The sequence below is a fragment of the Micromonospora sp. NBRC 110037 genome, assembly GCF_001652995.1.
Classification (GTDB): domain Bacteria; phylum Actinomycetota; class Actinomycetes; order Mycobacteriales; family Micromonosporaceae; genus Micromonospora; species Micromonospora chalcea.
Map to the genome: position 1 here is coordinate 56654 of NZ_BBVA01000002.1, position 56795 is coordinate 113448.

Consider the following 56795-nt stretch of genomic DNA (forward strand, 5'->3'; position numbering starts at 1 on the left):
GATGCCGTTGTAGACACCTCCGGTTACGTACCGGCCAACGTGCTGGCTATTGCGGGTGCCCTCGCCCCCGTCGCAACCCGCTACGTCTTCATGTCCACGGTTAGCGTCTATCGGAACTGGCCGGTGAAGCCGCTCAGCGAGGGCTCCGAGGTCCTGCAGTGCCCACCTGATGCTGGACCCGACTACGGCGCCGACACTGAGGACGGACCAACGCGGTATGGCTACCAGAAGTCCGGTTGTGAAGCGGCGGTGATGGCCACATTCGGTGAGGAGAGGGCAATTCTTCTACGCCCGGGGGTGATATTCGGTCCTCGCGAATATGTCGGTCGGCTTCCCTGGTGGCTGCGCCGAGTAGCAGCCGGGGGAGAGGTTCTGGCACCCGGCTCGCCCGACCGAACGATTCAGCCGATCGATGTGCGCGACGTCGCGTCCTTTGCGCTACTTGCGACAGACAAGAACCTGGCCGGCGCATATAACGTATGTCGCCCCGTTGGAAGCGCCACCTTCGGCGATCTGCTGCACGCCTGCGCCGCCGTGATCGGAGAGACTCCGCTCTTTACCTGGGTTCCTGATGACGTGCTCGTGCAGCACGGAGTGCGGCAGTGGTCGGAGCTGCCGCTGTGGCGCACATTCGAGGGAGTGTGGCAGGTCGACTCGACCAAGGCGCAGAGAGCCGGGCTGCGCTGGCGGCCGTTTCATGAAACGGCCGCCGACACCTGGCAGTGGCTCAAGTCCACCCGAGCGGCCCTGGCCAATGAGCGGGCAGCCGAAATCGGACTGAGTCCGGAGAAGGAGGCTCGTGTGCTGGCCGCCTGGCACAGGTCAATTGAGCAGCACAGGTGACTTGTTGGTCAGCCAACCCGAGACTGCCTCTGCGAGCTGCCGTGCCTCATGGTCGTGCGTCCAAGGCGATCCACCCAGCACATGCCGAACTCTCGTCATTCGGCCCGTCAGCGAGGTGTTCCTCTTCTCGGGAGGAAGGGTCAGGACGTCACCCAAGGCATGGACGGCAGCGTCCCGGTCACTCATGCCCAGGTAAGCAGCCGCCAGGTCGATCTTTATGCCGTTTATCTGTGAGTATGGCCGCCGGGCTGGTGGCAACTGGGTGTAAGCGTCGACCGCCTCCTGCGCGCACTTGGCTGCCTCTTCGCCGTCGCCGAGGTCCAGCCATGCTGCGGCTGCGCATGCTGCGGCCCTCGCTGGCCCGAAGGCAAACTCGCCTCCGAACGACGAGCTGAGATCATCTGGGCGTTTGGTCGCAAGATCCCGGTCCCGGTAGGCAGCTCGCAGAGCCTGCTTGAGGGAGGGCGAGTTGCCAAGTAGTGCGTAGGACCGTGAAGCGATGTGACGGAGCCTCAGCCTCGGCTCGCCGGCGGGCGCGACCGACATCGCCTTGGCGAAGTACGCCAGCGCGGCGTCCGGCTCATTTCGCCAGTTGGCGAGCGTCATCTGGAGACCCAACGTCCACGCTACCAGCGATGCATGACCGGCTAGATCGGCGTACTGATTGGCGGCTCGGGCGAGCGCTGCCGATTCGTTCCAATAACCGAGGTCGAAGGCAGTCGATGCCATCAGAGCGGTTCCCTGGCCAAGGACCACATAGAGGTCGGCGAGGTCATGCGGTCGCCGAGCCCGCTCAGCCAGCGTTCGGGCCTCCGCGCAGAGCCGTCGGACGGAGGTGAAGACGTCAAATGCTGCCATATTGGCGGTCCGAGCCAGGACTGCCATGTCGTGCTGTAGGGATTGGATGCGGTCGCGTGACATTGGTGCGGTGACCAGCAGAGGGTCGTTGGTGAGAGTATCCGCCGCTCGACCAATCGAATCGACGGTCGTGTCGGCACAACGATCCGAGCCTGGATCATCCAAGGGATGCCGGTTGCCCTGCTGGGTATCGGTCAGCAGCTCGTTCAACTGCTGAGGTGTGACCTGAAGCGCCTCCGCAAGTCCGGGCCGGACCCAGGGTTGCGGCGTCGACTCGGCCCGCTCCCATCGGATGACGGTGGTGCGGTCGACGCCGAGCTTTTCTGCGAGACCTTCTTGCGTTTGGCCGACCATTCTCCGCTGCTGAGCGAGGCGCTCGCGCTTCAAGGTCATGGCGGCACCCTTCGTTATGGATCGTCATCAGCCACGCGTAACAAATACTCGGGCGGGTCAGCTTTGCGCAACCCCTCGGGCCTGACGCGTCGACGCTGCATCTTCGTCTGCGACCACCGGCCCGCAATGTCGGAGGGTCGCCTCACCCGCTCGTCAGATTCCACTGTGTCCTACCCGCGGTGTACCGTCTGCAGGATCCTGCTCAGGTGGAGTGAACGGGGGCGATCGTGAGTCGTCAGATGTCGCACCTGATGACGCCTGCCAACCTCGGTGCCCTGCTGTCCCCCCTGGCGGAAGCGGTGACAGTCGGCGGTGTCACCTGGACCACCAAAAATAGTGTGGTGAGAGAGGGCGTCGTTCGGGTCAACACTGTCATCTCAGCGCTTAGCCCTTGCCGGCTACGGATGACGGTCAATCGGATGAAGCCGAGCGAACCCGCACTTCAGTACCTGGCGGGTGATGGCCGCACGGGCTTCTCCGCGCGTCGGCTTTGCCTAAATACCCCACACTCTCCTTTTCCGGGCACCCACAAGCATCGGGTTGAGCCCGGCGGCGGCGATGAGAGGGCGTACGAGCCAGACGACATTCCCCCCGTGCCGCTCCAGCCGAGGGTCGCTCCCGGGACCTATCGTGCGATCCTGGAAGCGTTCGCAGCGGAGTGCTTCATCATGATCGGGGACGACTTCGCCTGGATAGAGCCGTGATGAGGAGGGCGATCATGGACGCCGCGACTGCTATCGGTGCCGTCCTCCGCACCGTCAACGACCACACGGTGGTGCACCCGTACGGGGACGGCCTGCTGGTCGATCTTCCGCTGACCTATGGCGATGGTGACGGTGTGCGGGTCCTGGTTGAGCCTATGGGCTCAGGGTATCGGGTTACTGACCGCGCAACTGCCGCAACCCTTCTCGCGATGGCGGGGGTGAACCTTTCCGCTGGCCGGGCTGCAGAAGCGCTTGGCGAGATCATGCGTAACGCGGGCCTTAATGGTGTCAATGCCGAGCCAGGAGAAATTGCTACCTTCGGCGAACCTGACGACCTCGGCGGGCTGATCCTCGGCGTGGCGCAGGCGTCACTGCGCGCCGATCAGCTTCGTTGGCTCGCGCCTCGGCAGGCAGGAATGAGATTCGTTGACCGCGTCACCGACAGGGTCACTGTCTGGGCGGGCCGTAGTCGTAAGCTGCAGCGCGATGCTCCTATCCCCCTGCAGTCGGGGCGCAGCCGTCCTGTTACGTTGCGGGTAGCCAATGATGGCACGGCTGCATATGTGCAAGCAGTAAGCCTCCGTGATCCCGACCAAGCTGCCGAGCATTGCTACCACATCTTCGGCCTGTCGAAGATCCCCAGGGAAAACCGGGTGGCGGCTCTGGATGGGTCGGAGCGTGATTGGTCGAAAGCGATCGTCGCTGAACTGCGAACGGTCAGCGATGTCGAGTTCTTTGACGAACCGTTCAGCCTTGAGCGTCAGCTTGAGAAGGTGATCCCGCCCCCGCAGCCAGCGCTCTCGGCATGACGCCTTGGCAGGCTCTTGCCTGAACAGGGGCGGCAAGTCGCTCCATTGTTGATCATGTTCGATGATCACTCCGGCGGGGTCGCGAGTTGGCATCTCGAAAGCGGCAGTAGTCGATCAGTTCAGCCTCGACGCCAGACTTCGACGGACTAACTCCAGTCGCAGTGCGCACTTTGCTCGATCTTGATCGTGATGCAGCACCTACGCGACTGTTCCGCCATGTTGCTGCTCTGTGACGGGCATGCCTTCACTACGAGGGTGGACGCATGGCCCGGGGCGGGTGCTGGGCTCCGGCGGGGCGTCACCCGAGCGCGTCCGTCGTCCCCGCCCGCCCCGGTGCCGCTCCGACTCTCGACGGAAGGGCTCTTCATGGCGGCGGTGCTGGACGACTTCCCGGTGTTCACCCCGGTCAGCGACGAGGACGTGGCGTTGGCCGTACGCGCGGTGGCGGTGCATGTGCCGGAGCGGTGGCCGGCGGGTCCACTGTGCCGCAGTGAGCGGGTCCCGCATCCGTGCCGGCTGGCCCGCTGGGGCCGCAGCACATTGCAGGCGGCCGGGCTCACCGAGGAGCGCGTAGACGAGTTGGTCGCCGCCGGCGACCCGGGCGCCTGGCCGTGGGCGTGACCGGGCTCGGGGCGTACCCGACGGAGAGCTGGCCCGGGTCGGCGGCGGTGCGTGAGGCGGTGGCCCGGTGGCTGCGGCTGGTGGCGGCGGACGCGGAGCTGGCGCCGTACCTCGTCGGGGTTGATCGGGCCCGGCTCGCCGGACACCTGGCGCTCACCCTCACGGTGGCGCTCGGCGGACCGGCGGGCGACATCGCCCGGCCGGCGGCCGAGGCATGGCGCGGCCTGGGCCTGACCGAGGCGCAGCACCGCCGCGTGGTCGACTACCTGGCCGGGGTGCTCTGGGCGCTCGACGTGCCGGCAGGCTCGGTGACAGCGGCCCGGCGGGCCTTCTCGGACGAGGCCGGCTCGTGACCGCCGCCCTCGCTGCGTCGTGGTCCGTCACCATGCGGTACGCCCGCGAGGCAGCCGACCACTTCTGGTGCGCGGTCGAGGAGCGCTGCCCCGGGACGCTGCCGGAGCGGGAGGCGGCGGTGTTCCTCGCCGCATTCGGACGGCTGGTCAGCGGTGGCGACGACCCGGCCGGGCGGGCGGCGTTGTTGACCGTGCTCGGCCGGGCCTGTCGCCGCTACCGGCTGCTGCCGCACCAGCTCACCGTCGAGGCCGCGCTCGTCGCGACGGTGTCCCGGCAGGCGAGGTTGACACCGGAACTGGTGGCGGCCTGGGCAGGGGCCGCCCGGCGGGCCACGGCGGCGGTGAGCCGTGCGGTCGAGCAGGCCGACGACGGCCCGCCCTGGTGGCCGGCGCAGGTCGTCGACCACGACCGGGCCGCCGACGGCATCGCCGTGGTGACCGTGCGCCCCTGGCGCCGCCTGACGTTCCGGCCCGGCCAGGCGCTGCCCGTCTGCGCCGAGCGCCGGCCCGGCCGGTGGCGCTGGTACTCGCCGGCCAACGCTCCGCGCGCCGACGGCACCATCGAACTCCACGTCCGTGCCGTCGCCGCCGTCTCCCGCACGCTCGTGCACCGGGTACGCCCCGGTGACCGGATCTGGCTCGGCCCGCCCCGGTCGACCGGCCTGACCCTCGACCCGGCGTCGAAGGCGGACCTGCTGCTCGTCGCCGGGGGGACCGGGCTGGCGCCGCTGCGCGCCCTGGTCGAGCAGGTCGCCGCCGCGCCGGCCGGTCGCCGGGTCACAGTGGTGGTCGGCGCCCGTACCCTCGCCGACCTCTACGACCCGATCAGCCTCGACAAGCTTCAGAGCAGCAACGACTGGCTGACCGTCGTGCCCGCGTTCTCGCACGATCCGGTGGCGGAGGCGGGAGAGCAGGGTGATGCGCTCACCGTCGCGCTCGACCACTGGCGACCCGGCCAGGAGGTCTACCTGTGCGGGCCACCGTTGATGGTGGCCGGGTCGCGGCTGCGCTTGCTCGCCGGTGGGGTGCCGGCCGAGCGGATCCACCTGCCGGACGGGTTCGGCGTCTGATGGGCGTCTATCACAGCCGCAACGCGCTGGCCGGCCCGCTCACCGCGGACCGGCTCAGCGCCGTCGAGCTGCCCCGCACGTCACTGGGGCGGCGCGGTTACCGGACCGACGACGTCGACGCGCTGTTGCACCGGCTCGTCTACGAACTGGGGGAGCGGATCCGGCTGCTCGACGACGCCCGGGACGAGAACGACCGCATCAAGCGGGCCCTGCGCGCCTGGCAGGCCGAGGTGCGGGAGGCTGCCGGTGTCGTCTGGTCTCCCGCGGCCATTCCAGGCGCACCGTCTCGTCCCGGCCCCGACGGTCGACGTGCGGGTGAGCGGTGACCCGGACGACACCGGTCGTGCCGCATACTGGCCCGGTGTTCACTCTCGCCCAGGCGCGACACCTGGTGGCCACGCTGCGGCCGCGCGTCGACGAGCTGATCCGGCTGCGGGCCGACCTGGCCGAGCTGCGTGTCGATCTGGCCGACCACGGCGTCAGCGCGCTCGGCGGGCTCGCCGAGGTGAAGGCCCTGGAGGCGCGGCTGCACGTGGTGGTGGACGAGTTCCACCAGCACGACATCGCGGTCAAGGGGATCGCCCCGGTGCTGCTCGACTTCCCCGGTGAGCGCGACGGCCGGGCGGTGCTGTGGTGCTGGCTGGAGGGGGACACCGACATCCGGTGGTACCACCGGGTCGAGTGCGGATTCGCCGGCCGCCGTCCGGTCTGAGCCGGCCTGTGGGTGACGCGCGCCGGGCGGTGCCGTCCGACGCCGACGAGCTGGTGCGGCTGCGCGGGCTGATGCTCGCCGGAATGAGCGGCGCGCCGACGCCGCCGGGCCGCTGGCAGGACGTGGCCCGGGACAATCTGCGCGCCTGGCTGGCCGAGCCGGACCCGTGGCTGGCCGCAGCGCACTGCTGGCCTGGTTCCGGGACCGGGGCGTGCGCCGGGTCGACCTGCGGGCCTCGGCGGCCGGTCGGCCGCTCTACCGTGCCCTGGGTTTCCGGGAGACCGCCGACCCGGCGATGCGCCTGACGTTCCCGGCGGAACAATCCTTCATCCCGCTCCGCGAGACCGGCAACGATTTGTAGGCGTAAGTCGCTATGCGCGCTGAACCGCAAATCGGTGATCTTCCATGCGCTGTGATCTTATTGATATCTATCTCTCACCACCACTTCACGCCCCCAGGAGTGCGACGTGCGGAGATCCCGTCTTGCCACCCTCGCCCTGACCCTGGCCGCCTCGGTCGGGGTCACTCTGTCTCTGGCCGCCCCCGCCCAGGCGGCCCCGTCCGACCGCTACGTCGCGCTCGGCGACTCGTACGCCTCCGGCGTCGGCGCCGACAGCTACACGTCCGAGAGCGGTAACTGTCTACGCAGCACGAACGCCTACCCGGCGCTCTACAACGCCAACATCAAGCCGGCGTCGTACCGATCGGTGGCCTGCTCCGGCGCCACCACGGCCGACGTCATCAACAGCCAGCTCTCCGCGCTCTCCTCGACCACCACGCTGGTCAGCGTCACCGTGGGCGGCAACGACGTGGGCTTCGCCAACATCATGAGCACCTGTGTGCTCCAGGGGGAGACCCAGTGCGTGGCGGCAGTGCAGTCCGCCATGAACGTGGCCCGCACCTCGATGCCGGGCCGGCTCGCCAACGTCTACAACGGCATCAAGAGCCGCTCGCCCTCGGCCCGCGTCGTGGTGGTCGGCTACCCGGTCTTCTACCAGCTCGGCACGACCTGTGTCGGGCTCAGCGCCACGTCCCGGGCGAAGATCAACGAGGGCATCAACCTGCTCGACGACATCACCCGTACGGCCGCCGTCTCGGCCGGCTTCAAATTCGCCGACGTCCGCTCCATCTTCGTCGGCCACCAGCTGTGCAGCGGCGGGACCAAGTGGCTGCACGCGCTCAACGTGCTGAGCCTGAGCAAGTCGTACCACCCGACGGCGGCCGGGCAGTCCGGCGGCTACTACCCGGTCTTCCGCTCCGCCGCCGGCTGACCCCGGCCCGACCGCCCGCGCCCCGGCCCCACGTGGAGCCGGGGCGCGGCCGTCGCCGGAGCGGTTAGCGCACGAACTGGTTGATCAACTGGCTCAGGCCCCAGGCGCCCCCGGCGATGCCGCCCACCGCGCTGAGCCGGTTGACCAGCCGGTCCACCTTGGCCATCACCCGCTTACGGTCCGGCCGCTCCTGCTGGATCAGGTCCGCTATGTCGTCGACCTCCTCCAGCGCCAGCTCCGGTTCGACCAGCTGTGACCGGTTCTCCTCGATCCATTGCCGGGTCGTCCGCAACTGCTCCAGGATCTCCCGCAGTGACGCCTCGCCCATGTGGTTGATCTGAGCGGCCATGGCGTTCGGCCCGGCCGCCACCGGTCCGCTGGACGAGCCCTGGATCACCACACCGTGGTTACCGTCGTGCGTCACCGCTCTTCTCCTTTCGCTTGCCGCCACCGTCGTTCAGCAGCGCCGTGGCTCCGGGGCCGGCGGCTGCGGGCCCGTGGTTGTCGCCGCGGATGAAGACGCCGTGGTTGTTGAAGACGTTCATCCGGGTCTCGTACTCGGAGGTGTCGATGCCCTGGTCGGCGAGGTAGCCGAGGACCGCCTCACTGACCCGCCGCTCCATCAACTTGCTGTACTTCTCCGCGTCCAGCCGTTGCAGGTATGTCACCGGACGGCCGGCGGAGGCGAGCTGCCGGACCTCGGCGCGGGCGCCGAAGTCGTACCGGGGGAGGCGTTCGGTCTCCCGATCCGCCCGGGTCATCCGGCGGTTGGCGCCGACGGCGCGAACGACGGTGCGCACCAGCCGCGCCGGGGCGATCAGCACTGTGGCACCGAACAGTCGCAGAGCCTCGCGAACCGGCTCCTGCCAGTTGTCGTCACCCGCGACGTGCTGGTCCAGGTCGAGGAACTTGTCCCGGATCGGACCGAGGACCGTGGAGACGCTCTCCATGTAGAGCATTCCGCCCTCGACGGCGACGTGTGTGAAGGTCGAGACCACGATGTTCTGGTACTCGGCCGGCATGATGACGTCCCCGGCGGCGCCGGTCGCCGCACGGGTGTCGGCGCCGACGCTGGCCCGCAGGAAGTGGCGGACGCTCGGCTGAGGCGCGCGGATGATCGCCTCGACGGCTCGGGGCGAGGCGTGGGAGAAGGGCTGCCGGAGCCCGGCATCGATGAGCGGATAGTTCCGCCACTGGGCGCCCGAGGCCACGATCTGGTCCCGCAGCACCAGGCCGGTCATGCGCTCGTCCGCCGGCAACTCCGCCGAGGCGAGCGCGGCTAGGCGTCGTTTGACGTGCCGGTTCAGCGCCACCGGGTCCACCGCGACCGGGCCGGTGGCGGTCGGCCGGTGCTCGTCGGGCCCCCGGTCCCGCTTCAGCTCCATCGCCACGGACCAGGCGCGGACCACGTGGCCGCCGCCGAGGAAGGGGTCGTAACCCGAATGCAGTACGACATTGCCGTGCTGCGCGGCCGCGACGCTCTTGATCCGGCTCAGGATCGCCGGGTTGGTCACCTCGGGCGGCTCGTGCCGTCCGCCGGGTGCCAGGTCACGAGTGAAGATCCGCACGACGGTCGCGCGGGTGAGGGCGATGACGGCGAGGGTGAGCAGACCGAGCCCGATCAGCCACCAGAGCACGGGCCAGTACGACATCGTGAGCTCCGGCGGCGCCGACGGGCCGGGCGGCTCCTCGCTCGACAGGCCGAGCAGGGCCAGCAGCGGTGCGCCGAGCAGCCACACCAGCGCGACCAGTGCGACGCCGCCGAGCACGAGACGCGCCGTCGGCCAGTCCGCCTGTTCGGCCGGCGGGCTGAGAAGGTTCGCCAGGAACGCGACGCCGATCAGCAGGACTGTGGACCAGGTCGCCACGAAGATGCCGAGCAGCAGGATCGCCGAGATGAGCGCGTTCTGGAGAAGCCAGAGGTGCCGGGCGTGGTAGCAGTGACGCAGGATCGGCTCCAGGTCGTACCCGACGGTCGGCACCACGGCCCGATGGCCGTCGTCGACCAATTCGGTGATCACGCCGTCGGCGAATCGTTCACTGCGGTACGCCGCTCCGCACAAATAGCGGGTGGTCGGCGACATTGTCGCCCGCTGTCGCTCCCGTGGCGGATTATGCGTGAAGAACGACGTCATTTCTGTCGGGTTCCTGTCACCGTCGACCGTGCTCGTCATGTGACCACCAATCGATGACGATGTGCCGGGGTCAGCCACGTTATGAGTTCACGCCCGCCGCCGGAAACCGGCCATAGGTACCGCTCGCGGGGATCGACGGTCTGGTCCACTCGTACGGCCGGACGGAGTTGCGACCGAACAGGACACAGTCGAGCCGCCGGCACGATTCGGTGTTGCGCGACGACAACCGTTTCCGATTCACTCGGACGAATTCTTTCTCCCGAGTGCGTGGGGAGTCGCCGATGTCTGTTCGAAAATGCGCGGAATGCGGCTCGGTCGTCCCGCCCGGCGCGTCGCTCTGTCCGGTGTGCGCGGCGCCCTTCGCCCCCGTGGAAAGCGGCGAGTTCGCGCTGGCGGGCCAGGACGAGCCCACGGCGGCCGATGGTGACGTCGCGGTGCCGGCCTGGCCCGGCGACGACGAGCCGGTGGTGAGCGTCGACCCGGAACCGGTCCAGAGTTTCGCCCCGGCCGACGCCGATCCGGACGCGGACGTCGACACCGAGCCCTACGGGGGCCCCGTCCTGGACAGTGGGCCAGGTCGGGACGAGCCCGGGATGCGGTCGCCGGAACCGTCGCGCCAGGCGTTCGTGCGGGCCATGCTGGTAGCCGCCGCCGTCACCGCGGTGGTCGCCATCGGCGCCGGTGGCGTCCTGTGGGCGACCCGGGACGACGGGGCCGACGCGCCGGTGGTCGCCGGGCCGACCGGCCGGACGCCTCCCGGCGAGACCGGCGACCCGGGGGCGCCTGCAACCCCCTCGTCCGACCCGGCGAGCACCGACCCGGCGAGCGCCGACCCCACCGAACTGACGCCGTCCCCTTCGGAGTCACCGGCCGTGGTCGGCCTCGTCACCATCGAGACGGACGTGCCGGACGAGCGGGCGACGGCGGTCGCCAGTACCTTTGACACCTACTTCAGTGCCGTCAACGACCGCGACTTCCCGTCCGCCGCTGCCGTGTTCGACCCCGCCGGCGACGTCCTCGACCCGGCCGACGAGCAGGCCGTGCAGCGATTCGGGCGTCAGCTCGTCACCACGCGCGACTCCGAGGTGGTGCTGCGGTCGCTGACCGACGCCGGCCCGGGAGTGGTCGCCGCCGTGGTGACCTTCCGGAGCACGCAGGACCCCGGCTACGGGCCGAAGGGCCGCCCGCAGGAGACCTGCACGCTGTGGCAGGTCCGCTACGAACTGTCGACCACCGCGTCCGGGGCGTATCGGATCCTGCGGAGCAAGTCCGCGGTGCCGTCGCGGCCCTGCCCGGCGTAGCCGGGGCGGCGCCGGGACCGGAGCGGCCCCGGCGTGACCGTCAGGCCGGCAGGACCTTCTCGATCGCCGCGCGCAGCTCGGGCGAGTCCGGCGTGACCTGCGGGGCGAACCGGGCGGCCACCGTTCCGTCCGGGGCGACGAGGAACTTCTCGAAGTTCCAGCGCACGTCGCCGGTGTGCCCCTCGGCGTCCGGCGTGGACACCAGTTCGGCGTAGAGCGGGTGCCGGTCCGGGCCGTTGACGTCGACCTTCTCCGTCAGCGGGAACGTCACGCCGTAGTTGACCTGGCAGAACTCCTCGATCTCGGCGGCGCTGCCCGGCTCCTGGCCGGCGAACTGGTTGCACGGCACCCCGAGCACCGTGAGCCCGCGCCCGGCGTACGTGTCGGCGAGTTCCTGAAGGCCCGCGTACTGCGGGGTGAGGCCGCAGCGGGAGGCCACGTTGACCACGAGCAGGGCGCGGCCACGGTAGCGGCCGAGGTCGGCCGGTCCGCCGGTGAGGGCGTCGATCTGGACGTCGAAAACGGTCATGTGACGAGGCTACGGGCCGTCACGCGGACCGTCCCGCGCCACCCGTGAAATCGACGCATCTACATCTTGACGAAGTGGTGACGGCGTGAGTAGCGTCTCAGCAATCAATTTGGAAACTTTCCTAACTATTGGAGGGACGCCGTATGAAGAGATCGCTCCGCCGGGCCCTGTGGGCCACCGGCGCCGTGGTCGCGCTCGCGGTCGCCGCGGTGCCCATGACCACCGCGTCGGCCGCCGGCAGCGTCACCGCCACCTTCGCCAAGGTGCAGGACTGGGGGACCGGCCACGAAGGGCGGGTGACCGTCACCAACGGCACCAGCTCCACCGTCAACGGCTGGCGCATCGAGTTCACGCTGCCCTCCGGCACCTCGATCAGCAGCTCCTGGGACGCCGACATCACCCGCAGCGGTGACCGCTACGTGGCGGTCAACAAGAGCTGGGCCGCGACGCTCGCCCCGGGCGCCAGCTTCAGCTGGGGCTACAACGGCACCGGCGGCTACAAGGCGCCGGTGAGCTGCACGATCAACGGCGGCACCTGCACCGGCGGCGGCACGCCGACGACCACCGCGCCGACCACGGCGCCACCGACCACCGTGCCGCCCACCACGGCGCCGCCGACGACCGCCCCGCCGACCACGCAGCCGCCCACCACGCCGCCGCCCGGCGGCAAGAAGGTCGTCGGCTACTTCGCCGAGTGGGGCGTCTACGCCCGCAACTACCACGTCAAGAACATCCACACCAGCGGCTCGGCCGCGAAGCTCACCCACATCCTGTACGCCTTCGGCAACACCACCGGCGGCCGGTGCAGCATCGGGGACAGCTACGCCGACTACGAGAAGGCGTACACCGCCGCGGACAGCGTCGACGGCGTGGCCGACACCTGGGACCAGCCGCTGCGCGGCAGCTTCAACCAGCTGCGCAAGCTGAAGAAGATGTACCCGAACCTGAAGGTCCTCTGGTCCTTCGGTGGCTGGACCTGGTCCGGCGGCTTCACCCAGGCCGCGCAGAACCCGGCCGCGTTCGCCGACTCCTGCTACTCCCTGGTCAAGGACCCGCGCTGGGCGGACGTCTTCGACGGCATCGACGTCGACTGGGAGTACCCGAACGCCTGCGGCCTCCAGTGCGACAGCAGCGGCCCGAACGCCTTCAAGAACGTGGTCTCGGCGCTGCGGAGCAAGTTCGGCTCCAGCTTCCTGGTCACCGCGGCGATCACCGCCGACGGCAGCAACGGCGGCAAGATCGACGCGACCGACTACGCGGGCGCCGCGACGAACCTCAACTGGCTGATGCCGATGACGTACGACTACTTCGGCGCCTTCAACGCCCAGGGGCCGACCGCGCCGCACTCGCCGCTCTACTCGTACTCGGGCATCCCGCAGCAGGGCTTCTGGTCCGACGCGGCGATCCAGAAGCTGAAGTCCAAGGGCGTACCGTCCAGCAAGCTGCTGCTCGGCGTCGGCTTCTACGGACGCGGCTGGACCGGCGTGACCCAGGCCGCGCCCGGCGGCAGCGCCACCGGCGCGGCCCCCGGCACCTACGAGGCCGGCATCGAGGACTACAAGGTGCTCAAGAACAGCTGCCCGGCCACCGGCACGGTCGGCGGCACCGCGTACGCCAAGTGCGGCAGCAACTGGTGGAGCTACGACACCCCGGCGACCATCGGCGGGAAGATGAGCTACGCCAACAGCCAGGGCCTCGGTGGCGCGTTCTTCTGGGAGCTCTCCGGTGACACCAGCAACGGTGAGCTGATCGGCGCCATCAAGGGCGGTCTCGGCTGAGCCGAGGGCCGACGCACCACCCACCCGGCGGGGAGGGGCCGTACCGGCCCCTCCCCGCCCGCGTGCCGCCCTGGCCGCGCGCGCCGATCCGGGTCAGGATGGGGAGTCACCCGGCCGCGCGGGCCGGGTGTGGCACACTCGCCGCTCGACGAGTCCACGCGACGGGAGGACCGATGGATCGCAGCCACCGCGGCCGGTTCGCCGCGCTCGCCCTCGCCTTCGCGCTCACGCCGGCGCTGGCCGCCTGCGGCTCCGGCCCGGACGGCGTCGCCACCGCGCCCAGCGGCCGGGCGCCCGCCGAGGAGGCGGCGGCCAAGAGCCGGGAGCGCGTGCAGGCGTACCTCGACGCGCTCACCGCCCGCGACGCCGACGCCGGCCGTAGCCAGCTCTGCGCGCCCATGCACGCCGCCTTCGACGCCGCCGCCACCGGCCCGAACGGCGACTTCGCCGACCACTTCACGGTGCCCGACGCGACGATCACCGACGTCCGCTCCGGCCCGAACGGGCAGGAGGTCAGCGCCTCCGTCACGGTGGCCGCCGGATCTCGCAAGGCCACCCGGTCACTGCTGTTCACGGTGACCCGTAACGGGGCGGACTGGTGCATCTCCGGCGAGGTTCCCGGCGACCGCACGGCCGACCCGTCCGAGCCGCCGCCGGCGGCGCGGCCCTCGCCGGTCTCCTCCCAGTGACCGGAACCATGCCCCTCGGCGGCGAGTGATCGCGACGGTCGCCGTACGCTTTCCTCCATGCGCCATGAGTGGCATCAGCTGAGTCACCCCGCCGTGGGCAGCCCTGGCCTGCAGACCAGCCGCCCGACCGCCGACTCCGCCGAGGACGCGGCCCTCGGCCTCGACCGATGGCGGGAGCTGCCGCGCGCGCAGACCCCGCCGTGGGACGACCCGGCCCAGGTCGCCGAGGTCTGCCGGGTGCTGGACACGGTTCCCTCGGTGGTCGCGCCCTACGAGGTCGACCAGCTACGACAGCGGCTGGCCCTGGTCTGCGAGGGCAAGGCGTTCCTGCTCCAGGGCGGTGACTGCGCCGAGACGTTCGCCGACAACACCGAGAGCCACCTGCTCGCCAACGCCCGCACACTGCTCCAGATGGCCATCGTGCTCACGTACGGCGCGTCACTGCCGGTGGTCAAGGTGGCCCGGGTGGCCGGCCAGTACACCAAGCCCCGGTCCCTGCCGACCGACGCCCGGGGGCTGCCCGCCTACCGCGGCGACATGATCAACTCGCTGGAGGCCACGCCGGAGGCGCGGGTCGCCGACCCGCAGCGCATGATCCGGGCGTACGCCAACTCGGCCGCCGCGATGAACATGCTCCGGGCGTACCTGGCCGGCGGCCTGGCCGACCTGCACGCGGTGCACGACTGGAACAAGGACTTCGTCCGGCAGTCCCCGGCCGGGGAGCGCTACGACGCGATCGCCCGGGAGATCGACCGGGCACTGGCCCTCATCCGGGCCTGCGGGATGACCGACGACGAGGCGCTGCGCACCGTCACGCTCTACTGCTCGCACGAGGCGCTGGCGCTGGAGTACGACCGGGCGCTGACCCGGATCTCCGACCACAAGGCGTACGGCCTGTCCGGGCACTTCCTCTGGATCGGCGAGCGGACCCGGCAGATCGACGGCGCGCACATCGACTTCATCTCCCGCATCGCCAACCCGATCGGCGTCAAGCTCGGCCCCACCACCACGCCGGACGAGGCGATCGAGCTCTGCGAGAAGCTCAACCCGGACAACATCCCCGGCCGGCTCACGCTGATCAGCCGGATGGGCAACCACCGGGTACGCGACGCGCTGCCGCCGATCGTGGCGAAGGTCACCGCCGCCGGCGCGAAGGTCGTCTGGCAGTGCGACCCGATGCACGGCAACACGCACGAGTCCTCGAACGGCTACAAGACCCGGCACTTCGACCGGATCGTGGACGAGGTGCTCGGCTACTTCGAGGTGCACCGCGGCCTCGACACCCACCCGGGCGGCCTGCACGTCGAGCTGACCGGCGAGGACGTCACCGAGTGCCTCGGCGGCGCCCAGGGCATCGAGGACCTCGACCTGCCCGACCGGTACGAGACCGCCTGCGACCCCCGGCTCAACACCCAGCAGTCGCTGGAGTTGGCGTTCCTGGTGGCGGAGATGCTCCGTGGCTGACGCGAGGAGTGAGCTTGCGAGCCCTGAGCTGATCGATCTGCGGACCGACACCGTGACCCGGCCGACGCCGGGGATGCGGGAGGCGATGGCCGCCGCCGAGGTGGGCGACGACGTCTACGGCGAGGACCCGACAGTCGCCGCCCTGGAGGCGGAGGTGGCCGCGCTGTTCGGCCACGAGGCGGCGCTGTTCGCCCCGAGCGGATCGATGGCCAACCAGATCGCGCTCCAGTTGCACGTGCCGCCCGGCGACGAGTTGCTCTGCGACGCCGACGCGCACGTGGTCACGTACGAGGTGGGGGCCGCCGCCGCGTACGGTGGGATCTCCTCGCGGACGTGGCCGGCGGTGGGCGCGGACCTGGACCCCGACGTGGTCGCCGGGATGATCCGGCCGGACGGCTACTTCGCGGTGCCGACCCGCGCGATCGCGGTGGAGCAGACCCACAACCGGGGCGGCGGCGGGGTGATCCCGCTGCCGACGCTGCGCCGCATGCGTGCGGTCGCCGACGAGCACGGGGTGGCGCTGCACTGCGACGGTGCCCGGATCTGGCACGCGCACGTCGCGGACAGGGTGCCGCTGGCCGGGTACGGGGAGCTGTTCGACACGCTCTCGGTGTGCCTCTCCAAGGGCCTCGGCGCGCCGGTCGGCTCGCTGGTGGTGGGCAGCGCGGAGAAGATCGCCCGCGCGCGGGTCCTGCGCAAGCGGATGGGCGGTGGCATGAGGCAGGTCGGCATTCTTGCCGCCGCCGGCCGGTACGCGCTGGCGCACCACGTCGAGCGGCTCGCCGAGGACCACGTGAAGGCGGCCCGGCTGGCCGAGGCGGTCGCCCCGCACGGGGTGCTCGCGTCGGTGGTGCGCACGAACATCGTGCCGCTGGACCTGACCAAGCACCCTCTCGACGCGCACGCGCTGGCGGCGGCCGCGCGGGAAGCCGGTCTGCTGATCTCGGTGCTCGGCCCGCGTACCGCCCGGTTGGTGACCCACCTGGACGTCACCGACGAGCAGATCGACAGCGCCGCCACCATCCTCGACACCGCCCTGCGCGCCTGACCCTCCGGCAACGCCGTGGCGAGGGCGGGAGGAAACGGCTGTGTCAGGGGCGCAGGCGTTTGAGGCTGGCGATGTCGGCGGCGTGGCCGACGTGCTTCTCCGTGGGGGTCTCCACCAGCACCGGTACGCCGGCGGTCGCCGGATGGCGCATCAGCTCGGCGAACGCCGGTTCGCCGATGGTGCCCTTGCCGATGTTCTCGTGCCGGTCCCGGGTGGAGCCGCACAGGTCCTTCGAGTCGTTCGCGTGCACCAGCCGCAGCCGGTCGGCGCCCACCGTGGCGACCAGCGTGTCGAGCGTGGCGGTCATGCCGCCCTCGGCGGCCAGGTCGTGCCCGGCCGCCCAGGCGTGACAGGTGTCGAAGCAGACGCCCAGCATCGGGTGCCGGTCGACCGCGTCGAGGTAGGGGCCGAGGTGCTCGACCCGGGACGCCAGTGACCGGCCGCCCCCGGCGCTCGGCTCGACCAGCAGCATCGGCCCGCCGGCGGCCGCGGCCTCGTCGAGCAGCGGGAGCAGCGCCTCCCGGACCTGCCGCAGGGCCGCCTCGGCGTGCCCGGCGTCCACCGAGCTGCCGGCGTGGAACACCACGCCCTCGGCGCCGATCGCCCGGCCCCGCCGCAGCGCGTGGGCGAGCGTCTCCGCCGACCTGGTGACCGTCGCGGGGGTGGGGGAGCCGAGGTTGACCAGCAGCGACGCGTGGATGTACACGGGCAGGCCACGCTCGGCGCAGCCGTCGCGGAACAGCGCGTCCTGCGCCGGGTCACCGGCCGGCAGCGCCCAGCCACGCGAGTTCGAGACGTAGACCTGCACCACCTCGGACTCGGCCGCATCCGCGTACGGCAGGGCCGCCCGCGCCAGGCCACCGGAGGTGGGGGTGTGCGACCCCACCGGCCGGCACCCGTTCGCCGCGCTCACAGGCACGTCACAGTGATCGTGGTGCCCGGCGGCACCGGCGTGTTCTCGGCCGGGTTCTGGATCCGGACGATGCCGTTCGGGTTGAGCTGGATGTTGACCGGGAAGCCCTGGCTCTCCAGCGTCTGCTTGGCCTGCTGGCAGGGCATGTCGACCACCCGGGGCACGGCCACCTGCGGCGGGCCCTTGCTGATCTCCAGCTTGACCTGGGCGCCCTTTTCCACACCGGTGCCGTCGGCCGGGCTCTGGCCGAGGATCTCGTCCTTCGGCTTGTCGGACTCCTTGACGTTCTCCACCGGCTTGAGCCCGAGCCGCGCGAGGATGGCGCGCGCCTCGGTGAGGCTCTTGCCGACCAGGTCGGGCACGCTCACCGGGGCGCGGCCCTTGCTGAGGATCAGCGTCACCTTGGCCCCGGGCTTGACCTCAGTGCCCACCTTCGGGTCGGTGGCCAGCACGACACCCGCCGGCAGCGCGTCGTCGTAGCGGGAGCTGCCCTTGGCCGCGACCAGGTTGAGACCCTCCAGCTCCACCTGGGCGAGCGCGAAGTCCTTGCCCACCACGTCCGGCACCGGCAGGCGCTCCGGACCGAGCGACAGGGTCAGCGTGATCGTGCCGCCCTTGACGATCCGGGCGGCCGAGCCCGGCGCCTGCCCGAGCACGGTGTCCTTCGGGACGTTCTCGTCGTACCGGGGGTCGGCGTAGCGCAGCGTGAAACCACCGCGCTGGGCCTGCGCCTCCGCCTCGGCCTTGGTGAGGCTCACCATCTGCGGCGCGACCGTGTAGCGGCCCACGCCGAACCACCAGCCGCCGACGGCGGCGACCAGGCCGAGCACCACGACCGCCGCGGCGACGGCCAGCCGGCCGCGCGGCGAACCCATGATCCGGGTACGCAGGGCGGCGAACCGGGCGCCCACCCCCTCCGGTTCGGCGGCGCGGCGGCGGTGCGGGCGCTGCGTGGCGGCGCCCTCGGGCAGCCGGGCCCACGACGGGCGCTCGATCGGCTGCAGCGCGGCCACCACCTGCGTCGGCTGGCTCAGCACCGCCGTGTCGTCGCTGAGCTGACGCAGGACAGTGGTGTGCGTGTGCGGGTTGCCCAGTTCCTCGCGCGCCGCCTGCACCTCGGTCAGCAGCGCCGCGGCGTCGGCCGGACGGGCGGCCGGGTCGCGCCGGGTGGCCCGGGCGACGAGCGCGTCGACAGCCGGCGGCAGCGCCGGAACCAGCGTGGACGGGGCCGGCACATCCCGGTCGACGTGCTGCCAGGCGACCTCCACCGGGCGGTCGCCGTCGTAGGGCACCCGGCCGGTGAGCATCTCGAACAGCACGATGCCGGCCGAGTAGACGTCGGTGCGCGGGTCGGCGTGGCCCTGGGTGACCAGCTCCGGCGCCACGTACGCCACCGTCGCCATGAGCTGGTTGCCGTTCTCGTCCTCCGCGCTCGCCTCGACGGCCCGGGCCAGCCCGAAGTCGGCCACCTTGACCACGCTGTCGACCAGGTCGCGGCTGCCGCCGGCGGGCACCTCGGCGACCAGGACGTTCTCCGGCTTGACGTCGCGGTGCACCAGGCCGGCCCGGTGCGCGGCGGCGAGCGCGGCGAGCACCTGCTCGGTGATCGCGAGCGCCTCGTCCGGGTTCAGCCGGCGGCGCTCGGCGAGCACGTCACGCAGCGTGCGGCCGCGCACGTACTCCATCACCAGGTACGGCAGGCCGGCGTGGATGCCCTGGTCGTAGACCGCCACCACGTTCGGGTGGGTGAGCCGGGCGATCGTCTTCGCCTCGTCGGTGAACCGCTCGACGAACCCGGCCATCCGGGCCCGGGCCTGCGGCGCCTGGGTCGGGTGAATGATCTTGACCGCCACGGTGCGCTCCAGGCGCTCGTCGGTGGCGGTGTACACGGTCGCCATGCCGCCACGGGCGACGCGACCGCGAATGCGGTAGCGCCCCTCGATCAGCGAGCCCAGCAACGTGTCGGCGACCTGTGTGTCCATCGGCAGGCAGTCTATGTGTCGGAAGGGTGAACGTAGAACAGGATGCTACCGCCGGGTTGGGACACCGGTGGCCCGGCGCGCTCCGGCGCAGGTCGGGGGGTGCCGTGCACCGGATCCGGCGGGCACGTGGCAGGGTGGTCGGGTGACCGATTCCGTACCCGCCGAGACCGGCGCCGACCTGGCCGGACCGGCCGACCCGGCCGGCTGGCTGACGCTGCCCGACGTGGCCGAGCGCCTGGACCTGTCGATCAGCAAGGTGCACCAGATGATCCGCGACCGCGAGCTGCTCGCGGTGCGCCGCGACGGCGTCCGCCGCGTCCCGGCCGACCTGGTGGCCAACCGCACCGTGCTCAAGCACCTGCCCGGCGTGCTCAACCTGCTCGCCGACGCCGGGTACGACGACGAGGAGGCGCTGCGCTGGCTCTACCGGGAGGACCCGTCGCTTCCCGGCACCCCCGCAGTGGCCCTCGGCGGCGACCTGGCCCGCGAGGTCAAACGCCGAGCCCAGGCCGTGGCCTTCTAACCCACCCCCACCCACCCCGTCGATCATGAAGTTGACGGCGAAGTCGATCTCCAAAAGTGCCGCCAACTTCATGATCGACCGCTTCGGAGGCGGGGGGGGGCAGCGCGGGGGGAGTGGTTGTCAGGCGGGGCGGCGGGTGGCGGCTATGGCCAGGTCCACCAGCGCCTGGCGGGCCTCGGTGTCCAGGTCGACGGCGGTGAGCGCGGCCAGCGCGCTCTCGGTGAGCGCGGTGATGTGCCGTTCGGCACGCTCCAGCGCGCCGCTGGAGGTGATCAGCTCGCGCAGCCGGTCCACCCCGGCCGCGTCCAGGTCCGGTACGCCCAGCCCGGCCAGCAGCGCCTCCCGGCCGGCCTCGTCGAGCGTCTCCAGGGCGGCCGCCACCAGGTACGTCCGCTTGCCCTCGCGCAGGTCGTCACCGGCCGGCTTGCCGGTCAGCTCCGGGTCGCCGAACACGCCCAGCACGTCGTCGCGGAGCTGGAACGCCTCACCCAGCGGCAGCCCGTACGCGGAGTAGGCGGCGTGCACCTCGGGCGGGGCGCCGGCCAGCGCGGCGCCCAGCAGCAGCGGCCGTTCGACCGTGTACTTCGCCGACTTGTACCGGGCCACCTTGGCCGCCCGGTCGAGCGAGGTGTCAGCGGTCGCCTGGGTCAGCACGTCCAGGTACTGCCCGACGGTCACCTCGGTGCGCATCTCGTCGAAGACCGGCCGGGCCCGGGCCACCGTCGCCGGCGGCAGGCCGGAGGAGTGCAGCAGCTCGTCGGACCAGACCAGGCACAGGTCACCCAGCAGGATCGCGGCCGAGTCGCCGAACGCGTCCGCGTCGCCGCCCCAGCCGGCCGCCCGGTGCCGGGCGGCGAACCTGCGGTGCACCGCCGGCTCGCCCCGCCGGGTGTCCGACCGGTCCATCAGGTCGTCGTGAATCAGCGCGCTGGCCTGCACGAACTCCAGCGCGGCCAGGGCGGCGACGACCTGGTCGGAGTCGACTCCGCCAGCGCCCCGGTAGCCCCAGTAGCCGAACGCCGGGCGCAGCCGCTTGCCGCCGCCCAGCACGAACGCCTCGATCGCCTCGGCGACGGGCAGCAGGCCGTCGTCGACGGCGGTCAGCCAGCCGCGCTGGCCGGCCAGGAACTCGGTGAGCGCCTTGTCGATCCGCTGACGCAGGCCGGCACGGTCGACGGGGGAAACGGGAGCAGCGTGGGTCACGCCACGACGCTAGCGGTTCGGGCCCGCTCCCGTCGTGCCGCCGTCCCGGCGTGCCTCGCAGCTCACCGGCGGCGACGGCCGCCACGGGTGCCGTGACGGCAGGTACGGACGGGTCGCCGCGAGCAGCCGTGCGTACCCCCGGGTCGCCGGTCCGGGCGGACGGCGGGCCAGCCCGCGGCGGAACTCGGTGAGCTGGCCGACGGCCCGGGGCGAACCGGAGCGGACCGCGTCGAGCAGCGCCTCGCCGGCCACCGCGCACGCCTCGGGCTCCGCGCCGAGCCCCAGGTGCGCCCGGGCCAGCCAGCCGCCGTACACGGCGGAGCGGCGCGGGCGGCCCGGCGCTGTCACCACGGGCGTCAGCAGCGGCACGGCCGCGGCGGCCCGGCCCAGCGCGACGAGCGTGCGCCCGGTCATCGCGGCCAGCTCGGCGGCGTCCAGCCAGTAGAGCCACTGCGGCTCCCGGCCGGGCTCGGGCGGCCCGGCCCGGTCGGCGCCGGCCAGCGCCTCACCGGCGGCGCGACGCCGCCCGCCGAGCGCGGCGGCGAGCGCGACCCGGTGCAGCAGCAGCGCCCGCAGCCCCGGGGAGGCGGTGGCGCGGCTGGCCGCGTACCCGATCCGGGCCAGGACCAGCGCGCCGGCCGCGTCACCGGCGTCGGACAGCAGGTGGCTGGCCGACCCGAGCACGTGCCCGGCCAGCGGCGGCTCCCCGGCGGCCACCGCGGCCCGCAGCGCCAGCCGGTAGGCGACCAGGCCGCCGGTGAGGTCGCCGGCGTCGGCGGCCAGCCACCCGGCGAGCTGCGCCGACTCGGCCAGCGACGGCAGCATCCGCCGCCGGCCGGCGGGCCCGGCGCGCCGGTAACCGCGGACCGAGCGGCGCAGCCGGCGGGCGCCGAGGCCGGCGAGGTCGCCGCCACCGAGCAGGTCGTCCCAGCGGCGCAGCGTGGCCAGTGACGCCCCGTCCGCCGGGTGCCCCCGGACGGGGCCGGCGCGGTCGGCGGCGCCGGCCGGTCCGTACCCGTCGCCGGTGGCCGGTCCGGGGACCGGCGGTGTGGCCGGGCCGGTGAACGGACCGGCCAGCGTGCCGCCGCCCGGGTCGGCGGCCCAGCGGTGCGCCAGGGTGAGCAGCGCCAGCCGGGCCCGGGACCCGGCCGGGTCGACGGCCACCGGCGTCACGCCGAGCCGGCGGCTGCTGGCGGCGGCCCCGGCGAGCAGCTCGCCGGGCACGCCCAGGACCGTCGCCAGCCACGCGGACCAGAAGTCGCCGGGGAGCCGGAGCTGGCGCTCCCAGCGGGACACCTCGTGCCGGGTCAGGGTGGGCACGCCGGAGGCGGCGCAGAGCTCGGCGGCGAGGCGCTGCTGGCTCCAGCCGCGGGCGGCCCGCAGCTCGGCCAGGAGCGGCCCGAGCAGCCGCGGACCGGGCGGCCAGGACGGGATCATGGTGACCTCCGGGGGCGACGACGTGAAATGGCGACGCGGACGTCCGGCTGGCGCCGGCGCGTCACCGTCGTGCGACCCCCGCGCGGGCCCCCGGGACGGCCGTCGGCCGCCCCACCGCGCTGTGGTCTTTCTACCCCCGGGGTACGACGTCGCGCCGCGAAGTGTTCGCGGGCTGGGAAGACCCTCGGTAAGCCGTGCGCTCCCGGCTACAGTCGGTCCGTGGCGCTCGGTCTTCCCTCGGTCCTCCCCAATCCCCAGCCGGCCATCGGGGAGCTGATCCGTGACGGCCGCCCCACCTTCTCCTTCGAGTTCTTCCCGCCGAAGACGCAGGCCGGGGAGAAGCTGCTCTGGCAGGCCATCCGCGAGCTGGAGTCGCTGCGCCCCTCGTTCGTCTCGATCACCTACGGCGCGGGCGGCTCGACCCGCGACACCACGGTGGCGGTGACCGAGCGGATCGCCACCGAGACCACGCTGCTGCCGATGGCGCACCTGACCGCGGTGAACCACTCGGTCGCCGAGCTGCGGCACGTGATCGGCCGGCTGGCCTCGGTCGGGGTGCGCAACGTGCTGGCCGTGCGGGGTGACCCGCCGGGCGACCCGGGCGGCGAGTGGATCGCCCACCCCGAGGGCGTCCGGTACGCCGAGGACCTGGTCCGGCTGGTCCGCGACAGCGGTGACTTCAGCGTCGGCGTGGCCGCTTTCCCGTACAAGCACCCGCGTTCGCCGGACGTGGACAGCGACACCGCGTACTTCGTGCGCAAGTGCCGGGCCGGCGCGGAGTTCGCGATCACCCAGATGTTCTTCGACGCCGACGACTACCTGCGGCTGCGTGACCGGGTGGCCGCCACCGGCTGCGACACGCCGATCCTGGCCGGGGTGATGCCGGTGACCCAGATCGGCACCATCGAACGCTCCGTGCAGCTGTCCGGCGCGCCGTTCCCGCCGGCGCTCGCCGAGCGGTTCGAGCGGGTGGCCGACGACCCCGAGGCGGTCCGCCGCCTCGGCGTGGAGCAGGCGAGCGAGATGTGCGAGAAGCTGCTCGACGAGGGCGTGCCGGGGATCCACTTCATCACGCTCAACCGGTCCACCGCGACCCGCGAGGTGTGGCAGCGGCTGCGCGCGGCCGCACGGGTGTGACCACCCGCCACACGACACCCGCGCCGTGCTTCTACGGTTGATCCGTGGTGGGCACACAGCTGAACTGGGACCAGTACGCGACCGCGTGGGCGCGGCTGCACGGCGGATTCGATCCGCGTACCGCCGCGCCGGTGGTGCGTGCCTGGCTGCGCTTCGCCTACCACGTGGGCTACGTGCTGGGCCGGCTGCGCGTCGGCCCCACCCCGGTGACCGTGTTCGGGGTGCTGCTCTGCTTCTGCGTACCCCTGTTCGCGGAGCGGCCCGGCGACGGACCGTTCCTCGGCGCGCTGTTCGTGCTGCTGGCGGCGGTGGCCGACAGCGTCGACGGCGCGGTGGCGGTCGCGACCGGCCGCACCACCCGGCTGGGCTACGTCTACGACTCGGTCGCCGACCGGCTCGGCGAGGTGGCCTGGCTGATCGCGTTCTGGCTGCTCGGCGCGCCCGGCGCGCTGGTCGCGGCGGCCGGGGGCCTGTCCTGGCTGCACGAGTACGTGCGGGCGCGCGCGGTGTCGGCGGGGATGCGGGAGATCGGCGCGGTGACGGTGGGGGAGCGGCCCACCCGGGTCAGCGTGGCGCTGGTCGGGCTGCTCGTCGCCGGGCTCACCGGGCTGATCGACGCCGACCTGACGGCCGGCACCATCACCATGGCCACCACGGTGTGGGTGCTGCTCGCCGGGTTCGGCCTGGGGCAGTTGCTCTCCGCCGTCCGCCGCGCCCTGGTCGACGCGGGCTGACCGCCGCGCCCGCGCCCGCGCAGCCCCGCCGCGCCCACGCGAGGCGCGCGGCGGGCGGCGGGCGGCGCGCGTTAATAAGGGGCCCTTCCTCTACCGGAGGCGTTAATAGGGGGCCCTTCCTTACACCCCTCACCAGGCGGGGCCGACCGCCTCGGCGACGATCTCGGCGGACATCGTGACCATGGGCAGGCCGCCGCCCGGGTGGCTGGAGCCGCCGACCAGCCAGAGCCCGGCCGCCGGGCCCCGGTTGGCCGGGCGCAGCAGCCCGCCCGCGGTGCCGTAGATCGCCCCGCCCGGCGCGCCGGTGGCCGCGTCCAGGTCGGCCGGGGTACGGATCTCCCGGAACACCAGCCGGTCCCGCACGTCGGCGCCGCGCTCGGCCAGCACGTCGAGGATCCGGTCCGCGTACGCCTCGGCCAGGCCCGGCCGCCGCCAGTCCACGGCGCTCGCGGCGGTGCCGTGCCGGGGCGCGTTCACGAGCACGAACCACGCCTCGTGGCCGTCCGGGCGGACCGCCGGATCGTCGGCGGCGGTGACGAACACGGTCGGGTCGGGCGCCGGGCGGGCCCGCACCCCGCGACCCGGGTCGCCGAACACGGCGTCGAACTCGGCGTCGTAGTCGCGGGGGAAGAACACGGTGTGGTGGGCCAGCCCGGAGTCGCCGCGCACGCCCAGCAGCAGCACGAATCCGGCCAGGCTGCGGTCGGTGAGCGCGGCCAGCCGGCGCGGGTCGGGCAGCAGGTCCCGGTAGACGGTGAGCGCGTCCACGTTGGCGACCACCACGTCGGCCGGCACCGGCGCGGCCGACCCGGCCACGCGTACCCCGTGCACCCGCCCGCCCGCGGCGTCGATCCGGGTGACCGCGGCGTCGGTGCGTACCACCACGCCCAGGTCCAGGCAGCGCGACAGCAGCGCGTCGGCGAGCGTGCCCAGCCCGCCGCGCAGGTACCAGCCGCCGTACGCCAGCTCGGCGTAGGGGACGGCGACGAGCGCGGCCGGGGCGCGGCGCGGGTCGGCGCCGGTGTACGTGGCGTACCGGTCCAGCAGCATCCGCATCCGCGGGTCGGACAGGTGGCGGCGGCCCAGCCCGCGCAGGCTGCGGCCGGGGCCGATGGCGGCCAGGTCGCCCAGCCGCCAGGCCAGCGCCGCCAGGTCGCGGGGCGAGTCGACGGTACGGCGCAGGATGTCCCGGTGCGAGGCCGCCCACACCCGGCCGGCGCGCCGCCACAGCCCGCGCCAGTCGGCGGCGGACCGGTCGCCGAACGCGGCGCCGATCCGGGCGGCGAACTCGTCCGGGTCGGCGCAGGAGTCGAGCGCCTGTCCGCCGCCGGGGAAGACGTGCCGCACGATCGGGTCCAGCGGGACCAGGTCCAGGTATTCGTCGAGCTTCGCGCCGGTCGCCTCGAACAGGTCGTGGAAGACCTGCGGCAGCGTGAACAGGCTCGGCCCGGTGTCGAAGTGCCACACCCCCTCCGGGGTGTGGTGGGCGTACCGGCCGAGCTTGCCCCCGACCGTGCCGGCCCGTTCGAGGACGGTGACCTCGTGCCCGGTGACCGCGAGCCGGGCGGCGGCGGCGAGCCCGCCCACCCCGGCGCCGATGACCACGATGCGCGCCATGGCGTGCCCCTCCTAGGTGACCGGGCGACCCCGCCAGGTGAGCCGGTGTCGCTTCCGCAGATGGTACGACCGGACGGTCAGCCAACCGAGGACCACGACCGACACGGGGTGTGCGAGCGCGTCGGGCCACGCCCGTCCGCCGGTGGCGCGGGCGCTGACCACCCGCCCGGCGACCCCGGCCAGGTAGGCCAGGAACGCCACGGCGGCCACCGCTGGCGCGCCGGCGAGCAGCGCCCCGAGCGCCAGCAGCGGCGGCGCGACGTAGAGCGCGAGCAGCAGCGTCAGCACGGCCGCCGCGGCGGCCGGGTGCCCGAACGTCGCCCACAGCGACTTGGTGTAGCCGTCGCGCAGCTGCGGCCAGGTGTCGTACATCCGGCAGGACGCCAGCCGGGACCCGTCGGCGAGCGCGATCCGCCCGCCGGCCCGTTTCACCGCCCGGGCCAGCTCGATGTCCTCCAGCACCTTGTCGGCCACCGCCGCGTGCCCGCCGGCCCGCAGGTAGCCGGCCCGGTCCACGACCAGGAACTGCCCGCCCGCCGCCGCGAGGGACGGCCGCCGCGAGCGTTCCATCGCGCGCAGCGGCAGGAACGTCAGCCACAACCACTGCAGCAGCGGCTGCGCCAGCCGGTCGGCCACCGTCCGCACCACGATCCGGGGGTACGGCGACAGCAGCGCCGCGTCCGCCGCGCGCAACTCGGTCACCGCCGCCGCCACCGCGTACGGGGTGAGCACCACGTCCGCGTCGACGAAGGCCAGCACCGCCGGCTCCGGGGCGGTCCGGGTGGCGAGCTGCCAGCAGGCGTGCGGCTTGCCCAGCCAGCCCGGCGGCGGGGCGATGCCGGTGAGCAGCGTGAGCCGGGGATCGTCACCGGCCACCGCGCGGACCACGTCGGCGGTGCCGTCGGTCGAGCCGTCGTCGAGCACCACGATCCGCAGGTCCGGCACGCCGCGCTGGGCCAGCAGCGCGCGCAGGCACGGGGTGACCCGGTCGGCCTCGTCGCGCAGCGGCAGCAGCACCGCCACCGGCTCGGTGACCTCGGCCGGGCCGGCGGCCGGGCGGCGCAGCCAGGCGTACGCGTTGACGATCGTGTGCCCGGTGAGCGCGGCGACCGCCACGGCCAGCGCGAGGGTGGCGATCATGCCGGGGCGTCGACGCGCGGCGCCGGCTCCGGCGCGGCGGCCCGGTCCCGGCGGGCCCGCCACAGCGTCACCGCCAGCGGCACCGCCGCCACCGCCATCCCGGCCGCGCCCCACAGCGCCGACGCCGGCAGCCGCAGGAACACCGCGTGCGCCAGCACGCTGGAGGCGTACGTCCAGAGGTAGAGCGCGAACATCGGCGCGTCCCGGCCGTCGGTCCGGTCCACCGACGGCCCGGCGAGCGGGCGCAGCGCGACCGCGAGCAGCACCGCGAAGCCCAGCCAGCCCAGGTAGTTGCTGACCGGGATGCCGGGCAGCCCGGGCAGCGCCGGGGTGGCGTCGCGCCAGGTCCAGTAGCCCTCGGCCACCATCTGCGGGTCGAGGAACAGGTCCCACGCGGCCAGCCCGACCGCCGACAGCGCGATCCGGGCGATCCGGGACCGGACCAGCCGGACCGCGGTGAGCCACGCCGGCCAGGCCATCCAGGTCCAGGCGAGTGGGATGATCAGCGGCACCCCGGCCAGCTTCGGGCCCAGCTCCCCGGAGTAGTCGTAGGTGCCGAACGGGAACCCGGTGGCCACGCCGATCGCCTCCACCGCGAACCCGCCGCCGGTGACGACCGCGACCAGCGCGGCGGCGGTACGGACGCCGCGGGTGAGCAGCGCGTGGCCGACCGAGAGCAGCCAGCCGAGCACCACTGTGGCCACCGTGAGCCCGGCCCGGGTCGCGCCGCCGGTGAGCGGGTAGCAGATCTGGGCGAGGATCAGCGCGGCCAGCAGCGCCCAGGGCAGCCGGGCTCTCATGCTGTGCCGCCTTTCGTTCGCGACTGCGGGGCTCGCAAACCCGGCTCACTCCTCGCGCTCACGGGGCGTCCGGCGGGGGCAGCGGCAGGTCCCGGCCGAGCACGCCGAACGGCCGTTCGTCGCCGGGGAAGTGGAAGTGCCGCAGGACGTCGACGAAGCCGAACCGGCGGTACAGCCGCCAGGCCCGGGACTTCTCCTCGTCGGCCTCCGGCGTGGACAGCAGCGTGGTGTCGCCCTCGGCCACGGCGAGCAGCGCGCGCAACTGGCGGGCGCCCAGGCCGTGCCCCTGCGCGGGCGGGCGGACGTGCAGCTCGACCACCTCGAACGGGTGCGCCAGCCAGCGCTGCCGGTCCCGCGCGTTCAGCGCCCGGTGCACCTGGTCGTGCCACCACTGCCCGGTGGCGCCCCGGTAGCCGTACCCGAAGCCGGCCAGGTGGCCCTCGGTGGTGAGGCTGGCGACGGCGCGGAAGCCGGGGCGGCGTACGTGGGTGGCGATGTAGCCGCGGCGGGCCTCCAGCAGGTCGGGCCGGTAGCCCATCGCCTCGCCGTAGACGGCCACCACGTCGTCCAGCCGCCGGACCAGGTCGTCCGGTGTCCACCGCACCAGCCTCATGCGTACCCTCTCGCTGTTTCCGGGCCGCCCTCGGCGGCCCAGCCGAGCACCGTGCGGTCGCCGACCACGTCGCCCACCGCGAACCGCGCGAACAGTTCCTCCGCGTACCAGCCCTCGGTGGGGGTGCGGGTGATCGCGGCGCGGTGCTCGGGGGAACGGTACGCGAACGCGACCAGGTCCGCCGGGTCGCGCCACACGCTCACCGTGCCCTGCCAGCCCAGCGGCGCCTCGCCGACGCCGAAGCGGGCGAGCAGGCCGGGCGCGGCGTGCAGCTCGGTGGCGACCGGCGGGATCGCCCGCCAGAACGTGGCCGCCCGGCGGGCCCGCAGCCGGGCCCGGGTCAGCGCCAGCACCGGCCCGGTGACCCGCCCGCCCGACGGCGCGCCGAACGGCTCCCGGCCGGACCACCGGCCGCGGCTGGTCAGCGGGCGCAGGTCGACCCGTACCGCGGCGCGGGCGATCCGGGCCCAGGAGCGGGCGACCGGGGAGGCGTCGAAGCCGGCCGCGTCGGCGGGGGAGTCCCAGACCACGAGCGCGGCCCACCGGGTCAGGTCGGCGTCGCCGGGGCCGAATCCGGTGCCGGTCCCGGTGCCGAGCAGCTTGGCGAAGCGGACGCCGGGCAGGCGGCGCAGCCGCGCCGGGTGGGTGGCCATCCGGGCCGGCACACCGGGTACGGCCCGCCGGGGCACACGCCACACGTGCAGCGTGACGAGTTCGGGGTTCACGCCACCTCGGCCGGCGCGCCGGCGGTGATCCGCAGCAGTTCCGCGTACGTGGTGGGGAACACCGCCCGGGGTACGCCGCCGGCGGCCCACACCTCGTCGTACCCGGTCAGGGCGGTGTCGACGACGGTGCGCAGCGGCGTGGGGTGGCCGACCGGGGCGACGCCGCCGATCACCTGCCCGGTGTGCTGCTTGACGAACTCCGGGGTGGCCCGGCGCAGCCGGGTCACGCCCAGCGTGGCGGCCAGCCCGGCGGTGTCCACCCGGTGCGCGCCGGAGGTGAGCACCAGCAGCGGCGCGCCGTCCGCGTCGAAGATCAGCGAGTTGGCGATGGCGCCGACGGCGACGCCGAGCGCCTCGGCCGCGGCGGCGGCGGTGTGCACCGCGTCGGGCAGCAGTCGGACGAGGCTGGCCTCGCCCGATCCGTCCCGCGCGCCCGCCTCGTCGAGCGCGCGCTGCACCGCCTGCACGTTCGGGTGTGGCTGCATGCCCCCATTCTTCCCTCACCCCCGGTCCGGCCCCGCCGGGGGCCGTGGCCCTCCCGTGTGTCCCCGGCGCGTCACACGTTGCGTTTTCGTCGGTAGGGAGGTGTACTGTCAGGGTAGTTAGAACGAGTGTTCGATTCGGTTAGAGCGGATAGCGGCTCAGCTCCCCGGCTGGCCCGGCTCCGGTCCGACCGGTCGGGCACCCGTCGAACGCTCCGGAAGCGGTGTTTCGCGGCACCGGCTTCCGGGAGGTGCGGCACCGCGGGCCGCACCGGGTTCGGACAGTCGCGAGTCCGGGCCCGTCAGGCAGGTCGTCGCCCGCCGCCCACGACCCCCGGGCGGCGGGCGACGGACCCGCCGGCACGCCGGCCGGGGGTGGGTGTGGGGAAGCGTCCACACCCGGCCGGCCAGCCACCTGAAGGTGCGTCTTCCTCCGCACCGACCGCTCCGGGCGACCGGGCGACGGTTTTCCGTCGCGCGACCGCCCGCCCCGGCCACACGCGGAGGAGAGACCCATGCCGACCAGTCCGGCCCAGGCGCCCACGGTGCCCGCGCACGTGCTGCCGCACCGCACCCCCGCCCAGTTGCTCGCGGTGGCCCGCGACGGGCTGGCCGAGGCCGCCCGCACCCGTCCCGACGGTCTCCGGTACGCCGCCGCCCACCTCGCGGCGCTGCGCGCCGCCGCCGCAGTGCTCGCCGCCCGGGCCCGTCCCGCGCCCACCCGGCGGAACCGGATCACCAGCGTCTGGGTGCTGCTCGCCACCGTCGCCCCCGAGCTGGACGAGTGGGCCGCCTACTTCGCCGCCGGCGCGAGCAAGCGGGCCGCCGCCGAAGCAGGCATCCCCCGGGTGGTCACCGCCCGGGAGGCCGACGACCTGCTGCGTGCCGCCGAGGAGTTCGTGACAGTGGTGGAGACCGCGCTCGGCCTGGCCCACCAGCCGGCGCTCGACGGCCTGCCCCGGCCCCTGCGGCGCGGCGTCTCCGACTCCCCGCCGTCGCGGCCCGGAGCGGCAGCCGCCTGATTCGTGGCGCCCGGCCACCACCGGCGGGACCCCGGGTGGCCGGGCGCCGCACCAACGGCACCACGTGCCGCAGCACCGACACGATCCACAGCACACGATCCACAGCACCATCCACGGGCGGGCCCGTGGCGGAAACACGACGGGGGGTTGGTCCGATGGCGGGCCGCATGGTGGTCGGTTCCGCCGCCCTGGCCGAGCTGGTCCGTCCGGCGAGCGCGCCCGACCCGGCCGGCGGCCACCGGGTGCTGCCCGTCCGGGCCGAGCTGACCGGGCTGCTGCCCAACCGTGGTCTGCGCCGGGGCAGCACCGTCGCGGTCGGCGCGGGCCAGCCCCGGCGCAGCGGCGCCACCTCGCTGATCCTCGCGCTGCTCGCCGAGGCGTCCCGGGCCGGCTCGTGGTGCGCCGTGGTCGGCGTACCCACCTTCGGGGCCGGCGCCGCCGCCGAGGCGGGCATCGCCCTGGACCGGCTGGCCCTGGTGCCCGACCCCGGGCCGGAGTGGCCCACAGTGGTCGCCGCGCTCATCGACGGGGTCGACGTGGTGGTCACCGCCGTGCCGGCGACCGTCTCCGCCTCGATCGCCACCCGGCTGGCCGCCCGCGCCCGGCAGCGCGGAAGCGTGCTCGTCCCGTACGGCCGGTGGGACGGCGCGGACGTCACGCTCCAGGTGGTCCGGGGCGTCTGGCAGGGGCTCGGCGCCGGTCGCGGGCGGCTGCGCCGCCGTGAGGTGACCGTCTCGGCCCGGGGGCGGGGCGCCGCCGCCCGCCCCAAGGAGATCAAGGTGTGGCTGCCCGGCGACGAGCTGACCCGGGTGATCCCCCGCTCGGCCGGGTTCGGCGCACCGTCCGCCGCGCCGTCGCGCCGGCTGCGCGTGGTGGCTCCGCCCGCCCGTACGCCCGCCGTGGCCGGGCCGGCGTGAGCGGCGTACCGCAGCGGACGCTGCTGCTCTGGTGCCCGGACTGGCCGGTCCTCGCCGCCGAGATCGTCGACGGGGTGCCCGCCACCGACCCGGTCGTGGTGCTGCACGCCAACCGGGTGGTCGCCTGCTCCGAGCGGGCCCGTGCCGAGGGGATCCGGCGCGGGCTGCGCCGCCGGGAGGCGCAGGGGCGCTGCCCGCACCTGACGGTGGTCGACCACGACCCCGGGCGGGACGCGCGGGCGTTCGAACCGGTGGTGGCCGCCGTGGAGGAGGTGGTCGCCGGCGTCGAGGTGATCCGGCCCGGCGCCTGCGCCACGGCGGCCCGGGGGCCGAGCCGCTACCTCGGCGGCGAGGAGGCGGCGGCCGAGCGGATCGTCGAGCACGTCGCGCAGAGCTGCGCGGTGGAGAGCCAGGTCGGCATCGCCGACGGGGTGTTCGCGGCCGGGCTGGCCGCCCGGGAGGGGCGGATCGTGGCGCCCGGCGGCACCCGCGAGTTCCTGGCCACCCGGCCGGTCGAGGCGCTCGGCCGGCCCGCCCTGGCCGACCTGCTGCGCCGGCTCGGCGTCCGCACCCTCGGCGACTTCGCGGCGCTGCCCGCCGGGGACGTGCTGGCCCGGTTCGGTTTCGACGGCGCGCTGGTGCACCGGCTCGCCGGCGGCCGGGACGACCGCCCGCTCGCGGTCCGGCAGCCGCCCGCCGACCTGATCGTCACCGCCGACTACGACGAGCCGGTCGACCGGGTCGACGCCGCCGCGTTCGCCGCCCGCACGCTCGCCGAACTGCTGCACGAGCGGCTGGCCGGGTACGGGCTGGCCTGCACCCGCCTCGGCATCGAGGCGGTCACCGCGCACGGCCAGGAACTGCACCGGGTCTGGCGGCACGACGGCCTGCTCACCGCCGCGGCCATCGCCGACCGGGTCCGCTGGCAGCTCGACGGCTGGCTCACCGGCAGCAACGGCCGGGGCGGGACGCGCCCGGCCCGCCCGACCGCCGGGATCGTCCGGTTGCGGCTGGTGCCCGACGGGGTGCTCGCCCAGGCGGGCCTGCAGCCCGGGCTGTGGGGGGAGACCGGCGCGGAACGGGAGCGGGCGCACCGCGCGCTGAGCCGGGTGCAGGGCATCCTCGGCCCCGAGGCGGTGGTCACCGCCGTGCTCGGCGGCGGGCGTTCCCCGGCCGACCAGGTGCGCCTGGTCCCGTGGGGCGACGAGCGGGTGCCCGCCCGTCCCGGCCCGCCACCCCTGCCGCCCGCCTCTCCCGCCGCCGCGCCACCGGTCCCGGCCGGTTCGGTGCGCGGTGTCGCGTCGTCGCGCCCGGTCCCGGCCGGTCCGGCTGCCGCTCCGGCGAGCGGCGTGACGCCGTCGCGCCCGGCCGCCGGGGCCGCTCCGGGTGCCGCGTCCGCCCCTGTCGTCGTACCCCCTGGGGGCCGTGCGGGGCGACGGGCCGGGCGGGGCCGGGCGATGGCCGAGCCGCCGTGGCCGGGGCGGATCCCGCCGCCGTCGCCGGCCGTGGTGCTGCCCGCCCCACTGGCCGCCGACGTGCGCGACGCGGCCGGGGATCCGGTGGTGGTGAGCGCGCGGCTGGCGGTCAGCGCGGCGCCGGCCCGGCTCACCGTCGGCGACGGGCGCCCGGCCGAGATCACCGGCTGGGCCGGCCCGTGGCCGGTGGACGAACGCTGGTGGGCGCCGGCCGAGGCGCGCCGCCGGGCCCGGTTCCAGGTGTGCCTGGCCGACGGTGCCGCGCTGCTGCTCGCGGTCGAGGGCGGGCAGTGGCTGGTGGAGGCGATCTATGACTGAGCGCCGGGAAAGATCTTGGTACGAAAGCGCCCCTCCGGGGGCCGCTTCGTACCAAGATCTCGGGCTTTCGGGTGCAGGGCGAGGCGGGCACCGGTGAGCTTCCACAACCCGAAGATGCCGTGGTCGAAGCTGGAGCAGGTGCTCTCCGGCCGGGCCAAGGGCGAGCGGCACCTGCACGTGGTCGACCCGCTCGCGGTCGACGCCGACGGCGGCGACTCACCGGCGTGGAGCCGCAAGCGCCAGGAATACCAGCCGCCGCAGCTGGACCGGCCGGACGGCGTGGTGCCGTACGCGGAGCTGCACGCGCACTCCAACTTCAGCTTCCTCGACGGGGCCAGCCACCCGGAGGAACTGGCCGAGGAGGCGGCCCGGCTCGGGCTCACCGCGCTCGCCGTCACCGACCACGACGGCTTCTACGGCGTGGTGCGCTTCGCCGAGGCGGCCCGCGCGCTGCGGCTGCCGACGATCTTCGGCGCGGAGCTGTCCCTCGGGCTGCCGGGCCCGCAGAACGGCGAACCCGACCCGCTCGGCCGGCACCTGCTGGTGCTGGCGCACGGCCACGAGGGGTACGCGCGCCTGGCCGCCACCATCTCCCGGGCCCAGCTGCGCGGCGGGGAGAAGGGCCGCCCGGTCTACGGCGAGCTGGAGGAGCTCGCGGCGGAGCTGAAGGACCACGTGCTGGTGCTCACCGGCTGCCGCAAGGGGCACGTGCCCGCCGCGCTGCTCACCGAGGGCGTCGACGCGGCGGCCCGGGAGCTGGACCGGCTCACCGCGCTGTTCGGCGCGGAGACGGTGGCGGTGGAGCTGACCGACCACGGCCACCCGGTCGACGCCGACCGCAACGACGCGCTCGCCGACCTGGCCGCCGCGGCCGGGCTGCCCACAGTCGCCACGAACAACGTGCACTACGCCACCCCGGGCCGGCGTCGGCTGGCCACCACGGTCGCGGCGGTCCGGGCCCGGCGCAGCCTCGACGAGATCGACGGCTGGCTGCCCGCCGCGGCCACCGCCCACCTGCGCAGCGGCGCGGAGATGGCAGCGCGGTTCGCCGCGTACCCGGGGGCGGTGGCGCGGGCCGCCGAGTACGGCGCGGAACTCGCCTTCGACCTGCAGCTCGTGGCGCCGAAGCTGCCGGCGTACCCGGTGCCGCCCGGGCACACCGAGATGAGCTGGCTGCGCCGGCTGACCATGGACGGCGCCCGCGAGCGCTACGGCCCGCCCGAGGCGCACCCGGAGGCGTACGCGCAGCTGGAACACGAGCTGCGGATGATCGAAGACCTCGGGTTCCCCGGCTACTTCCTGGTGGTCTACGACATCGTCGCGTTCTGCCGCGCGCAGGACATCTACTGCCAGGGCCGGGGCTCGGCGGCCAACTCGGCGGTCTGCTACGCGCTGCGCATCACCAACGTGGACGCGGTCCGGCACCGGCTGCTGTTCGAACGGTTCCTCGCCCCGGAACGCGACGGCCCGCCCGACATCGACGTGGACATCGAGTCCGACCGCCGGGAGGAGGTGATCCAGCACGTCTACGCCCGCTACGGCCGGGAGCACACCGCCCAGGTCGCCAACGTCATCTCGTACCGGCCCCGGTCGGCGGTGCGGGACGTGGCGAAGGCGTTCGGCTTCTCACCCGGCCAGCAGGACGCCTGGAGCAAGCAGATCGACAGGTGGGGCTCGGTCGCCGCGGTCGACGTGGCGGACATCCCGGAGCAGGTGGTCGCGTACGCCAACGAGCTGCAGACGTTCCCCCGGCACCTGGGCATCCACTCCGGCGGCATGGTGATCTGTGACCGGCCGGTGATCGAGGTGTGCCCGGTGGAGTGGGGCCGGATGCCCGGCCGCAGCGTGCTCCAGTGGGACAAGGACGACTGCGCGGCCGTCGGCCTGGTCAAGTTCGACCTGCTCGGCCTCGGCATGCTCTCGGCGCTGCACTACGGCTACGACCTGATCGGCTCCCGCCTCGACCTCGGCGACATGACGCTGGACGACCCCGAGGTCTACGACATGCTCTGCCGGGCCGACTCGGTGGGCGTGTTCCAGGTGGAGAGCCGCGCCCAGATGGCCACGCTGCCCCGGCTCAAGCCGCGCGAGTTCTACGACCTGGTGGTGGAGGTGGCGCTGATCCGGCCCGGCCCGATCCAGGGCGGCTCGGTGCACCCGTACATCAGGCGCAAGAACGGCCAGGAGCCGGTCACGTACGCGCACCCGCTGATGCGCAACGCGCTGGAGAAGACGCTCGGCGTGCCGCTGTTCCAGGAGCAGCTCATGCAGCTCGCCATCGACCTGGCCGGGTTCGACGCGGCCGGCGCCGACCAGCTGCGCCGGGCCATGGGGGCGAAACGGTCGGTGGAGCGGATGGCGCAGATCGCCGACCGGCTCTACGCCGGGATGGCCGAGCGGGGCATCACCGGCGAGCTGGCCGACGACGTCTACCGCAAGCTCACCGCGTTCGCCAGCTACGGCTTCCCGGAGAGCCACGCGATGAGCTTCGCCTACCTGGTGTACGCCAGCTCGTGGCTCAAGCGCTACCACCCGGGCCCGTTCCTGGCCGCGCTGCTCAACGCCCAGCCGATGGGCTTCTACTCGCCGCAGACGCTCGCCGACGACGCCCGCCGGCACGGCGTGGAGGTACGCCGGCCGGACATCAACGCCAGCGGCGCCAAGGCGGTGCTGGAGTCCACCCCGCAGACGCGGTGGGGCAGCGTGCCGGGCGAGCCGCCGCACGCCTGGGGGCTGGGCGGCCCGGCGGTACGGCTCGGGCTGGGCAGCGTCCGTACCCTCGGCGAGGACGTGGCCGAGCGGATCGAGGCGGAACGGACGGCGCACGGGCCGTACCGGGACATGCCGGACCTGGCCCGCCGCGTCGGTCTCACCGCCGCGCAGCTGGAGGCGCTGGCCACCGCCGACGCCTTCGCCTGTTTCGGGCTGACCCGGCGGCAGGCCCTCTGGGCCGCCGGCGCGGCGGCCCAGGACCGGCCCGGCCGGCTGCCCGGCACGGTGACCGGCGCGGACCCGCCCACGCTGCCCGGCATGGCCGCGGTGGACCGCCTGGTCGCCGACGTCTGGGCCACCGGCCTGTCCCCGGAGAGCCACCCGGCCCGGTTCATCCGGGACCGCCTCGACGAACTGGGCGCGGTGCCGATCGCCCGGCTCGGCCAGGTGCCGCCCGGGCAGCGGATCCGGGTCGGCGGGATCGTCACCCACCGGCAGCGCCCGGCGACCGCCGGCGGCGTCACGTTCCTCAACCTGGAGGACGAGACCGGAATGCTGAATGTCACTTGCTCCCCGGGGCTGTGGCAGCGCTACCGTCGAATCGCCCGCACCAGTGGAGCACTGGTGGTGCGGGGCCGGCTGCAGCGGCACGAGGGCGTCACGAACCTCACCGCGGACCGGCTGGACGCGATCGAGCCCCCCGTCACACCGGCATCCAGGGATTTCCGTTGATGGAGTGATCCACATTACGGTTTCCGTGAGCCGGAGGCGGGAGACTCCCGACGCGGGTGGGCAGAGTGGCCCACCCGGGGTATGGGGGATGAACAGATGACCTTTCACCGCACGTACGCCGGTGGCGTAGCCAACGCCCGACGGACCCGCCTCGGCGCCGACTGGGCGCCCACCCACGAGGCCGAGCCGCGGGAATACCAGGTGACCGACGGCCCGGTGGCCAACGACCAGCGCTCCCGCGCCGAGGACGACCCCGCCGGCGGCGGCGAGTCCTGAACCTGGGCCGGGGGGTGACTAGGCTCGGCGCGTGGAGCAGATCCGAACCCTCACCCCCCGCACCGCCGTCATCTGGTCGGTGCTCCGGGCCGAGCTGGACCGGCGGGCCGGCGAACGACTCTCCGTGCTCGACGTCGGCGGCGGGACCGGCGGCTTCGCCGTCCCGCTCGCCGAGGCCGGTCACCGGGTCACAGTGGTCGACGCCAGCCCCGACGCGCTCGCCGCGCTGACCCGCCGCGCCGCCGAGGCCGGGGTCGCCGACCGGGTACGCGCGACGCAGGGCGACGCCGACGCGCTCGCCGGGCTGGTCGAACCGGCCACCGTGGACCTGGTGCTCTGCCACTCCGTCCTCGAAGTCGTCGACGAGCCGGAACCGGTGATCTCCGCGCTGGTCACCGCGTTGCGCCCGGGCGGCGCGGCGAGCGTGCTCGTCGCCGGCCGGGCCGCCGCCGTGTTCGGCCGGGCGATGAACGGGCAACTTGACGCCGCCGCGGCGCTGGCCGCCGACCCGCACGGCACCACCGGCCGCCGGGACACGCTGCGCCGCCGCTACGACGCCGCCGACGCGAGCGCGCTGCTCACCGCCGCCGGCCTCGCCGTGGAGGAGATCCACGGGGTACGGGTGCTCGCCGACCTGCTTCCGGCCGCCGTGGCCGACGGTCAGCCGGCCGCCCTGGTGGAGCTGGAACGGGCGCTCGCGGCCCGGCCCCCGTACCGTGATCTCGCCGCTCAGCTGCACCTGTTCGCCCGCCGCCCGGCATGACCGGCCCGGCTCCCGGCCCGCTGGACCGGGTTGCGCCGCGCTACGACGGCGGCAGCCTGGCCGACGTGCTGCCCAGCGCGCTGTCGGTGCTCGGCGTACCCGGTGCGGCCGACCGGCTCGGCCTGGCACCGGGGCTGGCCGGGGTACGCCGGATCGCGGTGCTGCTCGTCGACGGCCTCGGCTGGTACCAGATCCCCACCGCCGCCCGGTACGCCCCGACGCTCGCCGGACTGGCCGCCACCACCGGCCGGCCGCTCACCACCGGCTTCCCGTCCACCACCCCGACCAGCCTGGTCAGCCTCGGCACCGGCACCGCGTCGGGCGCGCACGGCGTGCTCGGCTTCACCGTCCGGGTGCCCGGCACCGACCGGGTGCTCAACCACGTCGACTGGGCCGGCGACCCCGACCCGGTGAGCTGGCAGCCGGTGCCCACCTGGTACCAGCGGGCGCGCGCCGCCGGGGTGGCGGTGACGGTGGTCAGCCGCCCCGAGTTCGCCGGCAGTGGTCTGACGCTCGCCGCCAACCGGGGCGGCGACTACCGGGGCGCGGCCGGCGCCGACGCGCTCGCCGCGCGGATGCTGGCGGCGCTGGCCGCCGGGGACGGACCCGCGCTGGTGTCCGGGTACCACCCCGACCTGGACCGGCACGGGCACCTCAGCGGCGTCGACTCCGCGCCGTGGCGGTCCGCCGCCGCCGATGTGGACGCGCTGCTGGCCCGGCTCGTCGACGGGCTGCCGCCGGACGCCGCGCTGCTGGTCACCGCCGACCACGGCCAGCTCGACGTGCCCGCCGGGCACCGGATCGACCTGGACGCCGATCCCCGGCTGCGCGCCGGGGTACTGGTGGTCGCCGGTGAGCCCCGCGTCCGCTACCTGCACACCGAGCCGGGCGCCGAAGCCGACGTGGTGGCCGCCTGGACCGAGCTGCTGGGCCCGGCCGCGCACGTGCTGACCCGCGCCGAGGCGGTGGCGACCGGCTGGTTCGGGCCGGTGCCCGAGGCGCACCTGAGGCGGATCGGCGACGTGGTGGTGGTCTGCCGGGACACGTACGCGGTGGTCGCCACCCGTTCCGAGCCGCCGATGGCGTCGCGGCTGGTGGCGTACCACGGCGCGGACACCGCCGCCGAGATGACCGTTCCGCTGCTGGTGGTGCGGGGCTGACCCGACTCATCCGCGGCTGCGGCCGCGTCGGTGGCCGCCGGGCTGGGCGGTGGGGTTGTCGGACCGGCGGGCTAGCCTGCTGGCATGGGCCGCAGCCAGTCGTTGCCCCGAGGCGGTGACCCGCGCTTCGGGCCGGACGCCGACGACACCGGCTGCGCCATCCTGCACGTCGACATGGACGCGTTCTACGCCTCGGTCGAGGTGCGCCGCCGTCCCGAGCTGCGCGGGCGGCCGGTGGTGGTGGGCGGCGTCGGCCCGCGCGGCGTGGTCAGCTCCGCCAGCTACGAGGCCCGGCAGTACGGCGTCCGCAGCGCCATGCCCACCGCCCGCGCCCGGGCGCTCTGCCCCGGCGCTGTCTACCTGCCGCCCGACTTCACCGCCTACACCGAGGCGTCGCGGGCGGTCATGCGGATCTTCCGGGACGTCACCCCGCTGGTCGAGCCGCTCTCGCTGGACGAGGCGTTCCTCGACGTGGCGGGCGCCCGCCGGCTGTTCGGCCGGCCCGCCGACATCGCCGCGCTGATCCGCCGCCGGGTCGCCGAGGAACAGCGGCTGACCTGTTCGGTGGGCGTCGGGCCGAGCAAGTTCGTGGCGAAGCTCGGCTCCACCCGGGCCAAGCCCGACGGCCTGCTCGTGGTCCCGGCCGCTCAGGTGCTGGACTTCCTGCACCCGCTGCCGGTGTCCGCCCTGTGGGGCGTGGGGGAGCGTTCCGCCGACGCGCTGCGCCGCCTCGGCCTGCGCACCGTACGCGACCTCGCCGAGGCGCCGGCCGGCCTGCTGCGCCGGGCGGTGGGCGAGGCGTCCGCCGCCCACCTGCACGAGTTGGCCTGGGGGCGTGACCCGCGCGGGGTGACGCCCGAACAGGTGGAGAAGTCGATCGGCGCGGAGGTCACGTTCGACACCGACGTGACCGACCCGGACGAGATCCGGCGGTCCCTGCTCGCGCTCGCCGACAAGGCCGGCGCTCGGCTGCGGGCGGCCGGGCAGGTGGGCCGTACCGTGTCGCTCAAGGTCCGTTTCGCCGACTTCCGGACGATCAGCCGCTCCCGCACGCTCGCCGTGCCCACCGACACCGCCCGGGAGATGTTCGACACGGCCTGGGCGTTGTGGGGCGCGCTCGCTCCCGGCGAGCCGGTTCGGCTGGTCGGGGTCCGGATGGAAGGTCTCGCCCCCGCCGGGGAGACCCCGCAGCAGCTCACCCTCGGCGCGCCCGAGCGCGGCTGGCGTGAGGCGGAGGCGGCGGCCGATGCGGCGGCCGCCCGATTCGGGCGGTCCGTCATAGGTCCGGCCAGTCTTCTCGGCCGTCGTGATACACGACAAGTCGAAAAACCGACCCGGCCGTAGGTCGTCCCGCTTTCCGACGCGCGGGGGCCCTCGTAGACTTGCGGGTAAGCAGCCGGTTGGCTGCCACGGTCTGTCGGCCCGCCCGGGTCGACCAACGTGACCGGGGAGGAGTGCCGTGCCGCTCTCGGAGCACGAGCAGCGGCTGTTCGAGCAGATCGAGCGGTCGCTTGCCGAGGACCCCAAGTTCGCCTCGGCCGTGCGCGCCAGCGACCCGCGTTTCCACGCGCGGCGTCGCGTGCTCGTCGCTGCCGGCGTGGTCGTCGCTGGTCTGGCCCTGTTGATCTATGGTGCCGTGATCAAGATTCCCGCGGTGGCCGTGGCGGGTTTCGTCGTCATGCTGGCCTCGTTGGGCTACGCGGTGCAGTCGCACCGCCGATCCCAGTCGCCCGACCTGCACGTGGTCGGCGGCACAACGAGCCGGCGTCGTCCCCGTGGCCGCAGCAGTGGCCGCCGGGGCTCCTTCCTCGACCGGATGGAGGACCGCTGGCGGCAGCGCCCGGAGGGACACCGCTGACCGTGCTCCGCCCCGGACCGGGGCGGATGTCGCGGCGACGCCCGTCGGCGTGCGCTTCGTCGTGCCCGCTCCACGGCGGCGGGTGCGCGTAGCCGTCGATCGCGCCGCACCCGTCCACGCCCCGATGTCGGCCGGTGTGGCGGTGCCCCCGGATTCCCCGGCTGCGGCGTGAGTCTCTCCCCGGTCCGCTGGCCAGTGCTTCGCAGCCGATCATCGCCTCCGCGCCGACCTGCGGCGGCTCCTGTCGGCTGATAGTCCACGACTAGAGATCGATCTTCCAAAGCGCGGGAAACGCGAAGATCTTGGTAGGAAAGGGCCGCTATAGGGGCCTTTTCCTACCAAGATCTCAAGCGCCCCCGCTCCCCACCCCGCCAGCCCGCTGAGCAGTCGGTGATCAAGGAGTTTGTGTCCGGTCGGAGGCCTCGCGGAGACACAAACTCCTTGATCAACGGGCCGGGGGCCGGGGGGACGGGGCGGGGGACGGGGCGGGGGACGGGGCGGGGCGGTCAGCGGGCCGTGCGGCCCGCCAACAGGCGGCGTGGGCTCCAGCGCAGCATCTGCGTCCGGGCCTGCCCGCTCGTGGTGACGATCCGGGCCGACTGCTCGGCCAGGGCGGTCCGCCAACGCTGGATCACCGACGGGGGCAGCAGCGCGGCCAGCAGCCGGGTGCGGCGGTCGGCCCCGGCCGCGAGCGCGCCCCGGACCGTCCGCAGCGCCGGTTGCAACTCCGCGCCGGCGAGCGGGTCCCGCGCGTACCGGGCCCGCTCCTCGGCCCGGCCCAGCAGCCGTACCCCGGTCGCGGCGTCGCCGTTCTCGGTGAGCGCCTCCCGGGCCAGCCGCTCGGCGGTCGCGCGGGGGGTCTCCGTGCGGTCCACCCGGACGTGGAAGTCGACGAGCGTGTCGAGCAGCTCGTCCCAGGCGGCGTGCGCGTCGGCGCGGGCGGACTCGGCGTCCACGCCGACGACGACCTCCCGTGCCTCGCCCCGCTGGCCCGGCACCGCGAGCGCGGTGGCCGAGGGCGCCCGGACCCGGACGCGCCGGCGGCGGCGCAGGGTGGAGCGGCGCAGGCCCGGTACGGCGAACAGCGCCAGCAGCGCCAGCGCCGCGGCCAGCCACCACGGCCACACCCGGTTCTGCTCGGCCGGGTCACCTCCGCCCAGGGACAGGCCCTGGTCGGTGTCCTTGTCGAGCCGGTCCGCCTCGTTCGGGCCGGCCGACGGGTCGGCGGCGCCGGGAGCGACGGTGCTGCCGGGCGACGGGGTGACCTCCTCGGGGGCGTCGGTGTCCGGCGCCCAGGCGGAGCGGACCGAGCCCTGCACGCTCGCCGCCGGGGTGGCGTCGAACGGCACCCAGCCGATCCCGTTGCCGAAGTTGACCTCGGTCCAGGCGTGCAGGTTGCGGTTGGTCAGCACGTACGTGCCGCCGTCGGACTTGCTGCCGTTGGTGAAGCCGACAGCCACCCGGGCCGGAATGCCGGCGGCCCGGACCAGCCAGGCCATCGCCGCCGCGTACTGCTGGCAGTAGCCGACCTTGGTGGCGAGGAAGTCGGTGATGTCCTGCCCGCTGCTGCCGTCGCGGGTGGACAGCGAGTAGGTGAAGCCGTTCTCCACGGAGAAGTACTCGTAGATCGCGCGGACCTTGTCGTAGTCGTTCGACTTGCCCCTCACCAGCTCGTCGACGAGCTCCTCGACCTCCGGGACCGACGGCCGCTCGGTCTGCTGGCGCTTCACCGGGCTGTCCGCGGGCAGGGACGGGGCGGCGCGCAGCGCCGCCGGGCTGAACGTCGAGCGCACGTACTCGAACGAGTAGCTCTTGCCGCGGGCGTTCTCCCGGTTGGAGAAGACTATCTGCTGGCTCGAGTCGTACAGCCAGTTGCCGTTGAGGTCGTCCGCCTTCACCGGATCGGCGTAGACCGGCAGCAGCGGCATGTTCAGGTTCTTCGACACCTCGACGGTGGCCTTGTAGCGCTGCCGCTCGACGCCACGCGGGGTGCGCTCGCTCGGGTCGGGCAGGCCGCGGGTGACCGGCCGCCCGGTGGGCACGCGCGCCTGGAAGCCGCTCGGCCGCAGGTCGTCGACCACGCCGAGGCGCAGGTAGAACGGGCTCGGCTCGTTGGTGCTGACCTTTACCAGCTCGGTTTCCTGGCTCTGGTTGAGCTGGCCGCTGAGCGCTGCGAACAGGTCGATCCGGCCCGGGCTGCCACCCTGGCCGGGCCGGCCGTTGCCCTCACCGGGCCCGGCGCCGACGTTGTTCATCAGCCCGCCGGTCATCCCGGGCACGGCCAGGGGCAGGGCCACCGCCACCGCCACGCCGACCACTGCCAGCCGGCGGCCCGCCGCGGCCAGCGGCGACGCCTCCCAGACGTCGACGTCGCGTCCCTCACCGGTGAACCGGCGGCCGAACCGGCGTACCCGGTCGACGTTGTCGGTGACCAGCAGCCACAGGTAGCCGGCGGCGCCCACCACGAACGGGGTGGCGGGGACGCTGTCCAGGTAGACCGCCACCGGCACCGAGTAGATGGCGAGCATCGGCAGGCCGGCCAGCGCCGGCCGGCGCAGCCCGACCGAGAGGACGTCCACCACCACGGCGACCGCGCCGATGCCGAGCACCGCGAGGAACAGCAGCGAGTCGACGTCGGGCACCTTCACGCCGTACGAGCGCATGTCCTCCAGCGACGCCTGCGTCAGCTCGCCGAAGTGGGCGAACGTGCCCGGGGCCGGGATGAACGCGAGCAGCTCGGCGCCGCTCGGGAAGATCCACGTCAGGCCCAGGGTCAGGCCGGCGAGCATCGCCAGCACCTGGCCCCACAGCGGCGCCCGGGCCAGCCGGCTCAACGCGGCCGAGCCGGCCACCACGGCGACCACGATGGTGGCCTGGATCAGCCACGTCCAGCGTTCGAAGATCGCCGACAGCGGGGCCGCCGCCAGCAGGGTCGCCGCCGCGGCGACGAACCCGATGTTGCGATGGGGGGTCACGGGAGCTTCCTTCCGGTCATCGCATGCCTCCGGCGACCGTCTCGGCCAGGGCCGCCCGCAGCGCGAACCCCTGCGATCCGCGCCCGGCCTGCGGCCACAGCACCGGCAGACGGCTGCCGTGCTCCACCCCGATGACCCGCCAGCCGCTCTGCAGCAGCGCGAGCGCGGCGGCGCCGTGCGCCCGTTCCGCCTCGGTGCGGGCCTTCGGCGGCAGGTTCAGCCAGGTGTTGCTGTCGAGCAGGAACGCCACACAGGTCGCCCCGTTGCCGCGCAGCCCGGCCAGCAGCTCCGCCTCGGCGGCGCCGAGCGTGCCGAGCAACGCGATGATCAGGCCGCCGTCGGCCCGCTGCCGGACCTGCTGCACCAGCGTGGTGATCTCGCCGCGCCGGTCCAGGTGCACGTCGGCGAGCTGGTCCAGGAGCAGGCCCTCACCGCCGGCCTCGGTCGCCGCGACGTCGGCGCCGTTGCCGGTGACCAGGCGCAGCTTGTAGCCGGCCTGGCGCAGGTGCACGGCGATGCTGGCGGCCGCCGAGACCGCCCACTCGAAGCTCGCCGTCGGCCCCTCGCCCCGGTGCCCGGCGGCGCGCGTGTCCAGCACGACGGTGGCGCGGCTCTCCCACGGCTGCTCCTCGCGGCGCACCATCAGCTCGCCGGTGCGGGCGGTGGACTTCCAGTGCACGCGGCGCAGGTCGTCGCCCATCCGGTACTCCCGGGTGGCGGCGTCGTCCTCGCCGTGTACCGCTACCGAGCGGGCCCGGCTGTCGCCGCTGCCGGCGTACTCGCCTGGTAGCCGCACCGACGGCAACGGAGTGACCTGCGGGATCACCGTGAGGTGGTCGGTGCTGGGGAACGAGCGGGTCAGCTCGCACAGCCCGAACGGGTCGGTCAGCCGGATCACCAGCGGGCCCACCTCGTAGCGGCCGCGCACGTCCGCCCGGACGGTGTACGCCACGGAGCTGGCCTGGTGCGCGCCGAGCCGCTCCAGCACCACCCGGGGGCGGCTGCCCAGCGCGTACGGCAGGCGGTCCTCCAGCAGCAGCGTGCCGGTGGGCAGCCGGGACAGGTTCTGCAACCGCAGCACCACGCGGGAGCTGGCCCCGACCGGCACCCGGTGCGGCTCCAGCGACCTGTTGCAGGCCAGCTTGTACCGGCTGCGCCCGACGTACGCGGCGGCCAGCAGCGGCAGGACGGCGAGCAGGACCGCCACCCGGAGCAGGTCCTTCTCGCCCAGGATGCCGGCGGAGATCGCCGCGGCCACCGCGGCCGCCAGGAAGGAGCGGCCGCGGGTGGTCAGCCCACGCAGGCCGTCGCGCACGTCACGGCCTCCGCGGCTCGTACGGCCCGCGGCCGTTGTTGCCGCCGCCGGGGCGGGTGTCGTACGGCGAACGCTGCCGGTCGTGCGGGAGCGGCAGGCGGTGCACCAGCTCGGAGACGATCGCGTCGGTGGTGCGCCGGGCCAGCTGGGCGTCGGCGGTCGGGATGATCCGGTGCGCCAGCACCGGCACCGCGAGGACCTGGAGGTCGTCCGGCAGCACGTAATCGCGGCCCTCCAGGGCGGCCACCGCGCGGGCGGTGCGCAGCAGCTGGAGCGTGGCCCGCGGGGACGCGCCCAGGCGCAGGTCCGGCGCCTCCCGGGTGGCGGTGACCAGGTCGATCGCGTACTGCTTGACCGCGTCGGCGACGTGCACCTGCCGGACGTGGCCGATCAGCCGGCGGACGGTGGCCGCGTCGGAGACCGGCCGCAGCCCCGACAGCGGGTCGGTGGCGCCGTGCCCGTCGAGCATGGCCAGCTCGGCGCGCGGGTCCGGGTAGCCCATGGCGATGCGGGCGGTGAACCGGTCGCGCTGCGCCTCGGGCAGCGGGTACGTGCCCTCCATCTCGATCGGGTTCTGCGTCGCGATCACCATGAACGGCGTCTGCAGCTGGTAGGTGACGCCGTCGACGGTGACCTGGCGCTCCTCCATGCACTCCAGCAGCGCCGACTGGGTCTTCGGCGAGGCCCGGTTGATCTCGTCGCCGACCACCAGGTTGGCGAAGACCGCGCCGGGGCGGAACTCGAAGTCGTGCGTCTCCTGGTTGTAGACGCTCACGCCGGTGACGTCGCTGGGAAGCAGGTCGGGGGTGAACTGGATCCGCCGGACCGAGCAGTCGATGGACCGGGCCATCGCCTTGGCGAGCTTGGTCTTGCCGACGCCGGGCACGTCCTCGATGAGCAGGTGGCCCTCGGCCAGCAGCACCGCCAGGGCGAGCCGGACGGTGGCGGTCTTGCCCTCGATGACCTGCTCGATGTTGGCCACGATGGCCTCGCTGGCGGCGCGGAACTCGTCGTGCGGCAGCAGACCGCCCACCTCGTCCCAGGTCTGTTGTGTCACGGGCCTCCTCCTCGTCGCCTGGACGGCAGCTCTTTATAGAGCACCTGGACCCGCCGTTGGGTTCGCGACGCCGAGCCACGTCTGCCGCAGTAATCTCACTGGCCTCTCAGGCTAACCATGTTTGTCGTTACTGCCGACTCCCGCAGGTGGTCGGTCGGTTACGCCCGGAATATTCGCCGGACCGGGGGACCGGCCGCCCCGGGCGGAACGGGCGCGCCGCCGCCGAGGGCTGCGAGGTACACTGCCTGCATGGCCGGGTTCTTCCTGCTTCTTACCGAGCCGTGTTGATGCGCTGAACGCGCGACAGCACGGCCGCCCCTCCTGCGCGAGGGGCTTTTTTGTGCCCGCAGCAGACCGCCCACAATTTTTCGAATCGCCCGATCCGCGCCGAGGAGACGCCATGAGTGAGGCAGCCGCACCGGCGACCGACATTCCCCCGTTCCGGTACACCGCCGCACTGGCCGACGAGATCGAACACCGCTGGCAGGACACCTGGGAGCGGGACGGCACCTTCCACGCGCCGAACCCGACCGGCCCGCTGGCCGACCCGGGTCATCCGCGCGCGGGCGCCGAGAAGCTGTACGTGCTGGACATGTTCCCGTACCCCTCCGGCGCCGGCCTGCACGTCGGCCACCCGCTGGGCTACATCGGCACCGACTGCTACGCCCGCTACCAGCGGATGGCCGGGCGCAACGTGCTGCACGCGATGGGCTTCGACGCGTTCGGCCTGCCCGCCGAGCAGTACGCGGTGCAGACCGGCACCCACCCCCGCACCACCACCGAGGCGAACATCGAGCGGTACCGGGCGCAGCTGCGCCGGCTGGGGCTGGGCCACGACGAGCGGCGGTCGGTGGCGACCATCGACACCGACTTCTACCGCTGGACGCAGTGGATCTTCCTGCAGGTCTTCAACTCCTGGTACGACACCGATGCACGCAAGGCCCGGCCGATCGCCGAGCTGATCGCCGAGTTCGAGGGCGGCACCCGCGCCACCCCGGACGGGCGGCCGTGGGCCGAGCTGTCCGTGGGGGAGCGGCGGCGCGTCGTGGACGACCACCGCCTGGCGTACGTCTCGGAGGCGCCGGTCAACTGGTGCCCGGGCCTGGGCACCGTGCTGGCCAACGAGGAGGTCACCGCCGACGGCCGCTCCGAGCGCGGCAACTTCCCGGTCTTCAAGCGCAACCTGAAGCAGTGGATGATGCGGATCACCGCGTACGGGGACCGGCTGCTGGAGGACCTGGACACACTGGACTGGCCGGAGCCGATCAAGCTGCAGCAGCGCAACTGGATCGGCCGGTCGACCGGCGCGCACATCGACTTCCCGACCGCCGCCGCGCCGGTGCGGGTGTTCACGACCCGGCCGGACACCGTCTTCGGCGCCACCTACATGGTGCTGGCCCCCGAGCACGAGCTGGTCGACGTGCTGACGCCGGCCGCCTGGCCGGAGGGGACGAAGGACGCCTGGACCGGTGGGCATGCGAGCCCGCGTGAGGCCGTCGAGGCGTACCGGAAGGCCGCCGCGGCCAAGACGGACATGGAGCGGCAGGCGGACAGCAAGGAGAAGACCGGCGTCTTCGTCGGCGCCTACGCGACCAACCCGGTGACCGGCGGGCAGATCCCGATCTTCATCGCCGACTACGTGCTGGCCGGGTACGGCACCGGCGCGATCATGGCGGTGCCCGCGCAGGACGAGCGGGACTGGGACTTCGCCGAGGTCTTCGAGCTGCCGATCGTGCGGACCGTGCAGCCGCCGGAGGGCTTCGCCGGCAAGGCGTACACCGGGGACGGCCCGGCGATCAACAGCGCCGCGCCGGAGCGCGGCATCGACCTGGACGGCCTGGGCGTCACCGAGGCCAAGGCGCGGATCATCGAGTGGCTGGAGGCGAACGGGCACGGCGCCGGCGCGGTCACCTGGCGGCTGCGCGACTGGCTGTTCTCCCGGCAGCGTTACTGGGGCGAGCCGTTCCCGATCGTGTACGACGAGACCGGCGCGCCGATCGCGCTGCCCGAGTCGATGCTGCCGGTCGAGCTGCCCGAGGTGGAGGACTTCTCGCCGAAGACGTTCGACGCCGACGACGCCGACAGCAACCCGGAGACCCCGCTGTCGCGGCGGCGCGACTGGGTCGAGGTGGAGCTGGACCTGGGTGACGGGCCCAAGCGCTACACCCGCGAGACCAACGTGATGCCGCAGTGGGCCGGCTCCTGCTGGTACGAGCTGCGCTACCTGGATCCGACCGACTCGCAGCGCTTCGCCGACCCGGAGAACGAGGCGTACTGGATGGGGCCGCAGCGTCCGGGTGACTGCGGCGGCACCGACCTGTACGTCGGCGGCGCCGAGCACGCCGTGCTGCACCTGCTGTACGCGCGCTTCTGGCACAAGGTGCTGTACGACCTGGGCCACGTCTCGTCGTTCGAGCCGTTCCGCCGCCTGTTCAACCAGGGCATGATCCAGGCGTACGCGTTCGTCGACCCGCGCGGCGCGTACGTGCCCGCCGAGGAGGTCGTCGAGGTCGACGGCCGCTGGTTCCACGGCGAGACCGAGGTCCGGCGCGAGTACGGCAAGATGGGCAAGTCGCTGAAGAACGTCGTCACCCCGGACGACATGTGCGCGGCGTACGGCGCGGACACGTTCCGGGTGTACGAGATGTCGATGGGCCCGCTGGAGGTGTCCCGCCCGTGGGAGACCCGGGCCGTCGTCGGCTCGTACCGGTTCCTGCAGCGGGTCTGGCGCACCGTCGTCGACGAGCAGACCGGTGAGCTGCGGGTCACCGACGCGCCGGCCGACGAGGCGACCCGGCGGCTGCTGCACAAGGCGATCGACGGGGTCCGCGCCGACATGGACGGGATCCGGTTCAACACCGCCATCGCCAAGCTGATCGAGCTGACGAACGGCCTGACCCGGCTGGCGGAGACGCCGCGTGAGGTGGCCGAGCCGCTGGTGCTGATGGTCGCCCCGTTCGCCCCGCACATGGCGGAGGAGCTGTGGCGCAAGCTGGGCCACGAGGAATCCCTGACGTACGCGGACTTCCCGGTCGCCGACCCGGCCCTGCTGGTGGCCGAGTCGGTCACCTACCCGGTGCAGGTCAACGGCAAGGTCCGGGGCCGGATCGAGGTGCCCGCCGACGCGTCCGAGGAGACGGTCCGCGCGGCGGCGCTGGAGGCGGTGGCAGGCACCCTGGCCGGCAAGGAGCCGCGCAAGGTGATCGTGGTGAAGGGCCGGATGGTCTCGGTCGTCGCCTGACCGTCCACCGTGTGCTTGAGGCGCGTCCCGTTCGCGGGACGCGCCTCAACCGGCCTCCAGCACCGCCTCGACCGTCGGGCGGTGCCGGAGCAGCCACCCGTGCCAGCCGCGCACCAGTTCGACCACGCCCGCCGCGCGGAGCCGGCGCATGCCCGGCTCGTTCCGCTCGGCGCCGACGTCGATGCCCCGCCATGTGCCAACGAGCTGGTCGAGCATGACGGCGACCAGTTCGGACCGGGGCACCGACACCCCGGGGCCGGCCGCCTCGTAGGCGTCGCAGAGCAGCCGGCAGCGCCGGGCCAGCTCGGCCGGGTCGGCGTCCCCGCCCAGCGCGGCCCAGTGCCAGCCCGCGAACGCCACGTCCTCGATCCGGCGGCCCGGCCCGGCCCGGTCCCAGTCCAGGAAGGCCACCGGCAGTGGCCCGGCCGGCGAGTCCCGGTAGACGGTGTTCTTCGGCGACAGGTCCCGGTGGCAGACCGTCTCCGCGTCGCCGGCCAGGCCGGTGCCGGCGCAGGCGTCGTGCAGCGCCCGCATGAGGCCGGCCAGCCGGGTGAGCGCGGGGGCGGCGAAGTAGGCCGGTTCCTCCCGGTCCCGCCAGGGCACCCGCCCGTCGATGTGGGTCAGCACCTGCCGGCCTCGCTCGTCGACGCCGAGGTACCGGGGCGCCAGGCCGACGGGCTCCAGGTGCCGCAGGAGCGCGGCCACGAAGCCCGCGTTCGGCGGGGCCGTACGTCGGACCGTGTCACCGACGCGGACCACCTCGGCGACGAACCCGCCCGGCAGCGGCTGCCCGTGCTCCGTCACGGGCACGCCGGCAGTGGCGGCAGCCGGTCCAGGCGCAGCAGCGAGTACGCGTGCCGCTCCGCGGGGACCGAGTTGTCTTCCGGGTCCATCAGCAGCGCGGGGCCCGAGACCATCGCGTCGGCGTGGTCCGCGGTCAGCCGGACGTACGAGCCGGTCCGCAGGTCGGCCACGTACCAGCCCTGGTGGTAGTCGAAGAGCACCAGATCGCCGACGGCGGTGGGTCCGGCGATCCGGTGGAACGGGTCGTCGGTCGGTGGCCTGGCGCCGGGCGGCAGCGACGGCGTGGCCGGCGGGGGAGAAGTGACCCGCAGGATCCGCACGGGTGCCGTCCAGTCCGGCCGCCAGACGGTCAGGTCGCGCTCGTCCCGGGACACCCAGGCGGTGGTACGGCCGTCGGTGGTCACGTCCACCGCACCCGGCCCCAGGGCCGGCTGTGCGGAAGCGCCCGCCGTCCCGTCCGGGCCGATCGCGTTCAGGCGACCAGTTGCCCTGTCGAACCAGATCAGATCGGCGCCGCGGAACCCGACAGCGCTCACCTGTCCGGTGGCCACCGTGCGGACCGATCCGGCCGCCAGGTCGTGCAGGGTCAGCTCGGCCCGGTCCTTGCCGAGGATCCGGGTCACGGCGAGCCTCCCGTCCTGCAACAGGAACGGGACGGCCCTCTGCCCGGCGTTCGCGACCTGCCGTGGCTCGGCCCCGGTCTCCGCGTCCCAGACGAAGAGCTCGGCGCTTCCTTCCCCGTGCGGCGCCGCACGGGACAGGTCGGTGCGCGCGTAGACCAGCCAGCGCCCGTCGAAGTCGCCCCATAGCGGGAAGGTGAACAGGTCCGGCATGGTGGCCACGACCCGTCGGTCGCCGTTCTTCTCCTGCTTGACCAGCAGCATCGGGAGACCGTCGCGCTGCACGGTGGCGAACGCGGAGCGGCCGTCCGGTGCCGGGGCGAACCCTGACCACCTCTCCCCGGGCTCCTTCGGCAGCCGGCTCTCCCGGACCGCGTCCTGCCAGCTCTGCGGCACGGTGACCAGGCAGAAGTCGGCACGCGGCGGGGCGGTCACCTGCGTCGACGGCGTTCCCTCGGTGACCGGGGCGGCCGTCGGGTCTCCCGGAGTGCAGGCGGCGAGCAGCGCCGCCGCGAGGATCGGAGCGAGGACGGCGGCGCTCCGGACGCGGGCTCGGGACGAGGGCCTCATGCTCGCGAATGCTAGGGAGCGCCGGTGCCGCGCGGTGCCCGGCGGGCGGGATCGTCGTGCGGTCGTTACCGGGCCGGTCCGGAGGTCCTCCGCGTGCTTGTGCGCCTTCGCCGCCGGGTCAGCCGGCCGGTCCGGCAGACCGGCGCCGTTCGGCCCGCCACCAGCGGTGGACGATCAGCACGCTGGCGATCAGGCCGAGGCTCGCAGGCGCCGCCGCGTACCAGTTGATCGACCCGGGCGTGGTCACCGCCGCGCCGATCGCCGCGTAACCGATGGCGGTGGGGGCGGAGGCGATCACGCTGCCGGCCAGGAACGGCACCACCCGGGCGGCGGTGGTGCCGTAGCCGTAGCTGACCAGGCCGAACCCGGCGATCGGCAGCAGCCGGACGGTGATCACGCCGAAGACGCTCTGCCGGGCGAACCAGCCGTCGAGGCGGGCCAGCCGGCCGCGTACCCGCTCGGCGACGAAGTCGCGCCCGAGCACCCGCCCCACCGTGAAGCCGAGGGCCGCCGCCAGCAGCGCCGCGCCGAGCGCGTACGCGGCGCCCTGCACCGGGCCGAAGATCGCGCCCGCGGCCAGCGTGACGAACGTGCGCGGCACCAGAGCCACCAGCAGCAGCGCGCCGCCGAGAACCGCCGCGGGCGGGCCGTAGCCGCCGAGCGAGTCGGCGAGCCGGGGCAGGTCGGCCGGATCCGGCCGCGGCACCAGCAGCAGCGTCACGCCGAACCCGGCGAGCAGCAGCAGGAGCAGCCCGAACCGGCGCGCCGAGGGCTGCCGCAGCAACCCGGCGAGCCGGCGGGCCACCGGTCGCCGCCCCGGCCGGGCGGCGTCGGTCACGGCCTCGGGGCGGCGGCCACCGCGGTGCGGCGTTCGGAGCGGAGCCGGTCGGCCCAGGTGTCGTCGAGCGGCGGAAGCTGGTGGATGCCGGTCGCCCAGCGCAGCAGCAGGTCGGCCAGGTCGGGGTTGCGCGCCAGCGCCGGGCCGTGCGAGTAGGTGCCGAGCAGCTTGCCCCGCCACGCGCCCTCGGTGGCGCCGTCGTTGCCGACGCCCGTGGTGACCCGGGCCAGCGGGGACACGCCGGGGCCGAGGTGGGTACGGCCGCCGTGGTTCTCGAACCCGGACAGGTGCGGGATGCCCAGCCGCGGGTCGACCTCGCCGGCCAGCTCGCCGACGGCCCGGGTGGGACCGCGGTCGGAGGAGAGGTCGAGCAGCTCCAGGCCGGCGCACTGGGTGCCCTTGGCGAAGAAGGAGGTGCCGAGCAACTGGTAGCCGGCGCAGACGCCGAACACCACCGAGCCCTGGGCCACCGCCCGGTGCAGGCCGCCGTCGGCGATCAGGCGCTGGGCGCCGAGCGCCTGCGGGCCGTCCTCGCCGCCGCCGAGCAGGTAGATGTCGGCGGTGGCGGGCAGCCGCTGGTCGGAGCGGACCTCCAGCACCTCGACCGGCATGCCGCGCAGCTGGGCCCGGCGGGCCAGGATCAGCGCGTTGCCCCGGTCGCCGTAGGTGGACAGCAGGTCGGGATAGATCCAGACGATGCGCAGGCTCTCAGTTGACACGGTCCAGCTCCGCTCGGATGTCCTGGAAGGCGGTGTAGTTGGCGATGACCTCCAGCCGGCCCGGCGGCACCGCGCGGACCGCCTCGTCGAAGCTGCGGACGTGCTGGAACGGCACGCCGTTGACCTCGAGCCGCACCGCCAGGTCGTACGCCCGGTCGCCGGTGATCAGCACCTGCCGGCCGGTCAGCGGGGAGAAGTCCACGTCGAACAGCCAGGACGTGTCCAGCCCGTCGGGGTCGCGGGCGTTGATGGACAGCAGTGTCGGCGCGACGTCGGCCATGTCGAACGCCTCCAGCCAGCTCGCCGGGTTCTTCGCCAGCAGCAGCCGGATGTTGCGCCCGTCGCGGTTCACCTGGGCGTAGCGCCCGGCCACCGAGGTGACGGTGCCGAGCCGGGAGACCGCGTCCACCGGGCGTACGCCGAACTCGGCGGCGACGGCCAGGGCGGTGGCCGCGTTGCCGAGGTTGACCTTGCCGGGGAGCTGAAGCTGGATCTTGTGCCAGGCGCCGGTGGGGTCGAGCACGCCGTCGTCCTCGACCGTCCAGTTCGGCTCGGGGCGGCGCAGCGGGCAGCCGGTGCACCACCACTGCTCGCCGGAGCGCTGGATGGTGGAGCCGCACTCGGGGCAGACCCAGGAGTCGTCGTGCCAGCGCTGCCCGGCGCTGAACCAGGTGACGTGCGGCGGCACGTGGCCCTGGGCCGGGTCGGCCGGCGGGGTGGCGGCCCACACCACCATCGGGTCGTCGGCGTTGGCGACCACCCGTACCCGCGGGTGCCGGACCAGGGCGGCGCGCCAGAGCTGCGCCATCATGGCGACCTCCTTGGCGCGGTCGAGCTGGTCGCGGGAGAGGTTGAGCAGCGCCACCACGTGCGGCTCGGTCGCCTCCAGCACCTGGGCGAGGTAGTGCTCGTCCACCTCCAGCACCGCGTACGGCGTGCTGCCGGCCTTGGCGAGCGCCGAGGTGTGGCCGGTGGGCATGTTCGCGCCGAAGGAGTTGGTGGCGACCCGGCCCAGCACGCCGACCGCGGCGGTGGTGAGCCGGGTGGTGGTGGTCTTGCCGTTGGTGCCGGACACCAGGGCGATGGCGCGCCCGGCCGAGAGGTGGGCGAGCAGGTCCGGGTCGATCTTGAGGCCGATCCAGCCGCCGATCACCGAGCCGTCGCCACGGCCCGCGGCCCGCGACAGCGCCGCGGCGGTGCGCGACACGGAGCTGGCCACCTTTGCCCGCAAGGGCATCTTCGCGTCCGTCACGCGAGCGAGGTTACCGGACCGCCACCTCCACCAGATCGCCGCCGACGGCGAACCGTTCGGCCGGGGACGTTCCGGCGGACGGGTGGAGCGCGCGGGGCCGGACGGCGTCGGTCGATGTCGGGTAGCGGACGGTGCCGGGCGCGCCCCACCCCCTCCACTCCGCCCCACCCGCGTTGACGTGCGGTTTTGCGCGCGGAAACGCCACGCCGCGCGGGCGATTCTGGTTGCAGGTGGAGGGAAGTGGAGTAGAGTGGGGCGCGATGGTGAGGCCGGGAGGGCCACACCGGCCCGGGGGGTCAGCGGCGCCGCGAACGCCGCTCAGGGCGAGGGGGTTGGGCCGATGTTCCTCGGCACCCACACTCCGCGCCTGGACGACAAAGGCCGGTTGATCCTGCCGGCGAAGTTCCGGGACGAACTGGCGGGGGGTGTCGTGATCACCAAAGGGCAGGAGCGCTGCCTCTACGTCTTCCCGATGCCCGAGTTCCAGCGGATCGCCGACCAGTTGCGCGCGCAGCCGATGACCAGCAAGGCGGCCCGGGCCTACAGCCGGGTCTTCTTCGCCAGCGCGCACGACGAGGTGCCGGACAAGCAGGGGCGGGTCACCATACCCGGCCACCTGCGGTCGTACGCGGCACTGGACCGGGATCTGGTCGTGATCGGAGCGAGCACCCGGGTGGAGATCTGGGACAAGGCGGCCTGGGAGGCCTACCTCGCGGAGAGCGAAGACGACTTCGCCGACATCGAGGAGGGGGTGCTGCCCGGCGGTCTGTAGGGCGTGACGGCGCCCGACGTACTGCGAGATCTCCAGCCGCTTTCGAGTTCCTGGCACCCCTTCCCCGGTGCCAGGCGCACGATCCGACACGGAGGGCCGCGGCCTCCGGCGGGCGGGAGCGGATGGGGATCTGGCGGTATGGCGAGGCGTCGTGGCGACGACGGACACGTGACGGAACGGTTGGCGAACGGGGTGGGGGTCGAGATGGGGGAGCTACGCGGCACGCACGTGCCGGTGCTGCTCGAGCGGTGTCTCGAGCTGCTGGCCCCCGCACTGGGCCGGCCCGGTCGCACCGTCCACGTCGACGCCACGCTCGGCCTGGCCGGGCACGCCGAGGCGGTGCTCACGGCGCATCCGGACACGGTGCTGATCGGCCTGGACCGGGACACCGAGGCGCTCGCCCACGCGCGGGTCCGCCTGGCCCGGTTCGCCGACCGGATCCACCTGGAGCACGCCGTCTACGACGAGCTGCCCGAGGTGCTCGACCGGCTCGGTTACCCGGCGATCGACGGGGTGCTGTTCGACCTGGGCGTCTCGTCGCTGCAACTGGACGCGCCCGACCGCGGGTTCGCGTACGCGCAGGACGCGCCGCTGGACATGCGGATGGACCAGACCCGGGGGGTGACCGCCGAGGAGGTGGTCAACACCTACTCCCACCCGGACCTGGCCCGCCTGCTGCGGGTGTACGGCGAGGAGAAGTTCGCCGGGAAGATCGCCTCGGCGATCATCCGGGAACGGGAGCGGGCCCGGATCACGTCGTCGGCCCGGCTGGCCGAGCTGGTCCGGGAGAGCATTCCGGCGCCAGCCCGACGAACTGGCGGACACCCGGCAAAGAGAACGTTTCAGGCTTTACGGATCGAGGTAAACAGAGAACTGGCAGCGCTGGAGACAGCGCTGCCGGCCGCTCTGGACAAGCTCACAGTGGGCGGCCGCATGGTGGTCCTGTCCTACCACTCGCTGGAGGACCGGCTCACCAAGCACGCGCTCGCCGACCGGGTCCGCAGCAAGGGCCCGGTCGACCTCCCGGTCGAACTGCCCGGGTCGGGCCCGACGTTCCGGCTGTTGAGCCGGGGCGCCGAGCTGCCCGGGGAGGCGGAGGTGGCCGCGAACCCGCGCGCCGCCTCGGTGCGGCTGCGGGCAGCGGAACGGCTCGACCCGGAGGCGGCCCGGCAGGGGCGTACCGACCGCGAACGGTACCGCCGCCGGGTGAAGGCGATGCACCAACCGGGGACGGGGTCACCGGGGTCCGGGACGGACCCCGCGTCGGCTCCGGGGGACGGGATCGGGACGGACGAAGAGGGGGAGGGGACATGAACGTCGAGAAGCGCGACGGCCGGGGAGCCGTCGGGCAGCGCGCACCGCGGTCGGGGGGCCGGACCGCGGCGCAGCGCACCACGCGGGCCACGACGGCGACCGACCGCCGGGAGGACACTCGCGCCCGGGGGGCGCGCGAGTTCCCGACGCAGGGCAGCGCCGCTCTGCGGCCGGCCGAGCGGACCCGGGTCACCGGCACGC

53 protein-coding genes (2 of these 53 running past the window's edge) are annotated in these 56795 nt (G+C 73.9%); 31 read left to right on the forward strand and 22 right to left on the reverse strand.

Features of this window, described 5'->3' with window-relative positions; translation table 11 throughout:
• Positions 1 to 843: the 3' portion of an NAD-dependent epimerase/dehydratase family protein gene (locus A4R25_RS00275; RefSeq protein WP_231915391.1), read on the forward strand. Its footprint begins 186 nt before the window's first position; the window shows 843 of its 1029 coding nt (coding positions 187-1029); the start codon falls outside the window, past its left edge; it ends in the stop codon at positions 841 to 843.
• Here the strand turns inward: A4R25_RS00275 and A4R25_RS30400 are convergent.
• Positions 823 to 2094, reverse strand: coding sequence for a helix-turn-helix domain-containing protein (locus A4R25_RS30400; RefSeq protein WP_157538961.1), 1272 nt, complete (start codon positions 2092 to 2094; stop codon positions 823 to 825). The two genes, A4R25_RS00275 and A4R25_RS30400, sit on opposite strands and share 21 nt — an antisense overlap.
• A 227-nt stretch (positions 2095 to 2321) precedes the next feature.
• Here A4R25_RS30400 and A4R25_RS30985 point away from each other — a divergent pair, with 227 nt between their 5' ends.
• The 9 genes from A4R25_RS30985 to A4R25_RS00315 all read left to right on the forward strand — a co-directional run bounded on the left by A4R25_RS30985 (position 2322) and on the right by A4R25_RS00315 (position 7634).
• Positions 2322 to 2798 (forward strand): hypothetical protein, encoded by a 477-nt coding sequence (locus tag A4R25_RS30985; protein ID WP_157538963.1) that lies wholly within the window; start codon positions 2322 to 2324, stop codon positions 2796 to 2798.
• Positions 2799 to 2812: 14 nt separating this feature from the next.
• Positions 2813 to 3607 (forward strand): hypothetical protein, encoded by a 795-nt coding sequence (locus A4R25_RS00280; RefSeq protein ID WP_157538966.1) that lies wholly within the window; start codon positions 2813 to 2815, stop codon positions 3605 to 3607.
• 366 nt (positions 3608 to 3973) lie between these two features.
• Positions 3974 to 4228, forward strand: a complete 255-nt coding sequence (locus A4R25_RS00285; protein ID WP_043331086.1) for a hypothetical protein — start codon at positions 3974 to 3976, stop codon at positions 4226 to 4228.
• Positions 4219 to 4581, forward strand: coding sequence for a hypothetical protein (locus A4R25_RS00290; protein WP_231915392.1), 363 nt, complete (start codon positions 4219 to 4221; stop codon positions 4579 to 4581). Before A4R25_RS00285 ends, A4R25_RS00290 begins: the two co-directional genes overlap by 10 nt.
• Positions 4578 to 5651, forward strand: coding sequence for an FAD-binding oxidoreductase (locus A4R25_RS00295; RefSeq protein ID WP_231915394.1), 1074 nt, complete (start codon positions 4578 to 4580; stop codon positions 5649 to 5651). The genes A4R25_RS00290 and A4R25_RS00295 overlap by 4 nt, the downstream gene beginning before the upstream one ends.
• Positions 5651 to 5977, forward strand: a complete 327-nt coding sequence (locus A4R25_RS00300; protein WP_064445199.1) for a DivIVA domain-containing protein — start codon at positions 5651 to 5653, stop codon at positions 5975 to 5977. The genes A4R25_RS00295 and A4R25_RS00300 overlap by 1 nt, the downstream gene beginning before the upstream one ends.
• 35 nt (positions 5978 to 6012) lie before the next feature.
• Positions 6013 to 6363: a DUF2203 domain-containing protein gene (locus A4R25_RS00305; protein WP_018785307.1), complete on the forward strand. Its 351-nt coding sequence runs from the start codon at positions 6013 to 6015 to the stop codon at positions 6361 to 6363.
• A 166-nt stretch (positions 6364 to 6529) separates the two neighbouring features.
• Positions 6530 to 6724, forward strand: coding sequence for a hypothetical protein (locus A4R25_RS31360; protein ID WP_064445200.1), 195 nt, complete (start codon positions 6530 to 6532; stop codon positions 6722 to 6724).
• A 106-nt stretch (positions 6725 to 6830) separates the two neighbouring features.
• Positions 6831 to 7634, forward strand: a complete 804-nt coding sequence (locus A4R25_RS00315) for an SGNH/GDSL hydrolase family protein (RefSeq protein ID WP_043329427.1) — start codon at positions 6831 to 6833, stop codon at positions 7632 to 7634.
• A 64-nt stretch (positions 7635 to 7698) separates the two neighbouring features.
• On the opposite strand, the gene A4R25_RS00320 is transcribed toward A4R25_RS00315, so the two are convergent.
• A complete protein-coding gene (locus A4R25_RS00320; protein WP_064445201.1) occupies positions 7699 to 8058 on the reverse strand; it encodes a hypothetical protein in 360 nt (119 codons plus the stop codon).
• Positions 8042 to 9655, reverse strand: a complete 1614-nt coding sequence (locus A4R25_RS00325) for a hypothetical protein (protein WP_064445202.1) — start codon at positions 9653 to 9655, stop codon at positions 8042 to 8044. Before A4R25_RS00325 ends, A4R25_RS00320 begins: the two co-directional genes overlap by 17 nt.
• Before the next feature lie 482 nt (positions 9656 to 10137).
• Between A4R25_RS00325 and A4R25_RS00330 the strand changes: the two genes are divergently transcribed.
• Complete coding sequence (locus tag A4R25_RS00330; protein ID WP_113972537.1) at positions 10138 to 11070, forward strand: hypothetical protein; 933 nt, start codon at positions 10138 to 10140, stop codon at positions 11068 to 11070.
• 40 nt (positions 11071 to 11110) lie between these two features.
• Here the strand turns inward: A4R25_RS00330 and A4R25_RS00335 are convergent, their stop codons facing one another.
• On the reverse strand, positions 11111 to 11599 hold the full coding sequence (locus A4R25_RS00335; protein WP_064445204.1) for a glutathione peroxidase: 489 nt from the start codon (positions 11597 to 11599) through the stop codon (positions 11111 to 11113).
• Positions 11600 to 11742: 143 nt separating this feature from the next.
• Here A4R25_RS00335 and A4R25_RS00340 point away from each other — a divergent pair, with 143 nt between their 5' ends.
• The 4 genes from A4R25_RS00340 (at position 11743) to A4R25_RS00355 (ending at position 16578) form a co-directional block, all read left to right on the forward strand.
• Positions 11743 to 13377, forward strand: coding sequence for a glycosyl hydrolase family 18 protein (locus A4R25_RS00340; protein ID WP_064445205.1), 1635 nt, complete (start codon positions 11743 to 11745; stop codon positions 13375 to 13377).
• A gap of 173 nt (positions 13378 to 13550) precedes the next feature.
• The gene (locus A4R25_RS00345) at positions 13551 to 14066 is read left to right on the forward strand and encodes a hypothetical protein (protein WP_064445206.1); all 516 of its coding nucleotides are present in this window, start codon (positions 13551 to 13553) and stop codon (positions 14064 to 14066) included.
• 57 nt (positions 14067 to 14123) lie between these two features.
• Positions 14124 to 15530: a class II 3-deoxy-7-phosphoheptulonate synthase gene (locus A4R25_RS00350; protein WP_064445207.1), complete on the forward strand. Its 1407-nt coding sequence runs from the start codon at positions 14124 to 14126 to the stop codon at positions 15528 to 15530.
• Positions 15531 to 15558: 28 nt separating this feature from the next.
• Positions 15559 to 16578 (forward strand): low specificity L-threonine aldolase, encoded by a 1020-nt coding sequence (locus A4R25_RS00355; protein WP_064446412.1) that lies wholly within the window; start codon positions 15559 to 15561, stop codon positions 16576 to 16578.
• A 43-nt stretch (positions 16579 to 16621) separates the two neighbouring features.
• Here the strand turns inward: A4R25_RS00355 and A4R25_RS00360 are convergent, their stop codons facing one another.
• Entirely contained in the window at positions 16622 to 17464 is an 843-nt protein-coding gene (locus A4R25_RS00360; protein ID WP_064446413.1) for a deoxyribonuclease IV, read from the reverse strand.
• A 23-nt stretch (positions 17465 to 17487) separates the two neighbouring features.
• On the reverse strand, positions 17488 to 19473 hold the full coding sequence (gene pknB, locus A4R25_RS00365) for a Stk1 family PASTA domain-containing Ser/Thr kinase (RefSeq protein WP_064445208.1): 1986 nt from the start codon (positions 19471 to 19473) through the stop codon (positions 17488 to 17490).
• 142 nt (positions 19474 to 19615) lie between these two features.
• On the opposite strand from pknB, the gene A4R25_RS00370 reads away from it, so the two are divergent.
• Positions 19616 to 19996 carry an Rv2175c family DNA-binding protein gene (locus A4R25_RS00370; protein WP_043329433.1) on the forward strand — a complete coding sequence of 127 codons (381 nt, stop codon included), beginning with the start codon at positions 19616 to 19618 and terminating at the stop codon, positions 19994 to 19996.
• 120 nt (positions 19997 to 20116) lie between these two features.
• Here the strand turns inward: A4R25_RS00370 and A4R25_RS00375 are convergent, their stop codons facing one another.
• Both A4R25_RS00375 and A4R25_RS00380 read right to left on the reverse strand, forming a co-directional pair.
• Complete coding sequence (locus A4R25_RS00375; protein WP_043329435.1) at positions 20117 to 21199, reverse strand: polyprenyl synthetase family protein; 1083 nt, start codon at positions 21197 to 21199, stop codon at positions 20117 to 20119.
• A 9-nt stretch (positions 21200 to 21208) separates the two neighbouring features.
• Complete coding sequence (locus A4R25_RS00380) at positions 21209 to 22636, reverse strand: helix-turn-helix transcriptional regulator (protein WP_064445209.1); 1428 nt, start codon at positions 22634 to 22636, stop codon at positions 21209 to 21211.
• Between the two features lie 219 nt (positions 22637 to 22855).
• Here A4R25_RS00380 and metF point away from each other — a divergent pair, with 219 nt between their 5' ends.
• Positions 22856 to 23773, forward strand: coding sequence for a methylenetetrahydrofolate reductase [NAD(P)H] (gene metF, locus A4R25_RS00385; protein ID WP_064445210.1), 918 nt, complete (start codon positions 22856 to 22858; stop codon positions 23771 to 23773).
• Between the two features lie 44 nt (positions 23774 to 23817).
• A complete protein-coding gene (locus A4R25_RS00390; RefSeq protein WP_064445211.1) occupies positions 23818 to 24507 on the forward strand; it encodes a CDP-alcohol phosphatidyltransferase family protein in 690 nt (229 codons plus the stop codon).
• 129 nt (positions 24508 to 24636) lie between these two features.
• Here A4R25_RS00390 and A4R25_RS00395 read toward each other — a convergent pair whose 3' ends face one another.
• Genes A4R25_RS00395 through A4R25_RS00420 form a run of 6 tightly spaced genes read right to left on the reverse strand, consistent with a single transcriptional unit; the run spans position 24637 to position 29887 of the window.
• Positions 24637 to 26124, reverse strand: coding sequence for an NAD(P)/FAD-dependent oxidoreductase (locus A4R25_RS00395; protein WP_064445212.1), 1488 nt, complete (start codon positions 26122 to 26124; stop codon positions 24637 to 24639).
• A 12-nt stretch (positions 26125 to 26136) separates the two neighbouring features.
• Positions 26137 to 27264 (reverse strand): glycosyltransferase family 2 protein, encoded by a 1128-nt coding sequence (locus tag A4R25_RS00400; protein ID WP_064446414.1) that lies wholly within the window; start codon positions 27262 to 27264, stop codon positions 26137 to 26139.
• Positions 27261 to 28064: a carotenoid biosynthesis protein gene (locus A4R25_RS00405; RefSeq protein ID WP_064445213.1), complete on the reverse strand. Its 804-nt coding sequence runs from the start codon at positions 28062 to 28064 to the stop codon at positions 27261 to 27263. The genes A4R25_RS00400 and A4R25_RS00405 overlap by 4 nt, the downstream gene beginning before the upstream one ends.
• A 58-nt stretch (positions 28065 to 28122) precedes the next feature.
• Positions 28123 to 28677 carry a GNAT family N-acetyltransferase gene (locus A4R25_RS00410; RefSeq protein WP_043329442.1) on the reverse strand — a complete coding sequence of 185 codons (555 nt, stop codon included), beginning with the start codon at positions 28675 to 28677 and terminating at the stop codon, positions 28123 to 28125.
• The gene (locus tag A4R25_RS00415) at positions 28674 to 29402 is read right to left on the reverse strand and encodes a monooxygenase (protein WP_043329444.1); all 729 of its coding nucleotides are present in this window, start codon (positions 29400 to 29402) and stop codon (positions 28674 to 28676) included. The genes A4R25_RS00410 and A4R25_RS00415 overlap by 4 nt, the downstream gene beginning before the upstream one ends.
• On the reverse strand, positions 29399 to 29887 hold the full coding sequence (locus tag A4R25_RS00420) for a YbaK/EbsC family protein (protein WP_064445214.1): 489 nt from the start codon (positions 29885 to 29887) through the stop codon (positions 29399 to 29401). Before A4R25_RS00420 ends, A4R25_RS00415 begins: the two co-directional genes overlap by 4 nt.
• A gap of 512 nt (positions 29888 to 30399) precedes the next feature.
• Here A4R25_RS00420 and A4R25_RS00425 point away from each other — a divergent pair.
• The 9 genes from A4R25_RS00425 to A4R25_RS00465 all read left to right on the forward strand — a co-directional run bounded on the left by A4R25_RS00425 (position 30400) and on the right by A4R25_RS00465 (position 41117).
• Positions 30400 to 30906, forward strand: coding sequence for an SAV_6107 family HEPN domain-containing protein (locus A4R25_RS00425; protein ID WP_064445215.1), 507 nt, complete (start codon positions 30400 to 30402; stop codon positions 30904 to 30906).
• A 155-nt stretch (positions 30907 to 31061) separates the two neighbouring features.
• Positions 31062 to 31823: a hypothetical protein gene (locus tag A4R25_RS00430; protein ID WP_064445216.1), complete on the forward strand. Its 762-nt coding sequence runs from the start codon at positions 31062 to 31064 to the stop codon at positions 31821 to 31823.
• Complete coding sequence (locus A4R25_RS00435) at positions 31820 to 33616, forward strand: DNA polymerase Y family protein (protein WP_064445217.1); 1797 nt, start codon at positions 31820 to 31822, stop codon at positions 33614 to 33616. The genes A4R25_RS00430 and A4R25_RS00435 overlap by 4 nt, the downstream gene beginning before the upstream one ends.
• 93 nt (positions 33617 to 33709) lie before the next feature.
• On the forward strand, positions 33710 to 37060 hold the full coding sequence (locus tag A4R25_RS00440) for an error-prone DNA polymerase (RefSeq protein WP_064445218.1): 3351 nt from the start codon (positions 33710 to 33712) through the stop codon (positions 37058 to 37060).
• Positions 37061 to 37156: 96 nt separating this feature from the next.
• Positions 37157 to 37336: a hypothetical protein gene (locus A4R25_RS00445; RefSeq protein WP_030500224.1), complete on the forward strand. Its 180-nt coding sequence runs from the start codon at positions 37157 to 37159 to the stop codon at positions 37334 to 37336.
• A gap of 31 nt (positions 37337 to 37367) precedes the next feature.
• Positions 37368 to 38099, forward strand: a complete 732-nt coding sequence (locus tag A4R25_RS00450; protein WP_030500225.1) for a methyltransferase domain-containing protein — start codon at positions 37368 to 37370, stop codon at positions 38097 to 38099.
• Entirely contained in the window at positions 38096 to 39259 is a 1164-nt protein-coding gene (locus A4R25_RS00455) for an alkaline phosphatase family protein (RefSeq protein WP_064445219.1), read from the forward strand. The genes A4R25_RS00450 and A4R25_RS00455 overlap by 4 nt, the downstream gene beginning before the upstream one ends.
• Before the next feature lie 84 nt (positions 39260 to 39343).
• Complete coding sequence (locus A4R25_RS00460) at positions 39344 to 40603, forward strand: DNA polymerase IV (RefSeq protein ID WP_064445220.1); 1260 nt, start codon at positions 39344 to 39346, stop codon at positions 40601 to 40603.
• 115 nt (positions 40604 to 40718) lie between these two features.
• Positions 40719 to 41117, forward strand: a complete 399-nt coding sequence (locus A4R25_RS00465) for a DUF3040 domain-containing protein (RefSeq protein ID WP_030500228.1) — start codon at positions 40719 to 40721, stop codon at positions 41115 to 41117.
• Between the two features lie 506 nt (positions 41118 to 41623).
• Here A4R25_RS00465 and A4R25_RS00470 read toward each other — a convergent pair.
• The 3 genes from A4R25_RS00470 to A4R25_RS00480 are packed head-to-tail and all read right to left on the reverse strand — an operon-like array spanning position 41624 to position 46464.
• Positions 41624 to 44092, reverse strand: a complete 2469-nt coding sequence (locus A4R25_RS00470) for a DUF3488 and transglutaminase-like domain-containing protein (RefSeq protein WP_064445221.1) — start codon at positions 44090 to 44092, stop codon at positions 41624 to 41626.
• A gap of 16 nt (positions 44093 to 44108) precedes the next feature.
• Positions 44109 to 45407: a DUF58 domain-containing protein gene (locus tag A4R25_RS00475; protein ID WP_030500230.1), complete on the reverse strand. Its 1299-nt coding sequence runs from the start codon at positions 45405 to 45407 to the stop codon at positions 44109 to 44111.
• A 1-nt stretch (position 45408) separates the two neighbouring features.
• Positions 45409 to 46464 carry a MoxR family ATPase gene (locus tag A4R25_RS00480; RefSeq protein ID WP_043329458.1) on the reverse strand — a complete coding sequence of 352 codons (1056 nt, stop codon included), beginning with the start codon at positions 46462 to 46464 and terminating at the stop codon, positions 45409 to 45411.
• Positions 46465 to 46864: 400 nt separating this feature from the next.
• On the opposite strand from A4R25_RS00480, the gene leuS reads away from it, so the two are divergent.
• Positions 46865 to 49705, forward strand: coding sequence for a leucine--tRNA ligase (gene leuS / locus A4R25_RS00485; RefSeq protein ID WP_064445222.1), 2841 nt, complete (start codon positions 46865 to 46867; stop codon positions 49703 to 49705).
• A gap of 45 nt (positions 49706 to 49750) precedes the next feature.
• On the opposite strand, the gene A4R25_RS31365 is transcribed toward leuS, so the two are convergent.
• The 5 genes from A4R25_RS31365 to A4R25_RS00510 all read right to left on the reverse strand — a co-directional run bounded on the left by A4R25_RS31365 (position 49751) and on the right by A4R25_RS00510 (position 54493).
• Entirely contained in the window at positions 49751 to 50515 is a 765-nt protein-coding gene (locus A4R25_RS31365; protein ID WP_197494832.1) for a phosphotransferase, read from the reverse strand.
• Positions 50506 to 51699 carry a hypothetical protein gene (locus A4R25_RS31370; protein ID WP_197494833.1) on the reverse strand — a complete coding sequence of 398 codons (1194 nt, stop codon included), beginning with the start codon at positions 51697 to 51699 and terminating at the stop codon, positions 50506 to 50508. Before A4R25_RS31370 ends, A4R25_RS31365 begins: the two co-directional genes overlap by 10 nt.
• Before the next feature lie 118 nt (positions 51700 to 51817).
• The gene (locus A4R25_RS00500) at positions 51818 to 52504 is read right to left on the reverse strand and encodes a TVP38/TMEM64 family protein (protein WP_373887995.1); all 687 of its coding nucleotides are present in this window, start codon (positions 52502 to 52504) and stop codon (positions 51818 to 51820) included.
• A gap of 29 nt (positions 52505 to 52533) precedes the next feature.
• Entirely contained in the window at positions 52534 to 53256 is a 723-nt protein-coding gene (locus A4R25_RS00505) for a type 1 glutamine amidotransferase (RefSeq protein WP_043329464.1), read from the reverse strand.
• On the reverse strand, positions 53246 to 54493 hold the full coding sequence (locus tag A4R25_RS00510) for a MurT ligase domain-containing protein (protein WP_064446416.1): 1248 nt from the start codon (positions 54491 to 54493) through the stop codon (positions 53246 to 53248). Before A4R25_RS00510 ends, A4R25_RS00505 begins: the two co-directional genes overlap by 11 nt.
• A 355-nt stretch (positions 54494 to 54848) precedes the next feature.
• Between A4R25_RS00510 and mraZ the strand changes: the two genes are divergently transcribed.
• From mraZ to A4R25_RS00525, 3 genes are all read left to right on the forward strand, one after another.
• Positions 54849 to 55280 carry a division/cell wall cluster transcriptional repressor MraZ gene (gene mraZ, locus A4R25_RS00515; RefSeq protein ID WP_013287610.1) on the forward strand — a complete coding sequence of 144 codons (432 nt, stop codon included), beginning with the start codon at positions 54849 to 54851 and terminating at the stop codon, positions 55278 to 55280.
• Positions 55281 to 55484: 204 nt separating this feature from the next.
• Positions 55485 to 56594 (forward strand): 16S rRNA (cytosine(1402)-N(4))-methyltransferase RsmH, encoded by a 1110-nt coding sequence (gene rsmH / locus A4R25_RS00520; RefSeq protein WP_043331095.1) that lies wholly within the window; start codon positions 55485 to 55487, stop codon positions 56592 to 56594.
• Positions 56591 to 56795 carry the start of a hypothetical protein gene (locus A4R25_RS00525; protein ID WP_043329466.1) on the forward strand. 377 nt of this gene lie beyond the right edge of the window, so the window shows 205 of its 582 coding nt (coding positions 1-205); the start codon lies at positions 56591 to 56593; its stop codon lies off the right edge, out of view. The genes rsmH and A4R25_RS00525 overlap by 4 nt, the downstream gene beginning before the upstream one ends.

What these genes read in the sequence shown, in the direction of transcription:
- A4R25_RS00410 (WP_043329442.1), bottom strand. Translation starts at nt 28,677, where the DNA reads ATGAGGCTGGTGCGGTGGACACCGGACGACCTGGTCCGGCGGCTGGAC.
- A4R25_RS00350 (WP_064445207.1), top strand. Translation starts at nt 14,124, where the DNA reads ATGCGCCATGAGTGGCATCAGCTGAGTCACCCCGCCGTGGGCAGCCCT.
- A4R25_RS00340 (WP_064445205.1), top strand. Translation starts at nt 11,743, where the DNA reads ATGAAGAGATCGCTCCGCCGGGCCCTGTGGGCCACCGGCGCCGTGGTC.
- A4R25_RS00380 (WP_064445209.1), bottom strand. Translation starts at nt 22,636, where the DNA reads ATGATCCCGTCCTGGCCGCCCGGTCCGCGGCTGCTCGGGCCGCTCCTG.
- A4R25_RS00300 (WP_064445199.1), top strand. Translation starts at nt 5,651, where the DNA reads ATGGGCGTCTATCACAGCCGCAACGCGCTGGCCGGCCCGCTCACCGCG.
- rsmH (WP_043331095.1), top strand. Translation starts at nt 55,485, where the DNA reads ATGGGGGAGCTACGCGGCACGCACGTGCCGGTGCTGCTCGAGCGGTGT.
- A4R25_RS00425 (WP_064445215.1), top strand. Translation starts at nt 30,400, where the DNA reads ATGCCGACCAGTCCGGCCCAGGCGCCCACGGTGCCCGCGCACGTGCTG.
- A4R25_RS00335 (WP_064445204.1), bottom strand. Translation starts at nt 11,599, where the DNA reads ATGACCGTTTTCGACGTCCAGATCGACGCCCTCACCGGCGGACCGGCC.
- A4R25_RS00395 (WP_064445212.1), bottom strand. Translation starts at nt 26,124, where the DNA reads ATGGCGCGCATCGTGGTCATCGGCGCCGGGGTGGGCGGGCTCGCCGCC.
- A4R25_RS00280 (WP_157538966.1), top strand. Translation starts at nt 2,813, where the DNA reads ATGGACGCCGCGACTGCTATCGGTGCCGTCCTCCGCACCGTCAACGAC.
- A4R25_RS00420 (WP_064445214.1), bottom strand. Translation starts at nt 29,887, where the DNA reads ATGCAGCCACACCCGAACGTGCAGGCGGTGCAGCGCGCGCTCGACGAG.
- pknB (WP_064445208.1), bottom strand. Translation starts at nt 19,473, where the DNA reads ATGGACACACAGGTCGCCGACACGTTGCTGGGCTCGCTGATCGAGGGG.
- A4R25_RS00510 (WP_064446416.1), bottom strand. Translation starts at nt 54,493, where the DNA reads ATGCCCTTGCGGGCAAAGGTGGCCAGCTCCGTGTCGCGCACCGCCGCG.
- A4R25_RS00405 (WP_064445213.1), bottom strand. Translation starts at nt 28,064, where the DNA reads ATGAGAGCCCGGCTGCCCTGGGCGCTGCTGGCCGCGCTGATCCTCGCC.
- A4R25_RS00445 (WP_030500224.1), top strand. Translation starts at nt 37,157, where the DNA reads ATGACCTTTCACCGCACGTACGCCGGTGGCGTAGCCAACGCCCGACGG.
- A4R25_RS00455 (WP_064445219.1), top strand. Translation starts at nt 38,096, where the DNA reads ATGACCGGCCCGGCTCCCGGCCCGCTGGACCGGGTTGCGCCGCGCTAC.
- mraZ (WP_013287610.1), top strand. Translation starts at nt 54,849, where the DNA reads ATGTTCCTCGGCACCCACACTCCGCGCCTGGACGACAAAGGCCGGTTG.
- A4R25_RS00430 (WP_064445216.1), top strand. Translation starts at nt 31,062, where the DNA reads ATGGCGGGCCGCATGGTGGTCGGTTCCGCCGCCCTGGCCGAGCTGGTC.
- A4R25_RS00345 (WP_064445206.1), top strand. Translation starts at nt 13,551, where the DNA reads ATGGATCGCAGCCACCGCGGCCGGTTCGCCGCGCTCGCCCTCGCCTTC.
- A4R25_RS00285 (WP_043331086.1), top strand. Translation starts at nt 3,974, where the DNA reads ATGGCGGCGGTGCTGGACGACTTCCCGGTGTTCACCCCGGTCAGCGAC.
- A4R25_RS31370 (WP_197494833.1), bottom strand. Translation starts at nt 51,699, where the DNA reads ATGAGGCCCTCGTCCCGAGCCCGCGTCCGGAGCGCCGCCGTCCTCGCT.
- A4R25_RS00400 (WP_064446414.1), bottom strand. Translation starts at nt 27,264, where the DNA reads ATGATCGCCACCCTCGCGCTGGCCGTGGCGGTCGCCGCGCTCACCGGG.
- A4R25_RS00460 (WP_064445220.1), top strand. Translation starts at nt 39,344, where the DNA reads ATGGGCCGCAGCCAGTCGTTGCCCCGAGGCGGTGACCCGCGCTTCGGG.
- leuS (WP_064445222.1), top strand. Translation starts at nt 46,865, where the DNA reads ATGAGTGAGGCAGCCGCACCGGCGACCGACATTCCCCCGTTCCGGTAC.
- A4R25_RS30400 (WP_157538961.1), bottom strand. Translation starts at nt 2,094, where the DNA reads ATGACCTTGAAGCGCGAGCGCCTCGCTCAGCAGCGGAGAATGGTCGGC.